Source organism: Ruminobacter sp. RM87 (genome assembly GCF_000701925.1).
Taxonomy (GTDB): domain Bacteria; phylum Pseudomonadota; class Gammaproteobacteria; order Enterobacterales; family Succinivibrionaceae; genus Ruminobacter; species Ruminobacter amylophilus.
In genome coordinates this window covers 1-53,995 of record NZ_JNKD01000016.1, presented here as the reverse complement: position 1 = coordinate 53,995, position 53,995 = coordinate 1, and the positions used below count along the sequence as shown (strand labels likewise).

General features: G+C 43.1%; 38 protein-coding genes, 3 tRNA genes and 1 pseudogene. 12 read left to right on the top strand and 30 right to left on the bottom strand.

Translation table 11 applies throughout. The features are described from left to right. The coding region (locus T489_RS13495; protein WP_037318828.1) for a hypothetical protein at positions 1 to 186 on the bottom strand (186 nt) is incomplete at its 3' end. Between the two features lie 413 nt (positions 187 to 599). Here T489_RS13495 and T489_RS0105310 point away from each other — a divergent pair. Then, positions 600 to 1,118, top strand: coding sequence for an Rsd/AlgQ family anti-sigma factor (locus tag T489_RS0105310; protein ID WP_031579009.1), 519 nt, complete (start codon positions 600 to 602; stop codon positions 1,116 to 1,118). Between the two features lie 130 nt (positions 1,119 to 1,248). Here the strand turns inward: T489_RS0105310 and T489_RS0105305 are convergent, their stop codons facing one another. The 11 genes from T489_RS0105305 to pflA all read right to left on the bottom strand — a co-directional run bounded on the left by T489_RS0105305 (position 1,249) and on the right by pflA (position 20,275). Continuing rightward, on the bottom strand, positions 1,249 to 2,646 hold the full coding sequence (locus tag T489_RS0105305; RefSeq protein WP_031579008.1) for a sodium-dependent transporter: 1,398 nt from the start codon (positions 2,644 to 2,646) through the stop codon (positions 1,249 to 1,251). 49 nt (positions 2,647 to 2,695) lie between these two features. After that, positions 2,696 to 4,087, bottom strand: coding sequence for a DNA repair protein RadA (gene radA, locus T489_RS0105300; RefSeq protein ID WP_031579007.1), 1,392 nt, complete (start codon positions 4,085 to 4,087; stop codon positions 2,696 to 2,698). Positions 4,088 to 4,205: 118 nt separating this feature from the next. Beyond that, complete coding sequence (locus T489_RS14145; protein ID WP_051621812.1) at positions 4,206 to 5,336, bottom strand: metallophosphoesterase; 1,131 nt, start codon at positions 5,334 to 5,336, stop codon at positions 4,206 to 4,208. Between the two features lie 598 nt (positions 5,337 to 5,934). Further along, positions 5,935 to 6,930 (bottom strand): phosphoserine phosphatase SerB, encoded by a 996-nt coding sequence (gene serB, locus T489_RS0105290; RefSeq protein WP_031579005.1) that lies wholly within the window; start codon positions 6,928 to 6,930, stop codon positions 5,935 to 5,937. Between the two features lie 38 nt (positions 6,931 to 6,968). Then, positions 6,969 to 8,561, bottom strand: a complete 1,593-nt coding sequence (prfC, locus tag T489_RS0105285) for a peptide chain release factor 3 (protein ID WP_031579004.1) — start codon at positions 8,559 to 8,561, stop codon at positions 6,969 to 6,971. 263 nt (positions 8,562 to 8,824) lie between these two features. Further along, positions 8,825 to 9,676, bottom strand: a complete 852-nt coding sequence (gene kdsA, locus T489_RS0105275) for a 3-deoxy-8-phosphooctulonate synthase (RefSeq protein WP_031579003.1) — start codon at positions 9,674 to 9,676, stop codon at positions 8,825 to 8,827. A 14-nt stretch (positions 9,677 to 9,690) separates the two neighbouring features. After that, a complete protein-coding gene (gene prmC / locus T489_RS0105270) occupies positions 9,691 to 10,611 on the bottom strand; it encodes a peptide chain release factor N(5)-glutamine methyltransferase (protein WP_232218286.1) in 921 nt (306 codons plus the stop codon). Positions 10,612 to 10,694: 83 nt separating this feature from the next. Continuing rightward, complete coding sequence (prfA, locus tag T489_RS0105265) at positions 10,695 to 11,786, bottom strand: peptide chain release factor 1 (RefSeq protein ID WP_031579001.1); 1,092 nt, start codon at positions 11,784 to 11,786, stop codon at positions 10,695 to 10,697. A 420-nt stretch (positions 11,787 to 12,206) separates the two neighbouring features. After that, the gene (locus T489_RS13490) at positions 12,207 to 15,080 is read right to left on the bottom strand and encodes an alpha-amylase family glycosyl hydrolase (protein ID WP_051621811.1); all 2,874 of its coding nucleotides are present in this window, start codon (positions 15,078 to 15,080) and stop codon (positions 12,207 to 12,209) included. Positions 15,081 to 15,572: 492 nt separating this feature from the next. Then, positions 15,573 to 18,428, bottom strand: coding sequence for an alpha-amylase family glycosyl hydrolase (locus tag T489_RS0105255; RefSeq protein WP_051621810.1), 2,856 nt, complete (start codon positions 18,426 to 18,428; stop codon positions 15,573 to 15,575). Positions 18,429 to 19,507: 1,079 nt separating this feature from the next. Then, positions 19,508 to 20,275 carry a pyruvate formate-lyase-activating protein gene (gene pflA / locus T489_RS0105245; RefSeq protein WP_051621809.1) on the bottom strand — a complete coding sequence of 256 codons (768 nt, stop codon included), beginning with the start codon at positions 20,273 to 20,275 and terminating at the stop codon, positions 19,508 to 19,510. A gap of 214 nt (positions 20,276 to 20,489) precedes the next feature. Here pflA and T489_RS0105240 point away from each other — a divergent pair, with 214 nt between their 5' ends. Continuing rightward, a complete protein-coding gene (locus T489_RS0105240; RefSeq protein WP_084155414.1) occupies positions 20,490 to 21,470 on the top strand; it encodes an NAD-dependent epimerase/dehydratase family protein in 981 nt (326 codons plus the stop codon). A 108-nt stretch (positions 21,471 to 21,578) separates the two neighbouring features. Here T489_RS0105240 and pta read toward each other — a convergent pair whose 3' ends face one another. After that, positions 21,579 to 23,699: a phosphate acetyltransferase gene (gene pta / locus T489_RS0105235; protein WP_031578996.1), complete on the bottom strand. Its 2,121-nt coding sequence runs from the start codon at positions 23,697 to 23,699 to the stop codon at positions 21,579 to 21,581. A gap of 385 nt (positions 23,700 to 24,084) precedes the next feature. Here pta and T489_RS14140 point away from each other — a divergent pair, with 385 nt between their 5' ends. Next, positions 24,085 to 24,579, top strand: a complete 495-nt coding sequence (locus T489_RS14140; protein WP_051621808.1) for a DUF412 family protein — start codon at positions 24,085 to 24,087, stop codon at positions 24,577 to 24,579. A gap of 93 nt (positions 24,580 to 24,672) precedes the next feature. Here T489_RS14140 and tsaA read toward each other — a convergent pair whose 3' ends face one another. The 3 genes from tsaA to T489_RS0105215 all read right to left on the bottom strand — a co-directional run bounded on the left by tsaA (position 24,673) and on the right by T489_RS0105215 (position 25,901). Beyond that, complete coding sequence (gene tsaA, locus T489_RS0105225) at positions 24,673 to 25,395, bottom strand: tRNA (N6-threonylcarbamoyladenosine(37)-N6)-methyltransferase TrmO (RefSeq protein ID WP_037318825.1); 723 nt, start codon at positions 25,393 to 25,395, stop codon at positions 24,673 to 24,675. After that, positions 25,388 to 25,777 (bottom strand): Rcs stress response system protein RcsF, encoded by a 390-nt coding sequence (gene rcsF, locus T489_RS0105220; protein WP_031578992.1) that lies wholly within the window; start codon positions 25,775 to 25,777, stop codon positions 25,388 to 25,390. Before rcsF ends, tsaA begins: the two co-directional genes overlap by 8 nt. A 48-nt stretch (positions 25,778 to 25,825) precedes the next feature. After that, positions 25,826 to 25,901 (bottom strand) — tRNA-Ala (locus T489_RS0105215). 228 nt (positions 25,902 to 26,129) lie between these two features. Between T489_RS0105215 and T489_RS0105210 the strand changes: the two genes are divergently transcribed. Continuing rightward, positions 26,130 to 26,203 (top strand) — tRNA-Gly (locus tag T489_RS0105210). 259 nt (positions 26,204 to 26,462) lie between these two features. Then, positions 26,463 to 26,888: pseudogene (rfaE2, locus tag T489_RS0105205) on the top strand (D-glycero-beta-D-manno-heptose 1-phosphate adenylyltransferase); the annotation flags it as partial. 117 nt (positions 26,889 to 27,005) lie between these two features. Here rfaE2 and T489_RS0105200 read toward each other — a convergent pair. The 7 genes from T489_RS0105200 to T489_RS0105170 all read right to left on the bottom strand — a co-directional run bounded on the left by T489_RS0105200 (position 27,006) and on the right by T489_RS0105170 (position 34,918). Next, positions 27,006 to 27,440: a hypothetical protein gene (locus T489_RS0105200; protein ID WP_031578990.1), complete on the bottom strand. Its 435-nt coding sequence runs from the start codon at positions 27,438 to 27,440 to the stop codon at positions 27,006 to 27,008. A gap of 232 nt (positions 27,441 to 27,672) precedes the next feature. After that, positions 27,673 to 28,983 carry a TolC family outer membrane protein gene (locus T489_RS0105195; RefSeq protein WP_031578989.1) on the bottom strand — a complete coding sequence of 437 codons (1,311 nt, stop codon included), beginning with the start codon at positions 28,981 to 28,983 and terminating at the stop codon, positions 27,673 to 27,675. A 231-nt stretch (positions 28,984 to 29,214) separates the two neighbouring features. Next, positions 29,215 to 30,117 (bottom strand): tyrosine-type recombinase/integrase, encoded by a 903-nt coding sequence (locus T489_RS0105190; protein ID WP_031578988.1) that lies wholly within the window; start codon positions 30,115 to 30,117, stop codon positions 29,215 to 29,217. Between the two features lie 165 nt (positions 30,118 to 30,282). Then, positions 30,283 to 32,199 (bottom strand): DNA topoisomerase IV subunit B, encoded by a 1,917-nt coding sequence (gene parE, locus T489_RS0105185; protein WP_031578987.1) that lies wholly within the window; start codon positions 32,197 to 32,199, stop codon positions 30,283 to 30,285. A gap of 201 nt (positions 32,200 to 32,400) precedes the next feature. Next, positions 32,401 to 32,988: a YqiA/YcfP family alpha/beta fold hydrolase gene (locus T489_RS0105180; RefSeq protein WP_031578986.1), complete on the bottom strand. Its 588-nt coding sequence runs from the start codon at positions 32,986 to 32,988 to the stop codon at positions 32,401 to 32,403. Then, the gene (gene cpdA, locus T489_RS0105175; RefSeq protein ID WP_051621806.1) at positions 32,989 to 33,825 is read right to left on the bottom strand and encodes a 3',5'-cyclic-AMP phosphodiesterase; all 837 of its coding nucleotides are present in this window, start codon (positions 33,823 to 33,825) and stop codon (positions 32,989 to 32,991) included. Between the two features lie 475 nt (positions 33,826 to 34,300). Further along, positions 34,301 to 34,918 carry an NUDIX domain-containing protein gene (locus tag T489_RS0105170; protein WP_031578984.1) on the bottom strand — a complete coding sequence of 206 codons (618 nt, stop codon included), beginning with the start codon at positions 34,916 to 34,918 and terminating at the stop codon, positions 34,301 to 34,303. A gap of 488 nt (positions 34,919 to 35,406) precedes the next feature. Between T489_RS0105170 and T489_RS0105165 the strand changes: the two genes are divergently transcribed. Together T489_RS0105165 and arcA are read left to right on the top strand one after the other, a co-directional pair. Next, complete coding sequence (locus tag T489_RS0105165; RefSeq protein ID WP_031578982.1) at positions 35,407 to 36,753, top strand: dihydroorotase; 1,347 nt, start codon at positions 35,407 to 35,409, stop codon at positions 36,751 to 36,753. A 439-nt stretch (positions 36,754 to 37,192) separates the two neighbouring features. Beyond that, the gene (gene arcA / locus T489_RS0105155) at positions 37,193 to 37,915 is read left to right on the top strand and encodes a two-component system response regulator ArcA (RefSeq protein ID WP_031578981.1); all 723 of its coding nucleotides are present in this window, start codon (positions 37,193 to 37,195) and stop codon (positions 37,913 to 37,915) included. 301 nt (positions 37,916 to 38,216) lie between these two features. Here arcA and T489_RS0105150 read toward each other — a convergent pair whose 3' ends face one another. From T489_RS0105150 to gltB, 6 genes are all read right to left on the bottom strand, one after another. Then, complete coding sequence (locus tag T489_RS0105150; protein ID WP_031578980.1) at positions 38,217 to 38,579, bottom strand: Hpt domain-containing protein; 363 nt, start codon at positions 38,577 to 38,579, stop codon at positions 38,217 to 38,219. A gap of 3 nt (positions 38,580 to 38,582) precedes the next feature. Further along, positions 38,583 to 40,424 carry an ATP-binding protein gene (locus T489_RS0105145; RefSeq protein WP_031578979.1) on the bottom strand — a complete coding sequence of 614 codons (1,842 nt, stop codon included), beginning with the start codon at positions 40,422 to 40,424 and terminating at the stop codon, positions 38,583 to 38,585. Between the two features lie 109 nt (positions 40,425 to 40,533). Next, positions 40,534 to 41,850, bottom strand: coding sequence for a glucose-1-phosphate adenylyltransferase (gene glgC / locus T489_RS0105140; protein WP_037318820.1), 1,317 nt, complete (start codon positions 41,848 to 41,850; stop codon positions 40,534 to 40,536). A gap of 192 nt (positions 41,851 to 42,042) precedes the next feature. Next, complete coding sequence (locus T489_RS0105135) at positions 42,043 to 42,975, bottom strand: tRNA modification radical SAM protein MnmL/YtqA (RefSeq protein ID WP_031578977.1); 933 nt, start codon at positions 42,973 to 42,975, stop codon at positions 42,043 to 42,045. A 272-nt stretch (positions 42,976 to 43,247) separates the two neighbouring features. After that, positions 43,248 to 44,750, bottom strand: a complete 1,503-nt coding sequence (locus tag T489_RS0105130) for a glutamate synthase subunit beta (RefSeq protein ID WP_031578976.1) — start codon at positions 44,748 to 44,750, stop codon at positions 43,248 to 43,250. Beyond that, complete coding sequence (gene gltB / locus T489_RS0105125; RefSeq protein ID WP_031578975.1) at positions 44,751 to 49,385, bottom strand: glutamate synthase large subunit; 4,635 nt, start codon at positions 49,383 to 49,385, stop codon at positions 44,751 to 44,753. It abuts the gene before it with no gap. Between the two features lie 922 nt (positions 49,386 to 50,307). Here gltB and T489_RS0105120 point away from each other — a divergent pair. The 5 genes from T489_RS0105120 to T489_RS0105100 all read left to right on the top strand — a co-directional run bounded on the left by T489_RS0105120 (position 50,308) and on the right by T489_RS0105100 (position 53,475). After that, positions 50,308 to 50,622: a hypothetical protein gene (locus tag T489_RS0105120; protein WP_031578974.1), complete on the top strand. Its 315-nt coding sequence runs from the start codon at positions 50,308 to 50,310 to the stop codon at positions 50,620 to 50,622. A gap of 190 nt (positions 50,623 to 50,812) precedes the next feature. Next, positions 50,813 to 51,514: a 5'-methylthioadenosine/adenosylhomocysteine nucleosidase gene (locus T489_RS0105115; protein ID WP_031578973.1), complete on the top strand. Its 702-nt coding sequence runs from the start codon at positions 50,813 to 50,815 to the stop codon at positions 51,512 to 51,514. A gap of 55 nt (positions 51,515 to 51,569) precedes the next feature. Then, positions 51,570 to 52,481: a helical backbone metal receptor gene (locus T489_RS0105110; protein WP_157608061.1), complete on the top strand. Its 912-nt coding sequence runs from the start codon at positions 51,570 to 51,572 to the stop codon at positions 52,479 to 52,481. 182 nt (positions 52,482 to 52,663) lie between these two features. After that, positions 52,664 to 53,275 carry a Smr/MutS family protein gene (locus tag T489_RS0105105; protein WP_051621803.1) on the top strand — a complete coding sequence of 204 codons (612 nt, stop codon included), beginning with the start codon at positions 52,664 to 52,666 and terminating at the stop codon, positions 53,273 to 53,275. A gap of 115 nt (positions 53,276 to 53,390) precedes the next feature. Beyond that, a tRNA-Tyr gene (locus T489_RS0105100) sits at positions 53,391 to 53,475 on the top strand. A 271-nt stretch (positions 53,476 to 53,746) separates the two neighbouring features. On the opposite strand, the gene T489_RS0105095 is transcribed toward T489_RS0105100, so the two are convergent. Beyond that, the coding region (locus T489_RS0105095) for a transposase domain-containing protein (RefSeq protein ID WP_051621802.1) at positions 53,747 to 53,995 on the bottom strand (249 nt) is incomplete at its 5' end.

Sequence of the window (53,995 nt, the reverse complement as noted above, 5' to 3'; positions counted from 1 at the left end):
AAGATAGGTTTTTCCCAGTGAAACCTCTCCTGTATCGGAATTAAGTCTGCCTACATGAACACGATGGGCAACACGGGACTGTTTTTTTATCGAATCCCATTTATTGTAGTAAGAAATAATGTAGGTTCTGCCTTTTTTATCTGTATAACTTGAGAAATTCCACTTGATGTCTGTTGAGTCTGTCATATGAATAGTCCATTAAATATATTATAGACTATGTTACACCCGTAATAAGAATAAGTAAAGAGAATTTCTTAAAAAACAGGGGTAAAAGTGTAATATTTAATGGATTTGTGATGAGATTTACCCTAGTTATACACTAGGGTGTGCGGAGTTTAGGATGAACACGGCGATTTTTATTTTGTCACCTGTATTTTTTCACAGCCGGAATCAGTTAAACAATCAACGGTTTTCAGCAGTAAAACAACTTTATCAGCCCTTTTATATCAATACTTTTCGTAATTAGAACTCATTCACAAATATGATTTTCGCTCCCGTTTTTTTCCAAATATTCTATACGGCAGGCAGATCAAAAAAACGTTTTCTTATATACTGAACCAAAACATAGAATGTTATGTATCCGTCACATGGAGGTGTTTATGTTGCTCACAACACTTAACCGAACCAAGCAGGTCTCTTCAGGTCAGCTGAAGTGGATCGACGAGATGATCCATGCAAGAGAGCAATTGATTACCACCTATTTCAAACTGCTTACCCTGCCTCTTGACAAGGATGACACATCCTCTCAGGCTCTGCACCCGTCCTATGAACAGATGAATGAGTTCTGCAACCTGCTGGTGGATTATCTGTCCAGGGGACACTTCAAGGTTTATCCGAAAATTCTTACAATTATGGAACATGTCAGCAGCCGACGAATGACAGTTGCCAGAAGACTGATTCCAAGGATTGAAAATACCACCGAGCATCTTTTGAAATTTGATGAAAAATACAGCAAAGATCTTGATGAAGGCATCATGAAGAACTGGCGCGAGGATTTGAGCTATGTGGGACAATGGCTGGAAATACGTTTTAAGCACGAGGACCGAATGGTTATAGCTTTACAGATTATGGACAATGCCATTTCAAACAACGTTTCACAGAAGGACAAAAAAGATTAACGTGTAATCTCAGGACAGCGGGAATACACTTCAGATTTCATTCATCTCGTCCATAATTACATGGATTTAAACGGACATTACCGGAATGGTATGTCCGTATTTTTATATCCAATTCCTGTCTCAGAAACGTTTATCGTATGCCTATAAACACGTCGTAATAACCGATAATAAGAACCGCAACCACCACAAGAACGATAAAATATTTGTAGTAGTACATCCCCCATTTTCCTGCAGGCAGTTTAATACCGCTGCCCGTATTGATTTCATTAAGATAATTGTTCCATCCCCATCCTATTTTACTTACACAGAACAGCACCATCATAATGGCACCGAGAGGCAGCAGGTTGTTCGATACTATAAAATCAAACAGGCTGAGAACGGATGAACCTTCACCGAACGGCTGTATAAACGACAGTTTGTTTGAGCCGAGAGCAACAGGTACAGCCAGAGCCGAAATAGCAAAGAAGTTTATGATCGTCGATTTGAATCTGTTGACGCTGAAGAGTTCAGAATACCCCTTAATGATAGCTTCAACCACGGCAATAACCGTAGTCAGGGCTGCTATGGTCAGGAACAGGAAGAACAGAGATCCCCACAGATGTCCGTGCGGCATTTTGTTAAACAGCTGCAGCATGGTCTCAAAAACAAGCGTAGGACCTGCGCTCGGACTTATGTTGTAGCTGAAACATGAAGGAAATATTATAAGTCCGGCCATGAATGCCACCACGGTATCCAGAACACAGATAATAAAACCTTCCTTGATGATGGAATGCTCCTTTGACATGTATGACCCGAAAATCATGATAGAGCCTATGCCTATGCTCAGTGAGAAGAACACCTGAGTCAGTGCATTGTACAGAACTTTTCCGAAGCCGATTTTCTCAACAGCTTCCCAGTTAGGATAAAGATAGAATGACAGCCCTTCTGATGCGCCTTCAAGAGAACATGAATGAAAAATCATAATGACCATTATGACGAGCATGCCCAGCATGGATGGTTTTACCATCCTTTCTATACCGTTTCTCAAGCCTCTTACACAGACAAGGCTGGCCAGAAACAAAACCGAAACGGCACTGGTTATCTGAGTTGTCGGATCAGCCATCAGATTACTGAAATTCTCCCCGATCTGTGTTTCACTGATACCGATGATGTCTCCGGTAAAAGTCTGATAGCAGTAATAAAGCAGCCAGCCGCTGATAACACTGTAATAGGACATGAGAAGATAAAGTCCTGCCATGGAAGCATATGACACGCAGTTCCATCCTTTTTTGTCCTCCCTCAGTTCGGTAAAAGCCTGGGCAATGCTTTTTCTTGAAGCTCTGCCTATGGCAAGTTCCACCGACATCATCGGAATCCCCAGACAAATCAGAAACAAAAGATACAGAATAACAAAAAACGAGCCTCCGGACTGTCCGGTAATGTAAGGGAATCTCCACACATTGCCGAGTCCGACCGCACATCCGGCAGTTACCAGAATAAATCCGAGTCTGGTTGCAAACGATGTTCTCTTTCTAATATTTGATGACATTCTTCCTTCCGTCCAAAACTGAATAAGCTGACGTTAATCAGATCTTAAATTACTGATTCCCGCTTAATACGTTCAAAGCATCCTGCAGTGTTTTTACAGGATATATCTTCATGTCTCCAATAGGTTTTCTCGGAGCATTGTCATAAGGCACTATTGCCTGCTTAAAGCCATGCTTGTATGCTTCCTGAAGTCTTTCTGTTCCCTGAGTAACCGGTCTTACCTCGCCGTTAAGTCCTATTTCGCCGAAAGATATGAGATCACGTGCTATCGGCGTATTCTTATAGCTTGATATCATTGTAATTATCAGTGGCAGGTCTGCACTGGTTTCTTCGACCTTGACCCCGCCTACCACGTTGATGAACACGTCGTGATCTCCGAGAGATATGCCGCCGTGTCTGTGCAGGACCGCCAGAAGCATGGCCAGTCTGTTGGATTCCGTACCGATGGTGAGTCTGCGAGGGTTACCGTACTGACTGTAATCCACCAGAGCCTGCAGTTCCACCAGCAGAGGTCTGGATCCCTCCCAGATAACCATAACCACGGATCCCGGACTTATGATATCCGAACGGTTGAGGAAAATGGCAGAAGGATTATTAACCTCCCGCATTCCCTTATCAACCATTGCAAATATTCCGATTTCATTTATGGCTCCGAATCTGTTCTTCTTGCAGCGCAGAGTTCTGAATCTTGAATCGGTATCACCTTCAAGCAGAAGTGAACAGTCAACACAATGTTCAAGGATCTTCGGTCCTGCAAGAGAGCCGTCCTTGGTAACATGACCAATCACAAAGGTTGCCACTCCATTCTGTTTGGCAAACTGAGTCAGTGCGGCAGCCCCCTCCCTTACCTGAGAAACGCTTCCCGGGGCTGATGATATGCTGTCAAGGTGCATTACCTGAATGGAATCGACTATGAGAATCTGCGGCTTTTCCCTTTCAGCCATGGCCAGAATCATTTCAATGGAAGTTTCCGTGGCAATGTTCACCCCGCTGGTGTTACAGCCGAGTCTTGCGGCTCTCATGGCAACCTGCTGCAGAGATTCTTCACCGGTTATATACAGAACTTTGACTCTGTTGGCCAGATTGCATACCACCTGCAGCAGCAGAGTGGACTTGCCCGCACCGGGATTACCGCCTATAAGAACTACGGATCCTGCTACAATACCTCCGCCGAGAACCCTGTCCAGCTCATTGAATCCGGATGACAGTCTGGGAACCCTGGCAAGCGACACACTGTCAAGAGTAACCACCTTCTGGGATATTTCCCCGGAAAAACCTCTGAGACGGCTGCTTACGCTCTGAGCTGTAACTCTGGGCGTGTAATCAGCCACAACGGTTTCCTGTACTGAATTCCAGGCTCCGCATTCAGGGCAGCGTCCCTGCCATTTGGAAAACTCAGCTCCGCACTCACTGCAGACAAAAACAGAACTACTCTTCCCCATAAACTCATCCGTACCGACAGTATTCAACAACCTGCTGTTTAAAGATTCCTAATTATCCGACTTAACTGATACCTGACAAAGCCATTCCTGTCATTTCCTCAGTCAAAGTCTCATCTGATTACCTGTTTTTGAGATCTATTACCACGACCTGTGCTGGATCATTGATTCTTATATAGAATCCTGCCCATAAAATGGTACCGTTGTTCAGAATCATCTTTTTTCCCTGATGTTCATAATAACCTGATACATAGCCGCCGTTAAGCAGTGCCACAAGCTGTTTCAGTACCGGAACCATACCGCCGTGAGTATGTCCGCTCAGAGTGATGTCCGCACCTGCCGTTACGCAGTTCGGAAATTCTTTCGGACGGTGACTCAGCATAACCATAGGCAGACTTCTGTCAAAACCTTCAGTGGCAGCCACATAATCCGGCCCCTGTTCAGGAGGATTCACTCTCAAAGCCTGAGGATCGCTTATGCCGGCCAGAAACAGCAGTCTTTTGCCGCTGTCATCGGTTATGGTAACGTTGGAATTGTTTATCATTCTGATATTAAGCTTTCCCCAGACATCATTCCAGCTGGCTGCATCAGAGTAATATTCATGATTTCCGTTTACGGCATACACCCCGTATCTTGCTTTCAGACCTCTCAGTTCATCAACCTGAGGAGCGATGGCTTCATAGCGTCCGTCAATAATATCCCCGGTGTGAACTATCAGGTCGGGATGAAGATCATTTATCTGTTTTACGAGATTTCTGATTCTTTCAGGAGATGTGTTGGTTCCTATATGCGTATCGGTGATGTGCACTATTCTGAAATTATCAGGGTATTTTGGATCCGTAAAGGTGTAGAAGGTATTTTCCGGAGGAAGACCGGCATTATAGGTTCCTATACAGGTGATAACGACGGCAAACAGAGTGTCCAGACACAAAACACACACTCTGTGAGAATTTCTGACCCTGTATTTGCATGCAATCTTGAAAAATAAATAGAATATCTCAGATAATATGCCTAAACACAGGACAACCATCAGACAGAACTGAGCTGAACTGGCTCCAACCACCACCCATCCGGGAAGCTGAGGAGCAAGAATGTTTCCACCGAAAATCAGCAGCAGCGGATTCTTGAAGGAAATTATCAGAAACAGTAAGGTAAGAATAATCTTGACTGTTCTGTTTATCTTAATCTGACGCAGCAGAATAATATAGCTCAGGCTGAACTGAATCAGCGCAAATATGTAAAGTACAATCATTTGACTACCATAAAACAAATTAACATCGGTTTTGTCATCCACATATGATTATACAGAAAATTAATTAAATTTTCTCATGTGAGACTTTTGCCATAAAACTGTAGGAATAAGCAAAAATCTGCACTGACGATTTATTCACCATCAACTTTACAACCCGCGTATTATCAATGCTTCCGGCCATGTCTCACAATTCTGTAATTATTGAAATGGAAATTTTTCAATATCAAAAAAAATTGGAAATTAAAAACTGAATAATTACAATTATAAGTGTTGAGGGGAACAAGGATGTTCTGGATGGAAAACTCAACATGACAGTCTGAGAGGTTATACAGGATGTTGACCAGAGCAGACTGAAGGAACAGGAAGTTCCTTATGTACGCTTGATTTTTACAGGATGTGAAAAGACATAGCGCTGAATTTAATATCACATGCAAAAAAAACTGACAGGTTCGGATCAGGCACTGGGGATTGTGCTGATACCGAACCTTTTTTTGCCCTGCACTCAGCCGGATATCATAAAAATAAAAAAGAGCTTTTCCCGTTAGCGAAAAGCCCTTTTGGACACTGATTATTTATGCCGGTTAATCCGGTCCGTATCCTACTTTGATTTCAGATTGCTGTAGGCGGTCAGCACGCAGACAATGGCATCAAGACCGAGAGTATTGATGGTGGCTGTAGCCTTCTCACGCACAATCGGCTTGGCATGAATGGCAAATCCCAGACCTGATTCATTAATCATCGGCAGATCGTTTGCACCGTCACCTACCGCAATACTCTGTTCCTTAGGAATATCATACTTTGCACACAGCTCATGGAGAGTCGCAACCTTCACTGTCGAATCAACAATTTCACCGATTAGCCCGCCGGTAAGATGATCTCCTTCAATTTCGAAGGTATTGGCTCTGACAAGATCAAGGCCGAAATCTTCCTTAAGCTTGTTTACAAAAGGCATGAATCCGCCTGAAGCAATGGCGGTCTTCCAGCCTTTGCTCTGCAGAAGTCTGATCAGTTCAGGGAAACCAGGCATAATCGGCAGGCTGTTTCTAATCTTGTCCAGAATGGATACCGGAGCATACTTGAGCAGACCTACTCTCTTTCTCAGACTCTGCTTGAAATCAAGCTTTCCGTGCATAGCCATACTGGTGATTTCAGAAATCTGCTTGCCCACGCCGTATGCCTTGGCAATTTCATCAATACATTCGATCTGAATACAGGTTGAATCCATATCAAGAAGAATAACACCCGGCTTTGAAAGATCCGGAATGTTTTTCACATGAATTACATCTGCATCACCGGTAAACGCCTTGAATGCACGATTAAGTTCTTCTGAATATCTGTCGGTTACGGCAATCAGTACCTGTTTACCGCAGATTGCAAACGGTTCTCTGAAGGCAAAGGAAACACCGGATCTGTCTGCCAGCTCCTTAATCATACCGAGATGCTGCATGGTGATTCTGTCACCGATCGCACAGATATATCCGCCGCTGATGTTGCCGTCAGCACTGACTACCTTGTTATCAACCACCGTGTAAAAAGCTTTTTCCGGTAATCTGGAGAAAAGTTCTTCATCCGCATTAAAATTGAATTCTGCCATTATTATTTAAATCCTTTTCATTTCACAGTAGTGAATTATTAATGTTCTCTGGTGGTATTGAACTTAATCTTAGGATATCTTTCCATTGTAAGATTAAGATTTACCATATTAGGTGCAATATATGTAAGGTTGTCACCGCCGTCAAGAGCCACATTCTGTGGAACCTTTCTCTGAATTTCCTCAAGAGCTGCAGGATCGTCGCTTTCAATCCAGCGTGCGGTGGTTACGTTAACAGGTTCATATACGGCTTCAACGTTGTATTCGTTTTTAAGTCTTGAAACTACTACATCGAACTGCAGCACACCTACGGCACCAACTATAAGATCGTTGTTGATAAGAGGTCTGAATACCTGAACGGCACCTTCTTCAGAAAGCTGAACAAGACCTTTAAGCAGAGCCTTCTGCTTGAGAGGATCCTTAAGACGGATACGCTTGAACAGTTCAGGAGCGAAGTTAGGGATACCTGTAAACTTAAGGTCTTCCCCCTTGGTAAAGGTATCACCAATCTGAATGGTTCCGTGATTGTGCAGACCGATAATATCGCCTGCATATGCTTCTTCAGCCTGTTCACGATCGCCTGCCATAAAGGTAACCGCATCTGAAATGTTCACATCCTTGCCGATACGTACGTGATGGAGCTTCATACCCTTTTCGTACTTTCCGGATACCAGACGTACGAAAGCGATACGGTCACGATGCTTAGGATCCATGTTGGCCTGAATCTTAAACACAAAGCCGGAAAGATTTTCTTCTGTCGGTTCAACCTGTCTGCTTTCAGCATTTCTGGCAAGCGGTGCAGGAGCCCATGCAGTAAGACCGTTAAGCATATGATCCACGCCGAAGTTACCGAGAGCGGTACCGAAGAATACCGGAGTAAGTTCCCCTTTCAGGAAGGCTTCCTCATCAAATTCAGCGCTGCCAGCCTTTACGAGTTCGATGTTATCCCTGAGGATTGATGCGAGATCCTCTCCAACGGCGGCATCGAGTTCAGGATTATCAAGCCCCTTTACGGTAACAACCTCCTGAATGATATCACCCTGACCTGATTTGTAGAGATAGGTTTCATCCCTGTAGATATGATAAACACCCTTGAAGCTCTTGCCGCATCCGATCGGGAAGGTTATCGGGGCGCAGACGATGGAAAGTTCCTTTTCAACCTCATCCATCAGTTCCAGCGGATCCCTGGTTTCACGGTCCATCTTGTTCATGAAGGTAAGAATCGGAGTATCTCTTAAACGGGTAACTTCCATCAGCTTGCGGGTACGTTCTTCTACACCCTTCGCAGCATCGATAACCATCAGACAGCTGTCCACGGCGGTAAGCACGCGATAGGTATCTTCCGAGAAGTCTTCGTGGCCCGGAGTATCCAGAAGGTTAATCAGACAGTCATTGTACGGGAACTGCATTACTGAGGTAGTTACGGAAATACCACGATCCTTTTCCATCTGCATCCAGTCTGATTTGGCAAAACTGCCGTTTGCACCTCTGCCCTTAACTGTACCGGCACGCTGAATTGCACGACCGTAAAGCAAAACTTTTTCAGTAATGGTTGTCTTACCGGCATCCGGGTGTGAAATAATAGCAAAAGTTCTACGTTTATTTATTTCTTTAAGAAATTCAGCATCAGCCATAATTATCTTACCTAAACACAATATTCGGGAATCTACAAGTCGACCTATATAAAAAAACGGCTTCTTTTGGTATTTCCGGATCTCCAAAAAAAACAAAAGAAACCGCCAATGGATTATATCAAAAAATCTGTTCAGGTCGATCTTTTTTTGGATGACGATTATATGAACATCTTCGAACAGAGATTAAGCATGAACGCATAAAACAGACGGGGGCGGACAACTCCGCCCCCGTCATTTAAAAACAGTATCCGATAACGGAACCATTAATCAATATTGAGCTCATCAAAAGACTTAACCAGCTCATCAATTCTCTTTATCTGGGTAAGGAAAGGTTCCAGCTTATCCAGAGGCAGAGCACTCGGACCGTCGCATTTTGCCTTATCAGGATCAGGATGAGCCTCTAGGAACAGACCGGCAAGCCCTACGGCCATACCTGCTCTGGCAAGTTCAGCCTCCTGCTGACGTCTTCCTCCGGAAGCCGCTCCGCTAGGATCCCGGCACTGCAGTGAATGAGTCACGTCAAAAATCACCGGTGCTCCCTTCGAAGCTTTAATCATCACTCCGAATCCAAGCATGTCAACCACCAGGTTGTCGTAGCCGAAGGTCGCTCCGCGTTCACACAGGATGATATTCTCGTTTCCGGATTCCTCAAATTTTTCCACAATGTTGGAAATCTGAGAAGGACTGATGAACTGCGGCTTCTTGACATTGATAACCTTTCCGCTCTCGGCAAGTGCTCTTACAAGGTCTGTCTGACGGGCAAGAAATGCCGGAAGCTGAAGCACGTCAACGACCTCGGCCAGCGGACCTACCTGATCTATCTCGTGCACATCGGTAATAATCTTTACTCCGAATTCCTTCTTCAGCCGTTCAAAAATGCTGATTCCCTTTTCAAGTCCCAGACCTCTGAATGAATGTATTGATGATCTGTTTGCCTTGTCCCAGCTGGCTTTGAACACGAACGGAATATTCAGTCTGTCGGTAACCTGAACATACTTTTCACAGGCTGTCAGCGCCAGTTCTTCTGATTCCAGAACGTTAATACCACCGAATAACACAAACGGAAGATTATTGGCTACACTGATATCACCAATCTTTACAACCTTGTTTTTCACAGAAGACATTATATTTACTTATCCTTGTAATTAAAGCACCCCAGAGTTACTCTGTCATTGTATCCCAAATCCTTTACCGTCTCAACCTGAGTGAAACCGGCATAATTCATCAGAAGTTTAACGTCTCCGGCCTGCTGATAACCGTGTTCAAGCAGCAGATAACCGTTATTGGCAAGATAGTCACCGGACTTTCTTACTATATTCAGAATATCGTACAGCCCGTTCATCGGAGCCACCAGAGCGGTTCGCGGTTCAAATCTGACATCCCCCTCCTTCAGATGAGGATCATTGTCGGCTATGTACGGAGGATTGGATACTATCAGATGATACTGGTGTCTGGCTTTGATTTTTGAAAACCAGTCACTGTTAATGAGATTAATCGGAAGATTCAGATTGGTGCTGTTGAATTCAGCCACCTTCAGAGCCTCTTCCGAATAGTCCACGGCATCGACAACGGCATCCGGAAGTTCACTTTTGAGCGCCAGGGCAACCGCACCGGTTCCCGTTCCCAGGTCAAGAATTCTCAGTCTCACCCCGGAATCAAATTTAGAAGCGCACAGCAGTGCCTGCTCCACCAGAGTTTCCGTATCCGGCCGCGGTATAAGAGTATGCTCATTCACTTTCAGGTTGAGAGACCAGAATTCTCTTTTCCCCAGAATATGTGCTATAGGACGTCCGGAAAGTCTTTCATTCACAATTTTCTGTATGCTGTCATATTCTTCGTCGGAAATTTCGTACTCAGGATATGTCAGCAGAAAAGTCTTATCCTTTTTCAGGACTTCAGAAACAATAAAATAAGCTTCAATGGAAGAAACTTCCCTGTCATTCAGAAAAGCATTCAGCTTCTGCAGAGCTTCTCTGTAAACTGCTCCAATCTGCATGGTTCCTCCGGGTAAATTATCCGCCCATACCATTAGATTAGCCCCAAAAGGCATAAAAAAGCACCTAAACCGTTGAAAAACTGATGGCAAACTGTGACACCATCATTAAATTCAGGGTTTAAGTGCTGCTTCAGATATTAGTTTTCGTTTGCGAGTTCAGCAAGCATGTTGGCCTGGTGCTCTTCAATAACCGGCATTACCAATGAATCAAGATCCCCGTCCATCACGTCACTTAACTTATACAGAGTCAGGTTGATACGATGATCAGTCACACGCCCCTGAGGATAGTTATAGGTTCTGATACGGTCTGAACGATCACCGGAACTTAAAATGCTCTGTCTCTGTTCTGCCATTTCCTTGGCCTTCTTTTCCTCTTCAAGTCTTGCAAGACGAGAAGCCAGAACCGCAAAAGCCTTGGCCTTGTTCTTATGCTGGGAACGTTCATCCTGACATTCAACCACGAGACCTGACGGGAAGTGGGTAATACGAATGGCGGAATCGGTCTTGTTAATGTGCTGTCCACCGGCGCCTGACGCTCTGAAGGTATCAATTCTGATATCCTTTGGATTGATTTCCGGAGCTTCTGATTCAGGAACTTCAGGGAAAACCATCACGGTACATGCTGATGTATGAACACGCCCCTGTGTTTCGGTTTCAGGAACTCTCTGAACACGGTGACCGCCTGATTCAAACTTCAGAATACCGTAAGCTCCCTGGCCGGAAACCTTAAAGATTATTTCCTTGTAACCGCTGAATTCACCTTCAGAACAGCTCATGATTTCAATGCTCCAGCCCTTCTTTTCAGAATACTTTGAATACAGTCTGAAAAGGTCGCCGGCAAATATTGCGGCTTCATCACCGCCGGTACCTGCTCTGATTTCAACGAAAGCGTTGTTGTCATCCTTAGGATCCTTCGGAAGCAGAAGAATCTGGATATCATGTTCGGTCTTTTCGAGACCGCTTTTGGTTTCTTCAAGTTCAGCTTCAGCCATTTCGCGCATGTCAGGATCGTCGCCATTAATCATGGCGTTGATTTCTTCAAGATCGTCTGAATATGTTTTGTAGCTCTTGAATGCGGCCACAACTGTCTCCAGCTGTGAATATTCCTTGTTCAGTTCTCTGAATCTGTCCTGATCCGCAATTACTTCAGCCTCACCTAATAAGGCCTGAACTTCTTCAAATCTCTCAACTAAAGTCTCAAGCTTGGTAATAATGGATTGCTTAAGCATTGTTAATACCTTAAAAAATTGTTTTAAAAAATAAACTTCAGACAGTCTGTCTGAAATCATCTGTCAATAAATACTGATGCAGGAACGCAATGTACATAACGGCAAACATATCATGCTTTTTACCGCAAGTCCCTGCAGCGACATATCATGCCCGCGGAACGGTCACGATAAACGGAATTTAAAGAATAGCTAATGTCTTAATTTCAGGGAAAAATAATCAACATTAACAATATTGGCAGTAAACATAAAGTTTTCCACAACTAACAGAAAAATCCAACAGAGTGATTCTAACACTTTTTCAGTCGGCTGTTAACAAGATTTGCAGTAACAAGAAAGGCACGATTTTGAATCGTGCCTTTTACGTTCATCAGTGACTACTCTTCACAACCATGCGGGCTGTAAATGAGTTGCAGTCATAGATTACTTGGTAACCCAGATAGATACTGACTGAGCATCAGCCTGAGTATTCTGGGCAACCTCACCGTCATCAATGTGATTGTTGTCTACAACCTTGGTCATGCCCTCAACACCGCTTACCTCTACGGCAGACTTGGTACTGTTGAGAACAACCTTGATATTAGACCAGCTGTCGCCTACGGCTGCACCGTTGATATCAAAGATAACCACGCTGTTAGTACTGTTTTCATCAAGAGTTACGTTATTGAAGATATCATCTGCAGTAGTCATGTGGAATGCAGGATGATTCTTTCTCATCTTAATGAATCCGGCATAAGCGTCAAACAGTTCACCCCATTCTTCGGTAGCCTTCAGATCCCACTTAAAGTCATTTGCACCGGTAGTGGTGTTATAAGTGTTGTGCATATCCTTGCCTGCGGCAGCCTTGGTACGACCGATTTCTTCACCACCGTGGATGAAGGTAATACCCTGGCTCACGGCAATGATGGCATTTGAATAGCCCTGAAGCTTAACCTTTTCAGTCATATCGGTTACACCTGCAGCTTCGATCTTGTCACGTAAGGCAAGATTATCGTGAGCTGTTACGTAAGAAATTGACTGTTCAGGATTTGTGAAGCCCTGTGCGGTCCATACGTCAGTACCGGTTGCGTCTTTATGACGAACGCCGCCGCGAACACCCATGAATACGCATTCCTTGTTGTTGCTCAGCTTCTTGTCATTTTCATCGGTACCGTTGTCGTCCCAGCCGTCATTCAGCTTATCAAAGATAAAGCCGAGAGCTTTACCATCATCACTTGAGCCCTTGAGACAGTTTCTGATTCTGTTGTTGAAGGCGCCTACATGAGCTTCATCTGACTGGAGATGGATTCGACCGGTACGTACCGGAGCATCAACCTGCTTTTCGGCAGCATCGTTATCAGCAGCCCATGGTTCACCGTAAATCAGAAGATTTGCGTCAGGATGAACTCTGTTCAGATATACACCCCAGTCAGAGAAGTCCTGAATTGAGAAAGCACCTACAAGGTCGAGTCTGAAACCGTCAACATGATATTCGTTAACCCAGTAATCCATTGAATCACGGATCATGGTCCATACCATATTGCTGTCGGAGTTTACGGTATTGCCACAACCGGTAACATCGGTCTTGAGATAGTACTTGCCGGTAATATCTTCAAATACAGACTTGTTATAGGTATGGTTATATACCACGTCCATGATTACACGAATACCGTTCTTGTGGAATTCATTAATCATGGTCTTCACTTCCTGAACCTTCTTATTGTACTCATCAGTATTGAATACGGAAGTGTAACGGTCTTCAGGAACATTGTAATTCCATGGATCGTAACCCCAGTTGTAGCACTTGTTGCTCTGAGAATCTACATCGGAACAGGTCTTGTAATCATAGATAGGCTGAAGCTGTACGTGAGTAATGCCCAGTTCCTTCAGATGGTCAATACCTGTAGCAACTCCATTGTACTTGGTTCCGGTCTGAACCATACCGAGATAACGGCCTCTCTTGTCTGCGTCAACGCCGGAAGTTTCATCGATGGTGAAGTCACGTACATGAACTTCATAAACAATGGAATCAACACGATTCTTGAGTTCCGGAGATTCAGCCCAGCCGCCTTCAGGCTCGGTTGCGCTCATGTCCATTACAATGTTTGCGGTATCATTACCGTTTGCAGTCATTTTGCCGTAAGGGTCACGAACTTTCTTACCGCCGATTATAAACTGATAAGTCTTACCTGCAAGATCTCCCTCAACAACAGCCTCAAATACATCTGAGTAACAGTCAATTGATGCAGGCTTCAGATCATATGAAGTACCGTCAACAATAACCTGGTTGCCATCCTTGCTGTCAGGTGACCAGATACGGAATGTGGTCTGGGTAGGTGTATAAATTGCACCGAGAGTATCGTTCTGCTTGTGTAAACGGCAGTCAGTATCCTTAACAACATAAGACTTTTTGATGGTGTATACTGAAACCGCATTATTGAACTTGACGTTAAGCTTAATATTCTTGGTTTCCCCATCAGCAACTTCCACGTTGTCACCGATACTGATAATGGCCCCGTTGGTAAACTCGGCAGCAGTTGCTTCACTGTTAGGAACATCCTTTGTTGTCTTGGCATCGCTGAACCAGTAAGAACCCTTGGTATTTGCATCAACGTCCTTACCCTTTATCAGCAGACCTACTTCGATATGACCGGTAGTATCTTTCTTTCCGGCAATTTCGGTAAATTCGATGGTGGCTCCGTCCTTAAGGATTCCGCCGTCGTATGAAATGTATGATTCGTCTTCTAATTCAATGTCTTCCAAGTCTTTAACATGTACACCGCATTCTGCCGCAGTTACAAACTGAGCATCGGTTTCAGAGGTCATCTTCAGACATGGTTTGTTCTGGGTAAATACGTTACCGTCACCGGTCTGTTTATCTTTGCCGTTATTGTTTACGATAACATTGTAGTTTTCAAGTGATACCAGAGAACCATCATCATTTGCATGGTTATAATAATGAATGGTCTTTGAACAGGCGGAGCCCATGTCATTGGCTGTGAATTCTTCACCCGGCCAGTTGAGTCCATCCACCAAATTTTTACCGGTAGAATCCCACATCCATGATGCGTATTCATCATAGAAGTCTCCCAAAACTATGAGAGTATTCTGATCTACCACACAGGTATCGAGTGCTTCGACCGGATCATAAACAAACACATTACCTGAATCCACCCTGCCGGTATCGGTAGCCCAGTCATCAGTAACTACATCATCGTTACCGCCACCGCCACCGCTGCTGCCACCGCAGGCAGAAAGAGACATAGAGAGAACAGCGCAGGAAACAGCTACGCCAAGCTTATTCTTGTAAAACTTCATAGACACTCTCACATAATTAAGAAACGAAAGAAAAAATTTTTCAGCCGAAGCCAAAAAGAAACAATGCATTAACTATATACGACCCATAATTCCGATATTGTGACAAATAACCTTTTTTGCCAAAAACATACTTATTTTCTTGAAAATGTGAACTATATCTTTGTTTAGATAAACAACATTTAACAATGTCATGTAATAAAATTTTTTTGCATAAAATATCATCTCAAATATATATTATTCTTTTGTTCAAAAAATTTTTATACAATACCTGGTAGAAATATCAATACTTCTGATGTAAAAATGAAAGTGTTTCATCAGTTTGTCACCGCCAAAAATCATGTAATCCTCTGCATAAAAAATATCCTGTCACTTAAAGCAACAGGATATTCATTGTTCGGTTCAGTCAGTTTATACCAAAACAGATTAAACCTACATTATTTAATTATGACTCCTGAAAAGAGCCGAGATATTTAAGAAATCATACATCAGGACCTATTCAGTAACCCAGATAGATACTGACTGACCTGCAGCCTGAGTATTCTGGGCAACCTCACCGTCATCAATGTGATTGTTGTCCACAACCTTGGTCATCCCCTCAACACCGCTTACCTCTACGGCAGACTTGGTACTGTTGAGAACAACCTTGATATTAGACCAACTGTCGCCTACGGCTGCACCGTTGATATCAAAGATAACCACGCTATCGGTACTGTTTTCGTCAAGAGTTACGTTATTGAAGATATCATCTGCGGTAGTCATATGGAATGCAGGATGGCTCTTTCTTAACTTAAAGAAATCGGCGTAGGCCTTGAAAGTTTCATTCCAGCCTTCAGAAGCCTTAAGATCCCACTTATAATCATTGGCTCCGGTGGTGGTGTTATAGGTATTGTGTATATCCTTACCGGCAGCAGCCTTGGTACGACCGATTTCTTCACCTCCGTGAATAAAGGTAATACCCTGGCTCACAGCTATAATGGCGTTTGCATATCCCTGAAGCTTTGTCTTTTCTTCAAGATCTGTAACACCTGCAGCTTCTATCTTGTCGCGCAAGGCAAGATTATCATGTGCGGTCAGATAGGCAATTGACTGTTCCGGACTTGTGAAGCCCTGAGCTGTCCAGACATCAGTACCTGTTGCATCCGCATGACGCATACCGCCGCGAACCCCCATGAACACGCATTTCTTATTGCTGTCCAGAGCATTGTCGTTTTCATCGGTACCATTGCTGTCCCAGCCGTCATTCAGCTTATCAAAGATAAAGCCGAGAGCTTTTCCGTCATCACTTGAGCCTTTAAGACAGTTTCTGATTCTATTGTTGAAGGCTCCGACATGAGCTTCAGCAGACTGCATATGCATTCTGCCGGTACGTACCGGATTGTCTACGAGCTTTTCAGACATATCACTGTCAGCCGGCCACGGTTCACCGTAAACCAGAAGATTTGCATCAGGATGAACCCTGTTCAGATATTCACCCCAGTCTGAGAAATCCTTGATTGAGAATGCACCGACAAGGTCCATTCTGAAACCGTCAACATGATATTCGTTAACCCAGTAATCCATTGAATCACGAATCATGGTCCATACCATGTTATTATTGCCGTTTAAGGTATTGCCGCATCCTACCAGGTCAGCCTTAAGATAATACTTACCGGTAATATCTTCAAAAACCGACTTGTTAAGGGTATGGTTGTACACGACGTCCATGACTACTCGAATACCGTTCTTATGGAATTCATTGATCATGGTCTTTACTTCCTGAATCTTCTTGTTGTAGTCATCAGTACCGAATGCTGATGAATAACGATCTTCAGGAACATTGTAGTTCCATGGATCATAGCCCCAGTTGTAGCAACTTGAATCCTGAGAACCTACGTTTGAACAGGTACCGTAGTCAAAAATAGGCTGGAACTGAACATGAGTAATTCCCAGTTCCTTCAGATGATCGATACCTGTAGCAACTCCATTGTACTTGGTTCCTGTCTGAACCATACCGAGGTAACGGCCTCTCTTGTCTGCATCAACTCCGGAAGTTTCATCGATGGTGAAGTCACGTACATGAACTTCATAAACAATGGAATCAACACGATTCTTAAGTTCAGGAGATTCAACCCAGCCGCCTTCAGGTTCGGTTGCGCTCATGTCCATTACAATGTTTGCGGTATCATTACCGTTTGCAGTCATTTTGCCGTAAGGGTCACGAACTTTCTTACCGCCGATTGTAAACTGATAAGTCTTACCTGCAAGATCTCCGTCAACGGCTACTTCATATACATCTGAGTAGCAGTCAATTGCAGCAGGCTTCAGATCATAGGTAGTACCGTCGACATTAACCCTGACGTCCTTGCTGTCAGGAGACCAGATACGGAATATAGTACTGTCCTGAGCATAAATTGCTCCCAGAGTATTATCCTGCTTGTTTAAGCGACATGCCGGATCCTTAACCACATAAGACTTACTGATGGTATATACGGAAACAGCGTCATTAAACTTAACATTAAGCTGAACACTCTTGGTTTCACCGTCGGCAACAGCTACATTGTCACCTATACTGATAATGGTACCGTTGATAAACTCAGCCGCATTTGCTTCGCTGTCAGGAACATCCTTGATTGTCTTGGCATTGCTGAACCAGTATGACCCCCTGGTATTTTCATCAACATCCTTCCCCTTTACCAGCAGACCTACTTCAACATGACCGGTCTCACTTCTTCCGGCAATTTCGGTAAATTCGATGGTAGCTCCATCCTTAAGGATTCCGCCGTCATACGAAATATAGGATTCGTCTTCAATTTCAACGTCTTCCATGCCGTCAATATGAACACCGCATTCTGCCGCAGTCACAAACTGAGCCTCGGATTCAGAAGTCATCTTCAGACAAGGTTTGTCCTGAGTAAATACGTTACCGTCACCTGTCTGCTTGCCTTCCCCGTTGTTACTTACGATAACACTGTAATTTTCAAGTGACGCCAGAGAGCCGTCATCATTTTCATGATTGTAGTAATGAATGGTATTTGTACAGGCATTTCCCATGTCATTGGCTGTAAATTCTTCACCGGGCCAGCTGATTCCATCCACCAGATTACCTTTAGAATTCCACAACCATGCAGTATACTTATCGTAAAAATCTCCCATAACAACGAGAGTATCCTGGGCAACCACACAGCTTTCAGGAATCTCAACCGGATCATAAACAAACACATTACCTGAATCCACTCTGCCGGTATCAGTAGCCCAGTTATCGGAAAAGACGTTATTGCCTCCTTCACTACTGCCGCCGCAGGCTGAAAGAGATAAGGAAAGAACGGCGCAGGAAACTGCCACGCCTAGCTTATTCTTATTAAATTTCATATAAACTCACACATAGTTAAGAAAAAATATTGACTATAGTCAAAGAGACAAAAAAACGTTTTCGGTCTACTATATAGAACTTGTCATATCGTAATTGTGATAAATATCACTTTTTCTAAAAACATGACAGTTTTCTCATAAATGTGAGCTTTATCTCACTCAAAAGACAACATTTTATAATATATAGTTGCACGAACCCACTGTTCAAAACATAATCACAAATACATAGTATTCTTATTAAAGAATTTCAAAAAACAGTGACACCATAAAAAAAGCCCTCATTTTCTGAGGGCTTTTGAATGTTATTAGGATATTTGTTTTACAATACTTGATTAGAAGTTTGAGTAACCCTCGTTCTTCACATAGCTGAAATTGTAAGCCTTGGTAAATGGAGGTAAACTGCTCTTCTTAACTACTTTTAATAACTTCTTCATTTTGTTTCTTCTCTTCTTTTTCTTCTAATATGTATATGGTTTTTATCACGCCTTCCCAACTTTAATCTTAACCACCCGGGAGGCCGAAAGTCATGTGTTTAATATTTTTTACTTAACGTAGCTGAAATTGTACTGACGGGTAACTGGAGCTATAACCATTACGTCGTTCTTTGCTACAAACATATTTCTTAACATTTTCATTGCCGCACTCCTTATCAAAGTCGCATGAACCAATCTCTTGTTTTTTTCTTAATCAATGTGATTTACTTAACACTTGTAATGATACAACATATTTTAATTGTTTCAAGTTTTTTTGAAATTATTTTACCTTTTTATGTAATGAAAACTTTTTCATATTAGAGAAAACGATTTCTAAACAATCATATTTATTTCAAACTCCCTGATTTTTGAGATTTACATCATTTTTTAACCTGCTTTTTATCATTTTTAAAGAAAACCACATACATAAAACATGTAATTTTCTTTCATATCACGTGAAAATTTTTAATATTTTTCACTGTAAAAAAGTGTCATGGTTAAAATTTCAGCATTTTATGATTTTTTATCAAATTCCGACGCGCACACACAAAAAAAAAGAAGACGTTTTTACGTCTTCTTCATGACAGTCTGTATCTGAAGTCAAAACTAATACACTTCCTTATGATATTCCTTAAGAATATCCTTCAGTCGTTTCATGTCTTCGGCTTTCGGCGGATGAATATCATTCAGTTTATAAGGATCGTTGAAAAATGCCCATTTGTGCTTTCCCATCTCATGATACGGGAGAAGTTCCACTCGTTCCACGGCATCACCGAGTTCTTTTACAAACTCCCCCATTCTGCGGGCGTTGTCCTCAGAATCGGTATAAGTCGGAACGACCACTAGTCTTATCCACATTTTTTTGTTATGAGCGGCCAGGTATCTTGCAAAAGCCAGGGTATCACTGTTTGAACGACCGGTTATTTCCCTGTGCAGATCATCATCCATGCATTTAAGATCCAGCAGAAAGGTATCTGTTTCATTAATAAGGTTTTCAATATCCTTATTGTAATTGCGTATACCGCCGTTGGTGTCAAGACATGTATTGAAACCTGCGGCATGAACCTGTCGGAACAGTTCCGCCACAAACTTTGCCTGCATGGATGCCTCTCCTCCGGATGCTGTAACACCGCCCCCGCTTGCTCTGAAAAAAGGAGCATAGGTAACTATTTCATCCATCAGCTTTTTGACGGTAACCTCTTCTCCGCCTTTAAAATCCCAGGTATCTCGGTTGTGACAGTATATACATTTAAACTGACATCCCTGAAAAAACACGATGTAACGGATTCCCGGACCATCAACAGCCCCTCCCGTTTCAATTGAATGAATTCTGGCCGTAAGATCAGAACCATTCACATTATCTACTGTTGACATTTACCACTCCTTCACAGTTACAAAAATACCATCTGATATAATGACATTACAAATGTCTGCCATATATCCGTAACACCGGCTTTTATAATAACAACAGCAGAACTATTTTTAAAGTCGCATCGTTTCATTATCAGCGAATCGTAGCATAACGGCACATGGTTGCGATGCTATCCGTGACTTTGTTTTTTCTAATTCAATCAAAGCGGAACAACTCATGAATTATTATTTGATTACCGGAGCCTCTGGAATGATAGCCGGAGGCTTTATTCAGAAAACAGTAAGTGAACATCAGTACATAGGACTCATACTGTTAACAAGAGACAGAGAACACACCACATTCCGTTATCAGAAACTACTGGATGCTTCTCACACTCCAATAAAAATCATTACCGAACTGACAGAACTGACTGCTGAAGAAGCCTCTTCAATTACAGCGGTAATCAATCTGGCAGGCTCGCCCATCAGCAGCGGAGGTCTGGTCAACACATCAAAATTCAAGGATATTCACGATTCAAGAATTTGCTTTACCGAAAAATTAATCAGCGATCTCAAAGAAAAGAATGTCAGACCAGAGGTGTTTATCTCCGCCTCAGCCATGGCCATAAACTCTGACCACAAAACTCCTTTTACCGAAGACGAAGCTGAAAACACAGCCGGAAACAAAATCGCTGAACTCTGTCAGGAGTGGGAAAAAACGGCACTGAAGGCTCAGGATGAATTAGGAACCAGAGTCGTTACAATGAGACTCGGCAATGTTGTTGACGTCACCGGAGGCATGCTTCTCAGAATTCTGCCGTTCCTTCAGAAAGGTTACATACCTTCTTTCGGAGACGGAGAACAGATCATTCCATGGATTACTCTGTATGATGTAACCAGAGTCATCTCTCATCTGATAAAGCATAAGAACGTGAGCGGTCCGGTACATGTATGCACCTCAAACCATACAGGCCAGATGAATATGTTCAAAGAACTGGCCGCCATAACAGAAAACACGACTTTTAGGCTTCTGCGTCTTCCTGTATTCCTTGTAAAATTTTCACAGAAGGAAGCAGCGTATTCACTTATAACATCAGTGCCGGCACTTCCGTCAAAACTGGAAAAGTCAGGCTTCAGATTCAGATACAACAGTATTTCGGAATATGTCAAGACTGTAAAACAGCTGATGTCATCGGTTAATCAGGCTCCTAAAAAGTGATAATTTTATCGGTTCTGTCGCCATGCAGTACCGTAGCTTTCACGAAAAAGGCTTTATCCCCGAAGGGATAAAGCCTTTAATTTCATATGTTATTCAGAAAAAACTGAATTACTTGTTCTGCTGAGCCTGAATTGCAGTGATTGCAATGGTATAAACGATATCGTCAACCAGAGCACCGCGTGACAGATCGTTAACAGGCTTCTTCATACCCTGAAGCATTGGTCCGATTGAAACCAGCTTGGCTGAACGCTGTACAGCCTTGTAGGCGATGTTACCGGTGTTCAGGTCAGGGAAGATAAATACGGTAGCCTTACCGGCAACTGGTGAATTTGGAGCCTTTGAGGCGGCAACGTCAGCCATAATTGCAGCATCGTACTGTAACGGACCGTCAATTACGAGATCCGGACGCTTTTCCTTGGCAAGAGCAGTAGCTGTACGAACCTTTTCAACATCTTCACCCTTACCGGAGGTACCGGTTGAATATGAAAGCATTGCAACGCGTGGTTCAATACCGAAAGCCTTGGCTGTATCAGATGACTGAATGGCAATTTCAGCAAGCTGTTCAGCTGTAGGATCCGGATTGATTGCACAGTCGCCGTATACCAGAACCTGATCAGGGAGCAGCATGAAGAACACTGATGAAACCAGTGATGAACCTGGAGCGGTCTTAATAATCTGAAGAGGTGGTCTGATGGTATTTGCAGTAGTATGAACAGCACCTGATACCAGACCGTCAACTTCATTTCTTTCAATCATCATGGTACCGAGAACAACATTGTCTTCGAGCTGTTCACGTGCAGCTTCAGGAGTAAGACCTTTGTTCTTACGGAGTTCAACTAGACGATCAACATAGTTTTCACGTGAAGCAACAGGATCAATAATTTCCACACCTTCACCGAGAACAACGCCCTGCTGTGCGGCAACGCGCTGAATTTCTTCAGGATTACCGAGAAGAACAGGGGTAGCAATACCTCTTGCGGCACAGATTGCGGCAGCCTTAACGGTACGTGGTTCATTACCTTCAGGAAGAACAATTCTCTTTCTTTCTGATCTTGCGCGTTCAGTAAGCTTGTAACGGAATGCTGCAGGACTTAACAGTCTTACGTGTGCACTCTGTTCAGACTGGCTTTCAAGCCATGCCTTGTCAATGAAGCCGGCAACATAATCAGCAATCATGTTAATTCTTTCTGCATCATCTGCAGGAATTTCGGTATTGAAATGCTGTAAATCGATAGCAGTCTGCCAGGTATGATCTTCGGTCTGAAGAATTGGTAAACCGGTAGCAAAAGCCTGTTCACAGAGCTTCTGAACTCTTTCATCAAGATTGTAACCGCCGGTCAGAAGAAGAGCACCGATCTTGGTACCGTTCATTGCTGCAAGAGCGATTGAAATGATGATGTCTGATCTGTCACCTGAAGTTACAAGTAAAGAACCTGGCTTGATGTAGTCAACCATGTTCTGAACGTCACGGGCACAGAATACTACTTCTGATAAACGGCGGGTAGCAAGTTCACCTTCATTTAACACCTTGCACTGAAGGTATGCAGCCAGATCACTTGCACGGGCGGCATTAAGAGTAGGATTCCAAGGTATTGAAGCTAAAACCTTGGCAACACCGTCAAGATTGAGATCCTTTAAATCACCTGATGGCTTACCGACTTCAAGCTGGGTAGGAACCCCCTGAGAATCAACACTTGCTCCAACTTTGTTGATGATGCAGCCAAGCACTCTGTTCTGAGCACCGTTAGCATAGGTATTTACAGCCAGTTCAAGTCTTTCACGGATTTCCTGAGAACCGCCGTTGCCAGGCTGGGTTACAAATACGATGTCAGCATCAATACCGCTGGCAATCTGCTTGTTTACTCTGTTTGCAAAAGGATGCTTTTCAACAGGGACAAGACCTTCAACGATAACCACGTCAGCACCGCTTGAAGCAACATGGTTTTCAAAATTAGCAATAATTTCCTCAAGTAAAGTTGAATCATCACCTGAACTCAGTAAAGCTTCCATACGAGAAACTTCTATTGGTTCAGGAAGGTCAAAATCCGTGCCTGCCTTGATAACAGCTGTACTTGCTTCAGGTCCGATATAAGATGGTTTAGGCTGAGCAACAGGCTTGAAAAAACTAACCTTTACACCTTCTCTAGCAAAAGCTCTAACAAGACCTAAACTGATTGAGGTTACACCCACGCCAGTTCCAATGGGTATAAGCATTATAGTATGTGCCACTTGAGGAATCCCCTTTCTACTTGTAGTAGATTTTTATCAGCAAAAAAACAAACCGCTTGGTTAACGGTTTTCCGAGTCAACATTCCACCCAGACTTACCGGTGGAACTACTGTTATTTATCAGAGATCTGATAGCGATCAGTGACAAAAATAATTATCTGATATTTTACTCTCTGAATATCAATCTAGCAAATTACAATCACACTGAATAATCATTTTTCCACCAAAATCACTAACACATACCTCTCATTAAAAAACAACTGACAGGTTTTACGCTTCAGCAGGAACAATGTCCGCAAATAATTTACTTAAACGAAGATTTTCACATACAATAGCGGATATCATAAATTTATCAAATCCGTTCAGTTTTCCTGTCAGGATCTTATTTGATTATTCTTGGAAAGCAGGCGGTGTTTACCGGGTTGGAATTGTTTATGGGGATACTGCAGCTTCTGCGCTCCGGAAAGGAATACGAAAAAGTCTGGCCGGACAGAAAAATACTCAACAACGTATTCAGAGAAGGTCTTGTAATCAGCATTATCAGGAACTCTTCGGAAATTCTTCCGTATGTGCTTGCCGTTTCCATAATATGGGCATACTACAGCGGACACATTCTTTCCGACACCTTCAGATATATTCCCTGGATAGGATTCTTTATCATTCTGGCAAACTACATACTCATTCCTCTTACCGGATACAGATGGCTTGGCAAAAGAGCTGAACGACAGCTTACCGGAAAGACACTTGTCTGGTACAGGGAAATATGTGAACAGCTGGAAATAACCGCAGAACTTCAACCTACGGGATTGAGTCTTGCCAAAGTTCTGAAGCGAGCTTCGACAGACGACTCCACTTTCAAAAAAATCACTGAAAAAATGTAACAGGCCGTCTGAGCCGCAGGGGAGCTTGTCAGAAGGAAGTACCGTGTCAATTAAAATATTCCACGGCAAAACAGCAGATTTTTTCTGCCGCATTCATGAGCATGCTTTTTCCAGGTACCTGACCGTAAAGCCTGATTCGGATGCCTGCCATTTAACGTCATAACCGCACAGTCCGACACCGTACAATCTTTCATCCGAATGTCTTGATTTATACGCAGGTCGGGGATCCTGAGCCAGAACCTCTTCTATAAGTTCTCTGAAATCAGGTATGCCTGTTTCCGCAATCTGTTTCAGCGCCTCTTCCGAAAAGGACACCTGATGTATTACCGGAGCCTCTCTCGCAAATCCGCTGACGGCTGACGGGATTGAATCAACAAACTCAATATACGGTTTAACGTCGATTATCGGAGTGCCGTTAACCATATCTGCTCCCGCTACGATGAGCGATACCTTACCGTGATTTCTGTTCACTCTGAGAAGTTTCACCACGGACAGACCGAGTCTGTTAGGTCTGAACGGAGAACGGGTTGCAAAAACACCTTTGTATTCATTTCCCCCGAGTCTCGGCGGTCTGACAGTCGGTCTGAATGAATCGTCTTCATTTATTCTGTCAAACAGAAAACTTATCCACAGATGTGAAAAGTCATCAATCCCCTTAAACGCCTCTTCAGCGTCATAAGGCGGATGGAAGTGAATTTCAAAATGACCGTGACTAATCAGTGAGCTCTGTCTCGGCACTGCAAACTTTTCATCAAAAGGAGTTTCGATATAGCCTATGGATCTGACCGTAACTTCTTCCGACTTAAGGTTATTCATGCTTTTCTTCATCCTCTTTCACAAGAACGACACGTGCGTAGCATGAAACACTGCGTACACAGGCAGGAGTATCCTCAAGAGTTATACAGGTACTGTAAACCAGACCGTTACCGCCTCTTTTAAGGGCCTGAACCCTAGCATCCGAACGGGCTTCCTTCTCTGTAGGTTCAGGATCCGTTTCCCTAATCTGACAGGAAAGACCTTCCACGGTCCCCATATCCTCGTAATTAAGTTCCTGAAGCTCGTTTTTGTCGTATATTTTTACTTTTGAAATTTCAAAATAAGAAATAATGTTGTCAGGATCCAGGTTGGACTCAAATGAAAAAGACGAACATCCTGATACAATAAAAAAAGGAATTAGAAATAGACTCTTTCTTAACATGGATTTGTTGTTGAATAATTCAGAAAATTTTTGAAAGTCTAAAAGACTTGGTGGAGCTACGCGGGATCGAACCGCGGACCTCTTGCATGCCATGCAAGCGCTCTCCCAACTGAGCTATAACCCCAAGGAACGGGTGTTATTTTATAGGTGGACCTGCACATTGTCAAATATTTTTTTCAAAAACAGTTTATTTTGTATTTTTTATAACCAACAGATTATTCAAAACCGGTCAGACACTGCTGCAGCAATGTTTTCTGCCTATAATTTAGCCAAATAAAAACACTATATCAGAACAGCCAAAATTATAGTTTGCAATTGAATTTAAAACTAATTACAATTGTCTCTGTTCAATGCGGGCGTAATTCAATGGTAGAATGAAAGCTTCCCAAGCTTTACACGCGGGTTCGATTCCCGTCGCCCGCTCCAAATCATCCAAGTCTCAGTTACCTGTGCATTTTCAGTTTCAGCACTCCTCTGATAAATTACCTCAATATTCTTATACCATATGCCAAAACTCTTATTTTTGTGGTAATTTACTTTATTGTTGAATATTTCCGTGTAAACTTACACAGGTATTTTAGTTTTTAATCAAGAATCCTTCAGGGACACAAATATGAATAAAGCCTCTATCGAAAGAGATCACGAGATCTTAACAGCGGAAGAACTCATTTCCTTAAGAAACAAAGCCAAACAGCAGGGATTAAAGGTGGTAATGACCAACGGCTGTTTTGATATTCTGCATTCAGGACATGTCAGCTACCTGAAAGAAGCCAAGGAACTCGGGGACATTCTTATTGTGGCAGTAAATACCGATGCGTCAGTATCAAGACTTAAAGGTCCTACCCGCCCTATCAACAACACTCAGGAAAGAATGACAATTCTTTCTGCACTGCATGCCGTCGACTGGGTGGTACCTTTCGACGAAGATACCCCAAGAGAACTTATTGCAAGGGTACTGCCTGACATACTTGTTAAGGGGGGCGACTATAAACCAGAGGACATTGCCGGTTATCATGAAGTTAAAGCCAACGGCGGTGAGGTCAGAATTCTCTGCTTTAAAAACGGCTGTTCAACAACCAACGTAATAAAGAAAATAAAATCACTCGCCTAGGATTTTACTCGAAATCATGGCACGAATAACTTTTCGTGCCTTCAGTTCATCATAAGAAACGCAAAAAGGCATGGCTCCAGAGAGTCATGCCTTTATTTAACCGAGGATATCAGGAAACTACCAGTCCTTTGAAACCCTGTCAAGCATCACATATAAAGCCTGAGCAAGTGAATCTTCTCCGAAAAAATTTCTTATAGCCGGAAAATCTTCAACTGTAGCGGCGATATACTGTTTTTCTTCATTATCAATAAGAGTCATGCGCTGGCATACAAACTTATCGTTTCTGGTCTTGAACAGTTTAAGATAACCTAAACGACGATCATCCTTATTATGACGTTCTTCAACGTTACAAATCTGCCATCCCTTAAAGGTTATATCGATTTTGCCGTCACGTTTAACAACTTCATCGGCTGGCAAATCAGAAAGTTTCTTGCATAAATCAGGGCGTTCTTTTATAAGGGCGTTTCTATGGTCTTCTTCAGTAACCTTTCCAAGGCCACTGGAAGAGTCAGACGCTCCTTCCTTACCTAAAATTTTATCAAAAAAACCCATTTCTATAATCCTCCCCCGACATCCTTATTTTACTGTTTTCCCATCTAAAACGGATACTAACAGCTGAGTACTAGGAAGCCTCATGATACTCTCTAAGTGCATCATCTGCACATAATACTAATTCTTCTCTAAATAATATAACATTTTTTGCTTGAATGTACTCAGATAAAGTTCAAACATCAAATGATTTTGCTATCTAAATAATGTTTTAGCTTCCTTTTTAAACAACAGCCTACTTTATCAGTCCAGAGTTTATGGCTTTTATATCTTCTTCTGACAGCAGTCCTGAAGTATATCTGAGATTCAGCCAGCTGAGAATATAGGTATAACGTGCACTTGCAAGATTACTCTTGGCATTGTACAGATTTTCAGTAGCATCAAGAACGTCCACAATTGTTCTGGTACCCACGTCATAACCGGCTTCAGTCGCATCAAGCGCACTCTGAGCAGAAACCACGGTCTGTGTATAAGCATTAACGGTTCCGATTGAGGCGTTTATGTTGTTGTACTGGTTATACAGTGAAGTCTGCACAGTACGATGAGTGTTTTCCAGACTTTCACTGGCAGCCACATAATTGAGTTTAGCCTGTTCAACCGCACTGGAAACCGCACCGCCGCTGTACAGAGGCATGTTGAAAGACAACCCAACAATACCGCTGTTTGTAGTACCGTCTTCCTTACCGATGGTATTTTCCTTGTAATCGGTATATTCGGATCCGAGCTGGCCATACAGATCAAGAGTAGGTTCGTGTCCTGTCTGAGCCAGGCTGATCTGATCCTTGGCTATTTCCTTTTCAATCATCTTAGCCTGAAGACTTATATTGTTTTCTTCAGCTGTTTTCAGCCATGATGAAGAATTACCGGTGACACCTGGTGTTGAAAATCTGTTTACGTCCAGCTTTGAAAGATTCTTGTGTTCCATTCCGGTAAGCTGACGCAGATTTTCATATTTGTTGGCAAGATCATTTTCAGCAATAATTACCTGAGCTGTTGCAAGGTCATACGCTGCTTTTGCTTCCTGAACATCGGTATTAGCAATCAGCCCCACGGAGAACTTCTGATTTGATTCATCATAATGACGCTTCAGAGCATCGCGATCGGCTTTTTTGAATTCAAGAATATCCTGAGCTTCAAGCACTCCGAAATAAGCGCTTGCGGTTCTGATTATCAGTCCCTGCATTGCATCGTTGTACGAAAGATCCATTGCGGTAGCTCTCTTCTGAGCAATGGAACTGTTGATGTGATTTGAATGACGCCAGATAGCCTGCTGAAGAGAAACGTTACCTCCGGCCACGAAAGCTGTGCCTGCATCATTCTTATTGGTTTTCACGTAATGTGCGTCACCGGAAAGATTGATCTGCGGCAGCATTGCGGCATCAACTTCGTTAATGGCTTCACGTGTAGCATCTCTCTGAGCCTTAACCTGAAGAACAACCGGATCTTTAGCCAAAGCCAAACCATATATGTCCAAAAGATCGTCTGCATAAACAGCACCGGATAATGTTGAAGCTAAAACTGCAGACCACACTAATGATAATCGCATGACTTCCCCCTAAAAATCTACAAATAGTCTTCTGCTATTATACTAAAACTCAAAATTGATAACATGATTTTATGATGCCACTTTTGGAACATTTGTAGGCAAAAACACATATTTTTTCCATAATTCGCATACGCGTAAAGTGGCCATAACACATATATTTATGTTAATTATACATACATGTATGTTAATTTTGGAAAAAATTTTTCAAATTAAGAAATAAGATGCCGTTTTTCATGAGCGGGGATGGGTTTTCTCATAAATCTTATGCATACGGCTTTTTGCCACGTGAGTATAGATCTCAGTGGTAGTCATTGATGAATGCCCCAAAAGCTCCTGTATTGATTTCAGATCCGCTCCATTGTCGAGAAGTTCCGTGGCAAACGCATGTCTTAAAGTATGAGCCGACACGTTTCTGACTATTCCGACTTTTTTTATCAGGGATTTTATGTGGAGAAACAGGTACTGTCGTGTAAACACCTTCCCTGTTTTAGGATTTACAAAAATCAGAGCCCCCTTGTACTCCGGAATCTTCCCCTCAGACATAAGCTCCTTCATCTTGGCGGTATAAAGATTAAGAACCCTTATCTGTTCATCCGATACCGGTACCTGACGTTCCTTGCTGCCCTTTCCTCTGATTTTCAGAAACTGACTTTCAAAATTTATCATGTCATACGACAGGTTCATGACTTCACTTGATCGCAGACCGGAACCGTATATGAACAGAAGAAGACATTTGTCTCTGAGTGCATCAAGAGAATCCTCACTCAGGGCATGCAACATCCTCATCACTTCCTGATGAGACACCACTTTAGGTATTCTCTGTCCAAGTTTTGGTGTTGAAACATTTTCGAGAGGATTATCCTTTCTGATGCCTTCAACACGAAGAAATTTCATGAATGAACGAAGGGCGTTTATCGATATTACCGTTGTATTCTCCTTCTGTCTGAGCTCATCAACGGTATATGCCAGAAATGCTTCAAAATCATCAACGGAAAAATCAGTGTATGAAGTGTTTCTTCCTGAGAGGAATACAAGAAATTTCCTGACCTGATACAGATAGGTACTCAGAGTTGCCTCGGAGAGACCGAGCTCCCCCCTGATATACGACTCGTACAGACTGAGAACCTTATCCATTCAGACCATTCCTTATTATTCAAACACTGCTGAGTACCGGCCGATAATTCCGACTATGAAAAACACTGAGACGGAACAGCCTGATTCTCTCTCAATCAGAAACATTCACACTCTAAGTATATATCCTCGGTCCTGGTTGTTACAGCATGAATAATTAAAAATGGGTTAGTCTTCAACATCTGCCAGATAACCTTTGGTTGCCAGCCATTCCCTTCTGTCAGCTTCCCTCTTGTTTTTCTTGGAAAGAAGCATGTCCATGATGCTGTAGGCCGCCTTCTCATTGGTTTCATCGAGAGTAAGTCTCACCAGACGTCTGGTGGCCGGAGCCATAGTGGTTTCTTTAAGCTGTGAAGCATTCATTTCACCAAGACCTTTGAATCGGGTAACCTCAATATTTCCCTTATGCTTGGTACTTAGCTTTTTAACCAGATTCTCCTTTTCCTCTTCATCCAGAACATAATAGCTTTCTGTTCCCTGCACCACACGGAACAGAGGAGGCATGGCCACGTAAAGATGACCTTCTTCGATAACCTTAGGGAAATGTTTGGCAAACAGGGCACAAATCAGGGTGCCGATATGCAGACCGTCAGAATCCGCATCTGCAAGAATACAGATTTTACCGTATCTCAGCCCGCTGAGATCATCAGATGAAGGGTCAAGACCAATAGCCACGGAGATATCCTGAATGGTATCAGATTCAAAAATTCTGGCCGTTTCAACATCCCAGGTATTCAGAATTTTACCGCGGAGAGGAAGAACAGCCTGATATTCGCGGTCTCTTGCACTGTTTGCGGAACCGCCTGCAGAATCACCTTCCACCAGGAACAGCTCCCCTCTTAAAGGATCTGTACTGGTGCAATCCTTCAGTTTTCCAGGCAGAGTAGGACCGCCAACCACTCTTTTTCTGTTTACGGTCTTGGCGGTTGTTGTTCTGGCCGTGGCTCTGGCAATACATATTTCAGCAATGGCATTTGCCGCTTCAATGTTGGCGTTAAGCCAGAGAGTAAAACTGTCCTTTACGGCATTCACAACCAGTGATGCACATTCTCTGTTTGACAGTTTTTCCTTTGTCTGACCGGCAAACTGAGGTTCCGGAATTTTCACCGACAGAACAAAAGAGATGTTATCCCAGGTATCGTCTATTGTAAGACTCACGTTTTTCGGTAGCATGTTGTGAATATCACAGAACTCCTTAAGAGCACTGTTGACCGCTTGTCTAAGGCCGTTGACATGAGTACCTCCCAAAGGAGTAGGAATCAGGTTGACATATGATTCCGAAACCGTTCCTGCCGACTGGCTCATCCATACGAAAGCCCAGTCAACAATCGCATCTTCCACTTCCATATGACCGGCAAAAGGCTCCGGTGAAGGAACGTATGAGGCCTCACCAAGTGCGGTAACAAGATATTCCTTTAAATCGCCCTTGAAGCACCAGCTGTATGTTTCACTGGTCAGTGTATTCAGAAAAGTAATGGTAAGCCCCGGACAGAGAACAGCTTTGGCCTTAAGCAGTGCAATCATGGAACTTACACGGAAATTTGTACGCTCAAAATACGTCGGATTCGGTTTGAAACGGATTTTTGTTCCGGTGTTCTTTTTTCCCACCTCTCCTATAACATGAAGATCCTCTACCTTGTTTCCGTCGGCATATCCAATCTTATACACCTTGCCGTCACGCTTGATTTCAGCTTCAAGCTTTTCAGATAGGGCATTCACCACACTCACACCAACGCCGTGCAGACCGCCGGAGAAGGAATAGTTACGGTTTGAGAATTTACCGCCGGCATGCAGTTTACCGAAAATCAGTTCCACGGCCGGCACCTTTTCCTGAGAATGAATGTCCACAGGCATGCCTCGACCGTTATCGGCAACCTCCAGAGACTGATCCTCATACAGAACCACGTCTATTCTGGTGGCAAATCCCGCCAGAGCCTCGTCAACACTGTTGTCAATAACTTCCATACCCAGATGATTTGGTGAAGAAGTATCAGTATACATCCCCGGACGTCTGCGAACAGGATCCAGACCTTCAAGAACTTCAATCGAATCGCCATTATATTCATCTAAAACATCTGTTGACATTACCATCACCTGAAATAGAAAGAGGTTTGATACTTACAATCTTGCCTAAACCGTATTTATACTTTGATTTCATTAATATACAGCCGGACAAAAGCCTTAACTGCAGGCTTTTTCACGTCCTTTGGAGGTCTATTATAACATACTGAAATATTTGAAAGGAAAAGCCTCTTGAAATTTATCAGAGAGGCCTGTCAGGAAAAATCAGTTTATAAGGAATCGGATTATTTCAGGAAGATAGAATTCATAATGATCAAACTGATGACAGCCGCCGTCCTCTATATGAACCAGTGCACTGCGTCCCAGAAGCACGCTGGCATCGACATAATCCAGCAGTTCATCCCCTCTCTGAAGAAACAGAGCCAGATTTTTTGTATTAAGCTCGTATGATTCCGCTATTTTTTTTGCATCCTCAACATGCTTTTCGGTAATTTCGAACTCATCTCCGGTATAAACGTTTATCTGCTTTCCCTTAACCTGTTCAAGGAAATTCCACGGATACACACACGGATTTATCAGTACGGCCTTAAGGTTGTACTTAGCAGACAGATACATTGACAGAAAACCGCCCATCGAACTTCCGATAAGACACACCTTTACCCCCTGATTAAGATACTTCTCAACAAGAGAACACATGTCGGCAAAAGCCTCTGCGGGGGTATTTGGAAGATCCATGGCATCAAAGGAAAGATCCACCTCATAGTCGTGTATGTAATCCTTTGTCTGAGTCGCCTTCACGGCTCTGGATGAGGACTTGAACCCGTGAACATATAAAACCACAGTGTTATTCATTTAGTACCCGCCTATCGCAAAATCAGGTCTGAACGACTCAAAAGGCAGACGATACACATCAGTGGATATGCCTCCGTCAGGAGTGAATGTTATGTACCTCCACCCCGGTCCTTTGCTGTCCAGGCCGAAATTAAAACTTAAAGGTTCAAACTGAATACTTGTGGCAGGAGAAGAAATAAATCTTATTCCGTCTCTTACAAAATCCGTTTCCTGATGCACATGTCCGCAAAGAACAAGCTTCACTTTCGGATAGTGAGAAATAAGCTCAAGAAGTTCTTCCTTATTTCTCAGCTCATGCTGATCAAGCCATGCGCTGTTTACCCTGTAGGCATTATGATGCAGACACACAACCGTATAAAGTTCCGGATGATTATCCAGACACTGTCTGAGATAATTGAGCTCTTCCGGAGTTATCCAGCCGAATGGTGCGTTGTAGACCTGAGTATTAAGCAGTACGAACTGCCATTTATCAACTATTACGTTCTTGGCGACACTGACTCCCACGGTTGGGAATACTCTGGCCATTTTTGGACCGTCATCATGATTGCCCGGAAGCCAGAATACCGGCTGTGAGAAAGAATCGTGCATCATTTTGGCGAAATTGATATAGGACTGTTCGGAATAATCCTGAGCAATATCACCTGTAGCAATTATCAAATCAAATTTTCTATTCTGTCTGAGAACAGCATCAATCACAGCCTGAAGACTTCCGGCTGTATTGATACCTAAAAAGCCAGTATTCAGATCCGCAAACAGATGCGTATCAGTAAGCTGAAGGATACTGAATGCCCCGTCAGCTCTGGAAGGCTTTACATATTCTTTATCAAAATCTTGCACTGATAATAAAATCCTATATTGCTTGATGCTCCAAAAATCACCTACAGGAAAAGAAAAAGGAGCATTCCCATGCACTGTCAGAAATCACCCGTCCGACAGCAGTACGGTCATTTTGCATTACCGAATGACACATTCTTTTATGACTGCTGTTGTTTCTGCGTTCAATATTTTTTATTGAATGATTTCCTTAAGTTAATGTTTCCCGCAAAAAGCTAAAATTAACTTCAGTTCATCTTTCCGAAACGACTCTGATTCAAAGCGAATCAGAGCTCACCCCACCGGAAGACTGAAGAAATGATCAGTTGTGCAGCTATTGATGTATCACAAACGACACAAATTAACGAATTGATTTACTACAACAATCGAAAACAATTTTATATATATTTATAATAAAAAACGTAAAAATAAATCATAAAAACCATAAAAAAATTTTTTGTTTTTATAATTTTTGAACAATCACACATTTATTACAGAGCTACTCAGACAGAAAATTCTTTCTGATATTTTCTCTGTGAAGGGCCAGATACTGAATTCCGATAATGGCTATGGCATTACAGAAATCTCCGTTTTCCAGCATTTCATATGCTTCAGAAAAAGGCACCGAAAAAACCCTTATGTTCTCATGCTCTGTCGCAAGTCCGTGGATCCCGCAGGCTTTTGAAGCATCAACCATACCAATGTAGAGATCGATACTTTCAGTTGATCCGCCCGGAGTAGTAAAAAAGCGGGTGGCAAACACGGCTTTACTGCATTCCACTCCGGCTTCTTCCCTGACTTCTCTAAGTACGGTATTCAGAGTATTATGCCTGTCCTTTTCATCAACAATTCCGGCTACCACTTCAAGCAGCCACGGATTCTGATCTTTTCTTATTGCCCCCGGACGGAACTGTTCGATAAGAATCACCTCATCCCTGACCGGATCATAAGGAACCAATGCAGCGGCATCACCTCTTTCAAAAATTTCACGGGACATAGGACCTATGATCGTGCCGTCAAAGCCCTCATAACTCACCGTATACCGATCCATACCAAAAAAACCTTTATACAGTGGTTCAGTTCCATGCAATGTATATTTTAAATGTTGCCGCCGCATTAATTTACCGTTTAAAAAGTTGTAAGACACGCCTCGGAATATTCCCGCAACCCTTTTCTCTGCTGATTTTACATACAACAAATTCAAAAAATTGTGAAAGAAAATGTTTTCATTATAAAAAGACAGTGATTTATAAAAATTATTTTTATCTTGCTTAACTGTCTTTCAATAAAAAACGATTAAAATCTAATCGTTTTAACATTTTTATCATTTTTTTATTACATTCTATATACTTTACACAACTCTTGCAAAGTATGACAGAGAATATGCTTCCAAATACCATTACATTGTCTATATTTTCACCAGAAAACGTCATGTTACTCATTTTTACCCACAACTGTTCCTGCTGATATTTTTGTTTTGTAAATTAGAGTAGAGTAAAATAAAACACGGAACTTGAACATCAATGCTTACACCGGCTGTTTCACGCCCACCGTTTTCACGGAACCGTGCAGTCCGCCGGTACACATACAGGATTATTTATCAAAATGTCAGCCACACTTTTAAAAAACGCTACATACATAAATGAAGGCTGTACCAGCCAGAGAGACATTCTTCTAAAAAACGGCCTGATTGAAAGAATTGACACAAGCATTCCTGCTGATGACAGCTACGAAATCATCGACTGCAGAGATATGCTTGTACTGCCAGGCGTGATAGACGACCAGGTTCACTTCCGTGAACCCGGCGCAACCCACAAGGCTACCATTGCCACTGAATCAGTGGCTGCAGTGCTTGGAGGAACAACTTCATTCATGGACATGCCGAACAACAATCCTCCGGCAGTAACCATTGAAGACATCATGGCCAAAAAGGACATAGCGGCCAGAAATTCATACGCAAACTACTCTTTCTACCTCGGTGCAACCGAAAACAACATGGAAGAAATACAGAAAATAAACCCTGCTGAAATCTGCGGCGTGAAAATCTTCATGGGTTCTTCTACCGGCAATCTTCTTGTTGACAAGGATGAGGCTCTCTACAATATATTCAAAAACTGTCATGTTCTCATAGCCACACACTGTGAAGACAATGCCCTGATTAACAAAAACATGGAAGAATTCAAGGCTAAGTACGGAGAGGAAAATTTAAAACCTTACATGCATCCGCTCATCAGAAATCACAAGGCATGCTACAAATCAACCAAAAAAGCCGTGGATCTGGCACTTGAAACCGGAGCAAACCTCCATGTTCTTCATCTTTCAACGGAAGATGAAATTGAGCTGTTCAGACCTTTTGCTGACATCAGCCTGGAACAGAGAAAAATAACAGCCGAAGCGTGTGCGCACCATCTCTTCTTCAATGACAAATCATACGAAAGACTCGGTAACAGACTGAAATGCAACCCTGCCGTCAAAACCGAAGAGGACAGAAAGGCTCTCATAAGTGCAGTGGAACAGGGAATTATTTCAATTATTGCCACCGACCATGCTCCTCATACTCTGGAAGAAAAGAATCAGCCTTTCTACAAAGCTCCGTCCGGATTACCTCTGATTCAGTATTCACTGCTGGCCGTCCTTGAACTGGTTCATCGCAATGAACTTTCTCTTGAAGCTGCCGTAACGGCTCTAAGCCATAATCCTGCCGTAAGATTCAATATCGACAGAAGAGGTTTTATAAAGGAAGGATATTTTGCCGATATAGCTATTGTTAAAAACGAGGAATTCACCGTTAAACCTGTGGATATCGCTTCAAAGTGCAAATGGTCTCCGTTCCTGGGATACACATTCGCCAACAGAGTGATGCATACATTTGTTAACGGCAACCACGTAGTCAACAACGGAATTTTTGTTCCGAACAATATTTTCGGACGAGATCTTCGTTTTAACAGATAATCATATTGTTTCATCCCGGAACCGGCGGTTCGAAATTATTACCGGTTCCATTTTCTCTCCGTCGGACATCACCGGAATCAGTTCCTTAATGTCATTTTCAGAGAGTAAACAGCATGATGTTTTCATGAAAGCATTCATATGAGTTGTGTTTAATCAGCAATTATAAAGTACACATTTCTGATAAAAAGTTGGATAATTTAACTAAAGTTTCTTTTGTATAACATTTTGATAACATTTATTGTTTTTTTATCTGGAAAAACCCTCACATTTCTTGTTAAATGCTATACTAGAATTAGTCAAATTGTTAAAATTATAAATAAATTAGAAAAATATTGTGTAAATTCATGCCGTATTTTACTTATTTATAACAACAATGCAATTTAATAGACTTTTTTTATAAGTCAGAAGATTCGAAACAAATTATTCAGGGATTTTAATCATGTCTGCTGCAACTGTACTGATTGTTGATGATGAACCTGTAGCATGTAAAATGGCTACGTCCATATTCAACGCCGAAGGGTATGAAACCCTTATTGCCGGTAACGGTGACGAAATGCATGAGATTCTCAGCAGTCGTCAAGTCGACCTTATTCTTCTTGATATCAACCTTCCCGGTAAAAACGGGCTTATCCTCGCCAGAGAAATCAGAGAGAAGGGTGATATCGCCTTAATGTTTGTAACAGGACGTGATAACGACATTGACCGTATCCTCGGACTTGAAATCGGTGCAGATGACTACATCACCAAACCATTCAATCCCAGAGAACTGACCATCAGAGCCAGAAACCTCATCAACAGAACAAAATCCAAAAAGGAACCTGTACAACAGTTTGTTCCTACCGCTTCAGAAAAATATGAATTTGACGGCTGGGTTCTGGAAACCAACAGCCATGACCTGATCAGTCCGTCAGGTGTTGAAACCAGACTTCCAAGAGCCGAATTCCGCATGCTCCAGTATTTCTGCGAACATCCAAAACTCATTGTTACCCGCTCAGACCTCATGTTCTTCATGATGGGACGCGAGTTAAAGGAACATGACAGAACCGTTGACGTTACCATCAGAAAACTGCGCCGTCATCTGGACAGCGAAGATGCTCAGAATCTAATCGAAACAATTTTCGGTGAAGGTTATCGCTTCGGAGCAGACGTTAAGGTATCATAAGAAAAAATCCGGTCAATCCTTACACAAGGATTGACTGTCCACATCCCTGAGACAGTCATGCAAGAACCGGAAAACTCTTTTAAGAAGGACGTGAATCCCCTGATTCACGTTTTTTTTGTTACCCGAATATAAAACCTGAATTCATTTTCGTAAAGGTGTGCATCCCTTAACCTGCTGACGTAAGTATACAGCCGAAGACAAACCGGCCATATTCATAAAATAAAGCGTCACCCCACTTCGGAAGCACGAGGAAATACTTGTTCAATTCAGAGAACAGTCTTATTGATGCTCCAAAACTGCATTACATTCCGGAAAGAGTCATAACAAAATTTCTGAGTTCCTTTGTATCAGCCAGAATATCTTCCCTCAATTCGATAATTCTGCTGTTCAGAGCATATGAATCACGTTCTTTCAACAGTTCAAGTTCGATTTCCTTGGCCTTGGAGGAAACTCTTGTAAGACCTATTGAGCTGGCAGCTCCTTTAATCTTGTGAAGTTCCTTACCTGCTTCCTCAAAGCCATTCTTGTTGAAATAGCTCATGCAGTTGCCCAGATAGTCTTCAACACTGTTAAGAAACATATCTATGCCTTCACAGATAGGTCCCTTTCCCGCGATGCTGACAAACTCGTTAACGTATTTTATATTTACAATATCTGTTATCATTTATTATTCCTGATATTTTTGTAGGTTTTCTACCAGTTTACTCAAAGATAAAGGCTTGTTCATCACTCCGTCAATATGATGCTTTTCATATTCCTGCCTGTCATTTATAACATTGGCAGTCAGGGCAATCAGAGGAATTCTGCATCCCAGTTCATTAACGAACACGTCAGCCACATCAAAGCCTGTCATATCCGGTAACTGCATATCCAGCAATGCAAGATCCAGCTCCTCACTCTTGAATAAATCTATAGCTTCCTGACCAGTTTTAGCCACAAATACCTTGTGTCCCAGCTTTTCCAGCATTGTTCTGGCTACAAGAATGTTTAAATCAACATCTTCAACCAGCAATACTCTTAAACTTGTTTTCACCTGTCTGCTTTCAGATACACCATCTGTCTGCTTGAAGGAGAATTTAACGGTAAAAGTACTTCCCTTTCCAAGTTCACTGTCAAGATGAACGGAACCGTTAAGTGCCTGACACAGATTCTTGGTAACATGAAGTCCGATACCGGTACCGGTTGACTGTTTTGTTCCTTCAACCTGATAGTAAAGACCGAATATCTTCTCCTGTTCTTCCTTGGCTATACCTATACCGGTATCCGTTATCGCAAAGGAAAGTTCAGCGGCGTCTCCGTTCATATGCTGCTTCACATTAATGGTTATGCCGCCTTTCTTGGTGAATTTGATGGCGTTGCCTGTCAGATTCCAGAGAATCTGACGCAGACGTGTCGGATCAAGCAGAAGATACTCAGCCACCTTTCCTTCGACATTAAATTTGAAATCAAGGTTCTTCTGTTCCGTCATGAGATGAGACAGTGTTTCAAAATCATCCAGAAAATCCTGCCACTTGACCTTTTCATAAATTACGTTAAATGTCTGACGCTCAAACTTGTTCAGGTCAATAACATCATTGAAGATATTGCCCAGCGTAACCGCACTGACGTTAATAGCCTTAAGATTACGCATGTCATCTCCGTTAAAACGACCGGTCTGCATAAGTATGTCACTTAACCCGACTATACCGTTTAACGGTGTTCTGAGTTCATGACTCAGAGTAGATATGAAATTACTCTTATCACGTGAGGTCTTTTCAAGAAGATCCTGCTCATACTTAAGTTTTGTTATATCGTGTCCGTACAGCATGATGCCTATCAGATTACCTTCCGCATTGACAGCTGGTCTTTTTCTCATCTGATAAACCACTCCGTTTATGGTGCTTTCATACGTTACGTCACTTTTATTCATTTTCAGAATATCATCGAACTTGGCAAAGATATCATCTAGCTCATGATCATCCTTCAGAAGTTCAACAAGCTGAGCCGCATCCTTGATTCCCAGCAGTCTGAGCATATTATCGTTACATCCCTTGATATTACCGAATTCGTCTCGGTACATAATGATATCGGGAGTGAGATCAACTATGGCAGAGAAGAACGTTGCCTGCTCTTCCAGTTCCTTTTCAACCTTCTTTTTCTGCCCGCGCAGAACTTCATGGTCTTTGGTGAGAGTAAGATTTCTGTCTCGCTGGTTAATCATGGCAACGTATGTTTTTGCCAGAGATTTCTTCATATCCTTAACCTGGGTTCTGGCATTTTCAACATCAGCGAACACCTGATAAAAGAAGAATACAACGAACGGGGTAAGAAGAGCTCCGTAGCATAGAGGCTGAATCACGTCATAAATGGAAATGGCGCCATTAAAGAAATAACTTAGGGCACAGTGTACAACGGTGATAAAAAGAGTCAGAAAAAAACCGAGCACGGCTGACAGATATACAACAGACTTCTGATACAACCTGCTAACCCAATGTTTTAACTTCTGCTCACAGACACTGTAAATATTCATGATACGTTATACCAATTCCATTTGATTTTCTGCCGTTACATTTCACTTTCTGTGAAAATACGCCGGTAACGGCAGCGTATATTACATCTTCACGACTGTCACGGGGGCTTTAATTATTGTAGTGACAGTACTCCTCAAAATTCTCAAACAGCCAAGGTTCCTTCTTTCTGAGATCAGCCAGCATTCTGCGGGTAATCAGTGTTACTCCGCCTTCAGATCTGTAGAATCTGCGTTCATCCTCTTCCTTGTTTTCTCCGACTACCAGATTTCTAGGAAGCTCGCAGCCCCTGTCCAGAATAACCCTGGTTATACGGCAGCCTCTGTGAATAACACAGTCAGGGAAGGCTACGACTTCGTTTATAAAGGTAAAAGAATGTACGCGTACGTTATAAAACAGCACGCTCGAACAGATCGATGAGCCACTGATAATCACACCCGCGGCGATTACGCTGTTTCTGAGGATGGTTGAAGCTCCGTTCAGATCCTGTACATACTTTGCACTAGGAAGCTGCATCTGGTATGTCCATATCGGCCAGTCCTGGTCATATATATCCAGATCCGGTGTTACAGATGCAAGATCCATATTGGCCGCCCAGAACGAATCCACGGTTCCGACATCTCGCCAGTAAATCTGATTCTTGGCTCTGTTGCACACGCAGGAAATACTGAAATCATGAGCATGAGCCTTACCCTGACTTACCAGACGGGGAATGATGTCCATGCCGAAATCATGACTGGAATCTTCAGTCTGCTCATCTTCATAAAGTACGTCATAGAGGAATTTAGCATCAAAAACATAAATACCCATGGATGCCAGGCACATCTTATCATTGTTTGGCATTGTTCTCGGATTCTTTGGCTTTTCATCAAAGCTGGTGATCAGTCCGTCATCGTTTACAGTCATGATTCCGTAAGAACTTGCCTGTTCTTTCGGAATAGGCACGCATGCTACCGTCAGAGGACCTCCGTGCTGAAGATGATCCAGAACAATCTTGGCATAATCCATCTTATACACATGGTCACCGGCCAGAATCAGTATGTACTGAGGACGGTGATCCTTGATTATGTCAATATTCTGATATACGGCATCTGCTGTCCCCCTGTACCAGTGAACCTCATCAATTCGCTGCTGGGCAGGAAGCAGATCCAGAAATTCATTGAACTGGTTACGCAGAAAAGACCACCCGGCCTGAAGATGTCTTAACAGACTGTGTGACTTATACTGCGTTACCACACCTATTTTGCGGATTCCCGAATTAATGCAGTTGGATAATGCAAAATCGATAATTCTGAATTTACCGCCGAAATATACAGCAGGCTTGGCTCTGGTATCAGTCATCTGATGTAATCTGCTGCCTCTGCCTCCGGCTAAAATGATAGCCATGGTCTTTTTGCTGGCCTGACGTGCACTTAATGATTCTGCCATTTCCACATTTCCAATATTCGAGAAAAAAATAAATCAGTTTCAGCTTTTCCGCAAACGGAAAAGCATCAATTAAAACACATACGGAACAATTATACAAAACATTTACAAATTACTTTGAGCATTGCTCCACAGTTTGTCAATGTTAAATCCCGACTTTCAGGAAAATTCATACTGAGAAATCCGAAAAAAAGCCTAACCTCTGCTGATGCCGTCATATATGTACGGTCTGCCTATGGCAGTCCCCTGCCCTCCTTTTTCAGCAAGTATCTCTCCGATTTTATCTATGCACGGCCACCGCTGCGTAGACCACATGGGAGCTATAAGCGAAGCATCCTGAACTGAAGCCCCTATTCGTTCATACATGATTTCCGGCGGTGTATACTGAATCAGTCTGGCGGCGATTTTCGCATATTCAGCAAGTTCAAGAACCGATATTTCTCCCCTGCGGTACATCGCGGCCATGGCACTGCCTTTAACAATGTGCAGCTGATGGAGCTTAAGGGCGTCCACCCCTTCATCAATTACCATCTGCAGTGTGGTGAGATTATGAATCAGTTCCTCTCTAGGAAGACCTATTATCAGGTGAGCACAGACCTTTATCCCTCGACTTCTGGCACGGTTGACCGTATCCGCGTACTGAGAAAAATGATGATGTCTGTTTATCAGATCCAGAGTTTCGTCAATTGCACTCTGCAATCCAAGTTCGAGCCACACCTCCTTCCCTTCATCCTGATATCTTTCCAGCAGATCCAGTACTTCATCGGATACGCAGTCCGGTCTGGTTCCTATGCATATTCCGACAATATTGGGATATTCCAGAGCTTCTGAATACATTCTTTTCAGCAGCTGAAGCTCCGCATAGGTGCTGGTGTATGCCTGGAAATAGGCAAGAAATATTTTTGAACGTTTTTCAGGAGCCTGTGCCAGCTGTTCCGAAATTGACAGGCTCTCTTTACCTTCCCCGGAAAAAGAAGATATATTGCAGAATGTACACCCGCCTCTGCCGAGAGTTCCGTCGCGATTGGGGCAGGTGAAATTGCCGCTTAACGACAGTTTCTGCACCCTCTGTCCGAAACGTCTTTTAAGATAATCACCATAGGTATTCAGATACTGATTAATATGCATATACTGTTACAAACCGAAAAACTCACATGCGTAAAATACTGCAAAACAGAAAAACAATCCTCACAGGCAGTGTGGCGGCAGATGACTTATTTTTCCACAACTTTTAAATGTACTGTGAAATATTAACTTAAAACTAAAAAAAAACAAATATCCGCCATGTCATTCTCCTGTCCGCAATAATTCACATCAATTTATCGAGACATAAAAAAAGAGTGAACGGAAGCAGATAGTTTCCCGTTCACCCTTCTTAAAAAGCCTTTTATGCTATTTTATCAGCATGCCGGCAGAAGACTCATACCCATAAGATACTTATCCACAGCTCTGGCACAGCGACGACCTTCACTCATTGCTCTCACAACCAGTGACTGACCGCTTCTCATGTCCCCTGCGGCAAACACCTTTGGAACGCTGGTCATAAAACCTGATTCAACATCAGGATCCGGCACTGCAGCCGCATTGCCTCTGGCATCTCTGGCGACTCCGAATCCGTCCAGAACGGCATCCAGCGGATGAACAAAGCCCATTGCCAGGAATACGTAATCAGCCTTCAGTTCGTGTTCAGTTCCTTCCTTGTTGACCAGTTTTCCGGCCTTGAATTCACATTCACTTACCTTGAGAGCAGTAACCTTTCCGTCCTTACCGATAAACTCATTGGTATTCAGGCTGTACAGTCTTTCACAACCTTCCTCATGAGAGGTGTAGGTTCTGAAGATTCTCGGCCATTCAGGCCATGTGGCCAGTACGTCATATTCAACAGGAGGCTTTGGCATAACTTCAATCTGAGTTACTGAAGCCGCGCCCTGTCTGTTGGCAGTACCCACGCAGTCGGCACCGGTATCACCGCCGCCGATAACCACCACATGCTTACCCTTAACATTGATAGGGTTCTTACCGCCGCCGTTAACTTCCTTGTTCTGACCGATAAGATATTCCAGAGCAAAATGAATATTGCCCAGTTCTCTTCCCGGAGCCTTCAGATCTCTAGGAGTTTCTGAACCTCCGCATAGAGCAATGGCATCAAAGTTATCCATAAGTTCCTTTGGACTTACAACAGCAGTAGCATCACAGCGAACACCGTGAGGCAGTTTGTCTGTATCGGCAACAAGGGTACTGGTACGGAAGGTAATGCCTTCTGCTTCCATCTGATCCATACGACGATCAATGAGAGACTTCGGAAGCTTGAAATCAGGAATGCCGAATCTCAGAAGTCCGCCGATATGATCATTCTTTTCAAAAACAGTCACGTCATGACCTGCACGGGCAAGCTGCTGTGCACATGCGAGACCGCTAGGACCTGAACCTATTACGGCAACCTTCTTTCCGGTTTTAACTGTAGGAATCTGAGGTTTAACATAGCCGTGTTCCCATGCGTAATCAATAATCTTGCGTTCAATAGAACGGATCCCCACGGAAGTGGTATCTTCAGCGGTACCTACTGTTCTGCCGCTGATACCCACGCTGCACGCAGCTTCACAGAGAGCTGGGCATACACGTCCGGTAAATTCAGGGAAACTGCTGGTACTGTGCAGAACCTTGATTGCAGTCTGGTAATCCCCCCTGTAAACAAGATCATTGAAGTCAGGGATGTTGTTGTGCACCGGACACTTGTTGTTACAGAAAGGAACACCGCAGTCCATACATCTTGCCGCCTGAATTGTAGCTTCATCATCTGTCAGGCACGGGGTGAACTCGTTAAAATTCTTAACACGTTCAGCAACACTGAGGTGCTTGTCATTTATGCGAGCATATTCCATAAATCCTGTTGGCTTACCCATTTACGCGCCCTCCTTTCCGTTAGACTGCAACACAAGTGCATGACGGTATTCTTTAGGGAATACCTTTACAAAATCGCTGAGGCTGTCCGCCCAGTTGTTTAAAATATCCTTGGCTCTCTGACTGCCTGTCAACTTGGCATGATTTTCAACAAACTTTCTCAGAATGTCTTCATCAGCCATGCCGCAGTGACGAGGTTCGGCCATGTTCTGTTCTGAAGAAGGAAGAACCTTTTCCAGATCTACGGAAGTCAGGTTGCATGAATCAGCAAATGTACCATCAGGATCATAAACATAGGCAATACCGCCTGACATACCTGCCGCGAAGTTACGTCCGGTCTTGCCCAGAACGATAACGGTACCGCCGGTCATGTATTCACAGCCGTGATCACCAACACCTTCAACTACAGCTGTTGCACCTGAATTTCTTACGCCGAATCTTTCACCGGCCACACCGCTGATATAGGCTTCACCGCTGGTTGCACCATAGAAGCAGGTATTACCGCAGATGATATTTTCATAAGAGTTGGCGGTGAAATCACGGCGAGGATGAATAATCAGCTTACCGCCTGACATACTCTTGCCGACATAGTCGTTTGCTTCACCGGTAAGTTCAACGGTTATACCACCGCAGAGGAAGGCAGCAAATGACTGACCTGCAGTACCGGTCAGACGAAGAGTTATGGTATCGTCTGCAAGACCGTGGTCACCGTATTTTTCCGCAACGGCACCGGAAAGCATGGTACATGCCGTACGGTTCACGTTGGTGATTCTGCCGGTAAACTCAACCTTTTTACCCTTATTGATGGCATCTGCCGCACTTGAGATAAACTCGTTATCCAGCGCCTTTTCCAGACCGTGATCCTGGAATTCAGAATGTCTGATTGCAGTGCTTTCAGCTCTTTCAGGCTGATAGAAGATCTTGGAGAAATCCAGCCCCTTAGCCTTCCAGTGTTCGATACCCTGACGCTTGTCAAGATATTCTGAATGACCGATAAGATCATCAAACTTTCTGATACCCATGGAAGCCATGATCTGACGAACTTCTTCAGCAACGTAGAAGAAATATCTTACAACGTGTTCCGGACGACCGGCAAAACGCTTACGCAATTCAGGATCCTGAGTTGCCACACCTACCGGACAGGTATTAAGCTGACACTTTCTCATCATGATACAGCCTGATGCAACCAGAGGAGCAGTAGCAAAACCGAATTCATCCGCACCGAGGAGAGCACCGATAACAACGTCTCTACCTGTCTTGAGCTGACCGTCAACCTGTACTCTTACACGACCACGGAGACGGTTAAGAACCAGGGTCTGCTGAGTTTCAGACAAACCGAGTTCCCAGGCGGAACCTGCGTGCTTGATTGATGATGCAGGTGAAGCACCTGTACCGCCGTCATGACCTGCGATTACGATATGATCCGCCTTGGCTTTGGCAACACCTGCCGCAACGGTACCGATACCTACTTCTGATACCAGCTTAACTGAAATTGAAGCCTTCGGATTAACGTTCTTCAGGTCGTGAATCAGCTGAGCCAGATCTTCAATTGAGTAGATATCGTGATGAGGTGGAGGAGAAATAAGACCTACACCAGGAACTGAGTGACGGAGAAAACCGATATATTCGGAAACCTTGTGTCCAGGTAACTGACCGCCTTCACCAGGCTTTGCACCCTGTGCCATCTTGATCTGAATCTGATCAGCGTTCACACAGTATTCAGCGGTTACCCCGAAACGTCCTGAAGCAACCTGCTTGATGGCGGAACGAAGACTGTCACCCGGTTCAAGTTCAATATCTCTTGCCACACGGCCTTCACCAATGATTTCAGAAAGCTTGGTCTTCTTGGTTACCGGCTGGAAACGTCTTGCGTCTTCACCGCCTTCACCGGTATTGGACTTACCGCCGATACGGTTCATGGCAATGGCCAGATTGGTATGGGCTTCAGTAGAAATAGAACCGAGAGACATTGCACCTGTAGCAAAACGCTTAACGATTTCCTTTGCAGGCTCTACTTCATCAATGCTGATTGGACTGAACGGAGACTTGATTTCAAAGAAACCGCGAAGAGTCAGATGTCTCTTGGTCTGATCATTAATGATCTGAGCATATTTCTGATAGGTTTCGGCATCATTCTGACGTACTGCATGCTGCAGATTTGAAATGGCGTCTGGAGTCCACAGGTGATCTTCCCCTCTTACACGGACGCTGTATTCACCGCCGACATCAAGACTTTCAGCAAGAAGAGGATCCTTACCAAAGGCCGCGTTATGAAGATTAATGGCTTCCTGTGCGACTTCAAACAGACCAACACCTTCCACATTGCTTGCGGTATTGGTGAAGTACTTGTCAACAAATTCACGGGTAAGACCGACAGCTTCAAACACCTGAGCGCCGGTGTATGACATATAGGTTGAAATACCCATCTTTGACATGGTCTTGCACAGACCTTTACATACTGCCTTGATGTAATGATGGATGTAATCTTCTTCAAGAGCCTTGTCACCCTTGGCAAGATCACGAAGGGTTTCAATGGCAAGATACGGATGAACCGCTTCAGCACCGTAGCCTGCGAGAAGAGCAAAATGATGAACTTCTCTGGCACTGCCTGTTTCAACAACCAGACCGGTACTGGTTCTCAGACCGGCGTTAACCAGACGTAAATGAACTGTAGAAGTAGCAAGCAGAGCCGGAATTGCCACACGATCCCTGCATACCTTGCGGTCGGTAACAATCAGAATGTTGGCGCCAGCCTTAACGGCATCTTCAGCTTCGCACGCAAGACTTGCAAGACGTGCTTCGATACCTTCCTTGCCCCATGAAAGAGGATAGGTGATATCAAGCTCATATGAACGGAACTTGCTGTCTGTGTACTTGGCGATGCTGCGGATCTGTTCCATGTGCAGTTCGCTTAAGATCGGCTGTTCGACTTCAAGTCTGATAGGAGGATTGATATCGGTGGAATTCAGCAGATTTGGTCTTGGTCCGATGAATGACAGCAGAGACATTACCATTTCTTCTCTGATCGGGTCGATTGGAGGATTGGTTACCTGAGCAAACACCTGACGGAAGTAATCGTAAAGAGTCTTGTCCTTCTTTGCCATTACTGCAAGTGCGGCATCGTTACCCATTGAAGCAAGAGGTTCCTGTCCGAGCTTTGCCATCGGAAGCATAATTTTGTTGATGTCTTCATTGGTATAACCGAACAGCTGCTGCATATCAAGAAGTGATGCTTCATGAGCAATAGGTGCAACGTTTCCTGAACGTTCGTCCAGTTCACCGATCTTGATGCGAATCTTATTGATCCATTCGCTGTATGGCTTTGCTGTTGCAAGGCTGTTCTTGATTTCTGAGTCGTCAATGATGCGCCCCTGTTCCATATCAATGAGGAACATCTTACCCGGCTGCAGACGCCATTTCTTCAGAATTCTTGAATCTTCGATAGGAAGAACGCCGGATTCAGATGCCATAACCACCAGATCGTCCTTGGTTACCAGATATCTGGCAGGACGGAGACCGTTACGGTCGAGTGTAGCACCTATCTGACGGCCGTCGGTAAAGGCTACGGCTGCAGGGCCGTCCCACGGTTCCATCATTGCGGCATGATATTCATAGAAGGCATGACGCTTCGGATCCATGGTGGCATGCTTTTCCCATGCTTCAGGAATCATCATCATTACGGCGTGTGCCAGTGAATAACCGCTCATGGTAAGAAGTTCAAGAGCATTATCGAAAGATGCGGAATCTGACTGCCCCGGATAAATCAGAGGCCATACCTTTTCCAGATCATCACCTAAAACAGGAGAATGAACGCATTTTTCTCTTGCTCTCATCCAGTTGACATTACCGCGAACGGTGTTGATTTCACCATTGTGCGCAATCATGCGGAACGGATGAGCCAGATCCCATGACGGGAATGTATTGGTAGAGAATCTCTGATGAACCATCGCAAGTGCAGACTGGCATCTGGTATCAGCAAGATCTCTGAAATATGTTCCAACCTGATCAGCCAGAAGCAGACCTTTATACACAATGGTTCTGGCAGAGAAAGAAGGAATATAGAATTCATGACAGTGTCTCAGGTTAAGATTCTTAATAGCCTTAGAACTGCGTTTTCTGATTATATAGAGTTTTCTTTCAAGAGCGTCTGTTACCAGAACATCCTTACCGCGACCGACAAAAATCTGTCTGATTACAGGTTCTGTAGCCTTTACGGTCGGAGACATCGGACAGTCGGTATCTACCGGCACGTCTCTCCACCCCAGAACAACCTGACCTTCTGCTCTTACGGCACGTTCGATCTCTTCTTCACAGGCCTTGCGTGAAGCGGCTTCACGAGGCAGGAAAATCATACCGACGCCGTATTCGCCTGCAGCCGGCAACTTCACTCCCTGCAGAATCATATCATCACGATACAGCTGATCAGGTATCTGAATCAAAATACCTGCACCGTCACCCTGTAATGGGTCGGCACCTACAGCACCTCGGTGATTGATATTTTTGAGTATAAGCAAACCCTGCTCAACAATACTATGACTCTTAATCCCCTTCATATGAGCAACGAAACCGACGCCGCATGCGTCATGCTCATTGGCAGGATCATAAAGCCCCTGGCTCTTAGGTAATGCTGAATCCATCACATCAAATCCTCTATATAACAACAATGTTGCCATTTATTCGAAACAGCCTAGCCGCTCCGATACAAAATGACAAACCTAAAAAATTATGTCTATATCCACTTAAGATATAAAAATTCTCACTTAATCAGTGCATTAAGCATAATTCATGCCACATAAAAGATTGTTTTAAATAAATATTTATTCATTTTTTATTTTCCAGGGAAAAGCCAGTCTACAAAGTTTGTTTTCAGAACAAAAACATGCATTATATTGTATGTAATGTATAAATATTCTAGTTTTATCAAAAATACAACTTAATCACTTTAACAGCAGTTCAAATCATTATTTTAAATAATTATGTATTTATTATGAATAATTATTCATTTTGCACTTAAAAATACCTGCCGAAAATTATTCTCCTTTTCTAAGCGCCCCAGATCCGGTTAAATTGCACTTTATTAGCGCACAGAAAAAGAACATCTTCCTACATTAGTCACATATTCAGTGCCATCAGGCCGATGGTTGAATTTTAACCGCCAGCAGTTTTTATCTTCTATCATGTTTTTATTTGGTTCATTCTGCACCAAGAATGTGCACATTCAGATATCTTTAAACAAATCTTAATCACAAGTTAAGATTCATTATCCTTTATATATATAACACTGGCAAAATCCCGCCTGCGAAACACATAACCTCATCTATATACCTCTGGCTGCTAAAAACACAGCATTTAATAATTTGTTTCCGACTGACATACTTTGTAACGCATTACCATCTCCCTGTCATATTAAAACACCATCCTGTTGCTATACTGAACACATCTGATGAACAGACATCAGACATAAATTTCAAGGCATCAGTTAATGCCATGGACTAATGAAACTCCGACTTGAAACAGGTCGGATCAGATAATGAAATATATAGAAAATAAGGATGAACCATGAAAAAGATCTTAGTTTCTGTTTTTGTATTGTTAAGTCTCTTTGCCTACAACACTGCCGCCGCCAGCGTAAACGTATCGGCAGGAAGCCACGGAGTATCCGTACAGGTAAATTCCGACAGCATTAATCACGCACATGCTTATGGACATTCGGGACATCATGTTCCCGCAAAACCTCATGTCATACACCATGAAACAGCTCATCACAAGCCACACCATCACCATGTTAAGCATCAGCCGAAGCTGTATGCCCATAACGGAGCTCACGGCCTCAGCCACCACCATGATCCGGTAAGAAATATCTACCACAGATAAAATCAGATACTACCGGATCGATACTTCAGAAAGCCATGACAGTGCACACCGTCATGGCTTTCTTTTCTTTGCAAACCGCTTATATGATTTCAGAATGGTTCAGCAGTATGGAAAGCCTGCGCTTTATGATAAAATTCAATTTAGTTTGGTTTTCATAACATCTACAGATTCAAAGGATATCGAAGTTACCATGATTTACGGAATTATCGGAGCAATGCCTGAAGAAATCGAGGCTTTAAAAAAGAATATTCAGAACATCGTCACTCACAAAATCGGCAGCAAGGAATATTACACCGGTCAGATAAACGGCAAGGAAGTGGTTCTTACCTGCAGCGGTATCGGAAAGGTTTCCGCCTCTCTTGCCACATCTTTAATGATTGCAAAATTCAATGCCGACGTCGTTATCAATACAGGTGTTGCCGGCGGTCTGAAACCTGAAACAAAGGTACTCGACGTTGTCATCGGAACAGCTGCCTGTCAGCATGATTTTGACTTGAGAATATTCAATTACAAACTGGGACAGGTTCCGGGGTTCGAACCTGTAATCACACTCAATCCCGAATACGTTGAAAAAACCAGAGAAGCTGCTCTTAAATCTGCCGAAAGCTACAATTTCCATGTACATACAGGACTTGTTATCAGCGGAGACCAGTTCATTGCGGGCAAAGAACATAATGAAGCTCTAATCAGCAACTTTCCGGATGCTTACGCCACCGAAATGGAAGCGGCTGCCATCGTTCAGGCCGCAGCAATTCTGGAAAAACCGGCCATCGTAATCCGCACCATTTCCGACAATGCAAATGAAAAGGCTGACATGACTTTCGATGAAATGCTGCCTCTGGCAACCAGAAACAGTCAGGACATAACCTTAAAACTTCTGGAAATCATCTAACATCCAACCGGTAACCGTGCTCTCCGTTACCGGTATTTTTTATTTTTATGCAGATATGATTAACTTAACCACCAAAATTATTTTACTGATTGTGCCCCTTTTGGTTGCTTCCATACTGGTAACCGATGCTTTACTCATTGACAGCAGTGCAACTGATAGTCATACCGTATCAACTGATACTCCTGTCACTCCTGTGACAGATGAAGTCAGAGTTGTCAGCTTTTCTCCGGAAATATCGGAAATAATCGCATACCTTGGTGGAATCGACAGTCTGGCCGCGACAGATATAAACAGTACATATCCGGATGAATTAAAGAAATTACCTAAAATTGCAGATTACTACAGTGTCAATCAGGAAGCACTGTCCGCTCTGAATTTCGACCATATTCTGCTAAGTCGTGATTTCAACGCTCTGATAATCAGCAAACTGACAAAATATCAAAACAAACTGCATATCTATTCCATTACAGACGGCAGTGATCTGCTGAAAGTCATTGAAGATCTGGGAAAAATCCTGCACCGGGAGAAACAGGCTTCGGATATCATCAACGACATACAGATGAAAATTCAGAATCTCAGAGAAGAACACGCTAATAAACATGTGATCAAAACAGCCATTGTTATCTGGGACAAACCACTGCTTACGGCAGGCGGGGAAACATTTCTGAACCAGGCGGTAAAAATCTGTGGAGGATCCAATATTTTCGAAAAACTGACCATTAAATTTCCATCTGTCTCTGCCGAAAAACTTATTGCAGGCAAACCTGATGTCGTAATCTCCCTGATTGATGATAACCAGAATCTGCCATCATCCCTGAAAAACAGAACAGTTGTTCTGACCAGGGAACAGCAGGACTCACTGATGAAAATATCTCCGAGAAGCTATGAAACAGGTATTCCCGCCGTCTGTCAGGCCATTGATTCCGCGAGAAATCTGGTTCACGACAAAACTCAGACAGCCGACTAAGGCATCAGACAGCCGTTCTTTGCCCTGTCATATGTAAATAAGTGCCAAAAACGATTATAATCTTCGCATACTATATCTTTCACAGTATCAGTCTGATAATTTCGCTTAATGACGATTATCCGTCACATGAAACAGCAGTCAACATTACCAGACAGTACCAGTATTAAAATAAGGATGAATAAATGAGCGCAAACAGTCTACCTCCTGATGAATTGCCGGACCAGGATACTCATGGTTCATTCAGTGATTTTATCCAGGGAGTAAAAAAGATAAAATCAAATACAGTGGAACACAAGAAACCACTTATGGATCCTAAAATTTCCCAGATGCTTAAAGACAGATGCACAGAGGAAAACAAGGAGGAAGAACTCGACTTCTTCTCCACTGCGAATATGGAATTCGTGGATCCCCTGGATACCATAAGCTACAAAACAGCCGGTCTGCAGTTTGGCGTCATGAGGAAACTCAAAGCTGGAGAATATTTCCCTCAGCTTGGCGTGGATCTGCACAACAACACCATTGAACAGGCTTACAAAAAGGTCAGAAAACTGGTAATCAAAGCCTACCGTGAAGATGTAAGATGTATCATCATTGTTCACGGCAAAGGGGAATTTTCAACACCGAAAGCTCTGCTCAAGAGTTATGTGGCACACTGGCTGAAGATGATGCCTGAAGTTCTGGCTTACCACACCGCCATGCCGTATCACGGAGACAAAGGCGCAACCTATGTTCTTATCAAGAAGGGAGAAGGTTCACGTCTTGAAACCAGAGAAATACATTCAAAAAGAAATTAATTATCATGAGAGCTTAAAACACTTTTTTGTCTAATATTCAAGCAAACAAACCAAAAAATAAAAAAAAGACTTTTATTTTTAAACTTTCATGATAATATACACACATCGAAAGCGTGGAGGGGTTCCCGAGCGGTCAAAGGGAGCAGACTGTAAATCTGCCGACTCTGTCTTCGAAGGTTCGAATCCTTCCCCCTCCACCATTCTGAAGACTTGGAGAGTGATTTAATCACTCTTTTTTTGTTTCTGCATATCTCACTTTTTTATATTCCCCAATAATCACTTCTCATTCAAAAACCAATGTCCTTCTGCTTTTTTATCAAGCCATGTCGTCTTTCATTTTCCGAACACACCAATCAGTCCGGTTAAAGCAGCGATAGAAGTAAAATGAACGTATGCGTGTAAGCAAATAGGGTTATTTAAAATTGAAGCTCACTGTGCTACTACCACAGTGAGTTTTTAAGATTTATTGGATTAGTCCTCGGAAGCTGTTTCAGCCTTACGCAGGTCTTCCAGATTGTTTGACCTGCAGTCTGCGGGGACCTTGTCTGACCACGGCAGAAGATGACTCATGTTGCTGAGTACGTTCTTCGGTCTTACCGAACTGATTTCCGTAAGAAGCCATTCAAGATATTTGTACGGAGCCAGACCGTTGGCTATCGCTGTCTGGATGATGGTGTAGTATCCGGCACTGACATCGGCTCCGTTCTCCGTGAAGTTAAA

What these genes read in the sequence shown, in the direction of transcription:
- T489_RS0105310 (WP_031579009.1), top strand. Translation starts at nt 600, where the DNA reads ATGTTGCTCACAACACTTAACCGAACCAAGCAGGTCTCTTCAGGTCAG.
- T489_RS0105305 (WP_031579008.1), bottom strand. Translation starts at nt 2,646, where the DNA reads ATGTCATCAAATATTAGAAAGAGAACATCGTTTGCAACCAGACTCGGA.
- radA (WP_031579007.1), bottom strand. Translation starts at nt 4,087, where the DNA reads ATGGGGAAGAGTAGTTCTGTTTTTGTCTGCAGTGAGTGCGGAGCTGAG.
- T489_RS14145 (WP_051621812.1), bottom strand. Translation starts at nt 5,336, where the DNA reads ATGATTGTACTTTACATATTTGCGCTGATTCAGTTCAGCCTGAGCTAT.
- serB (WP_031579005.1), bottom strand. Translation starts at nt 6,930, where the DNA reads ATGGCAGAATTCAATTTTAATGCGGATGAAGAACTTTTCTCCAGATTA.
- prfC (WP_031579004.1), bottom strand. Translation starts at nt 8,561, where the DNA reads ATGGCTGATGCTGAATTTCTTAAAGAAATAAATAAACGTAGAACTTTT.
- prmC (WP_232218286.1), bottom strand. Translation starts at nt 10,611, where the DNA reads ATGCCTTTTGGGGCTAATCTAATGGTATGGGCGGATAATTTACCCGGA.
- prfA (WP_031579001.1), bottom strand. Translation starts at nt 11,786, where the DNA reads ATGCTTAAGCAATCCATTATTACCAAGCTTGAGACTTTAGTTGAGAGA.
- T489_RS13490 (WP_051621811.1), bottom strand. Translation starts at nt 15,080, where the DNA reads ATGAAGTTTTACAAGAATAAGCTTGGCGTAGCTGTTTCCTGCGCTGTT.
- T489_RS0105255 (WP_051621810.1), bottom strand. Translation starts at nt 18,428, where the DNA reads ATGAAATTTAATAAGAATAAGCTAGGCGTGGCAGTTTCCTGCGCCGTT.
- pflA (WP_051621809.1), bottom strand. Translation starts at nt 20,275, where the DNA reads ATGTCAACAGTAGATAATGTGAATGGTTCTGATCTTACGGCCAGAATT.
- T489_RS0105240 (WP_084155414.1), top strand. Translation starts at nt 20,490, where the DNA reads ATGAATTATTATTTGATTACCGGAGCCTCTGGAATGATAGCCGGAGGC.
- tsaA (WP_037318825.1), bottom strand. Translation starts at nt 25,395, where the DNA reads ATGAATAACCTTAAGTCGGAAGAAGTTACGGTCAGATCCATAGGCTAT.
- rcsF (WP_031578992.1), bottom strand. Translation starts at nt 25,777, where the DNA reads ATGTTAAGAAAGAGTCTATTTCTAATTCCTTTTTTTATTGTATCAGGA.
- T489_RS0105200 (WP_031578990.1), bottom strand. Translation starts at nt 27,440, where the DNA reads ATGGGTTTTTTTGATAAAATTTTAGGTAAGGAAGGAGCGTCTGACTCT.
- T489_RS0105195 (WP_031578989.1), bottom strand. Translation starts at nt 28,983, where the DNA reads ATGCGATTATCATTAGTGTGGTCTGCAGTTTTAGCTTCAACATTATCC.
- T489_RS0105190 (WP_031578988.1), bottom strand. Translation starts at nt 30,117, where the DNA reads ATGGATAAGGTTCTCAGTCTGTACGAGTCGTATATCAGGGGGGAGCTC.
- parE (WP_031578987.1), bottom strand. Translation starts at nt 32,199, where the DNA reads ATGTCAACAGATGTTTTAGATGAATATAATGGCGATTCGATTGAAGTT.
- T489_RS0105180 (WP_031578986.1), bottom strand. Translation starts at nt 32,988, where the DNA reads ATGAATAACACTGTGGTTTTATATGTTCACGGGTTCAAGTCCTCATCC.
- T489_RS0105170 (WP_031578984.1), bottom strand. Translation starts at nt 34,918, where the DNA reads ATGCGGCGGCAACATTTAAAATATACATTGCATGGAACTGAACCACTG.
- T489_RS0105165 (WP_031578982.1), top strand. Translation starts at nt 35,407, where the DNA reads ATGTCAGCCACACTTTTAAAAAACGCTACATACATAAATGAAGGCTGT.
- arcA (WP_031578981.1), top strand. Translation starts at nt 37,193, where the DNA reads ATGTCTGCTGCAACTGTACTGATTGTTGATGATGAACCTGTAGCATGT.
- T489_RS0105150 (WP_031578980.1), bottom strand. Translation starts at nt 38,579, where the DNA reads ATGATAACAGATATTGTAAATATAAAATACGTTAACGAGTTTGTCAGC.
- T489_RS0105145 (WP_031578979.1), bottom strand. Translation starts at nt 40,424, where the DNA reads ATGAATATTTACAGTGTCTGTGAGCAGAAGTTAAAACATTGGGTTAGC.
- glgC (WP_037318820.1), bottom strand. Translation starts at nt 41,850, where the DNA reads ATGGCAGAATCATTAAGTGCACGTCAGGCCAGCAAAAAGACCATGGCT.
- T489_RS0105135 (WP_031578977.1), bottom strand. Translation starts at nt 42,975, where the DNA reads ATGCATATTAATCAGTATCTGAATACCTATGGTGATTATCTTAAAAGA.
- T489_RS0105130 (WP_031578976.1), bottom strand. Translation starts at nt 44,750, where the DNA reads ATGGGTAAGCCAACAGGATTTATGGAATATGCTCGCATAAATGACAAG.
- gltB (WP_031578975.1), bottom strand. Translation starts at nt 49,385, where the DNA reads ATGGATTCAGCATTACCTAAGAGCCAGGGGCTTTATGATCCTGCCAAT.
- T489_RS0105120 (WP_031578974.1), top strand. Translation starts at nt 50,308, where the DNA reads ATGAAAAAGATCTTAGTTTCTGTTTTTGTATTGTTAAGTCTCTTTGCC.
- T489_RS0105115 (WP_031578973.1), top strand. Translation starts at nt 50,813, where the DNA reads ATGATTTACGGAATTATCGGAGCAATGCCTGAAGAAATCGAGGCTTTA.
- T489_RS0105110 (WP_157608061.1), top strand. Translation starts at nt 51,570, where the DNA reads ATGATTAACTTAACCACCAAAATTATTTTACTGATTGTGCCCCTTTTG.
- T489_RS0105105 (WP_051621803.1), top strand. Translation starts at nt 52,664, where the DNA reads ATGAGCGCAAACAGTCTACCTCCTGATGAATTGCCGGACCAGGATACT.